This window comes from Duganella sp. FT27W, assembly GCF_009295655.1.
Classification (GTDB): domain Bacteria; phylum Pseudomonadota; class Gammaproteobacteria; order Burkholderiales; family Burkholderiaceae_D; genus Rugamonas; species Rugamonas zoogloeoides.
In genome coordinates this window covers 1,093,126-1,149,278 of sequence record NZ_WHIV01000003.1, presented here as the reverse complement: position 1 = coordinate 1,149,278, position 56,153 = coordinate 1,093,126, and the positions used below count along the sequence as shown (strand labels likewise).

The window sequence follows — 56,153 nt, the reverse complement described above, 5'->3', positions numbered from 1 at the left end:
GCGCTCTGGCACCGCGCTACCTGGGCCGGGCAGGTGCGCCAGAAATTGGCGTGAATGTGCCGATTTTCGGCTTGAGCAGGTCGGCACGCAGCACTGCCGTCCTGCCTGCTTATTCTGCGGTTATTCGAGTTCGGGAGCTATCCAGGTAATCCGGCCATGGCCCGATTCATTCAGGCGCAATATCAGGGTTTCGGCTTCGGTATCGGGGAGGCTGAATTCGAAGCGGACATCGTCGCCATGGGCGACATTCTCCAAGGTGGCGCCGGCCGCTTCCAGTTCGCGCCGTATCATGCCTTCGAGCGCATACGGCGCGGTGCAGGTCAACAAGCGCTGCTTGATAATCGCGATTTTCTCGGCTTTTAATAAAGCTTGGGCCACGCTGTCGGTATAAGCGCGCACCAGGCCGCCGGCGCCGAGTTTTACGCCGCCAAAATAGCGCACCACGGTTGCCAATACACCTTCCAGGTCCTGGTGCCTTAATACGTCAAGCATGGGACGCCCGGCCGTGCCACTCGGTTCACCATCATCGACTGCTGCCGATTGGCCGCCGGCCAATAATGCCCAGCACACGTGCGCCGCTTGCGGATGCTGTGCCCATAACTGCGCGACGACTTTTTGCGCGGCAGCGCGATCGGCCATCGGCTGGACGCAAGCGATAAAGCGGCTTTTCTTGATCAGCAATTCATGCTGGACGGGGACGATAATTGTTTGGGGCATATTTGGCACAGCAAAGGTAAACCGGGCCATCGTGCCAGAAATCCCGGTGAAAGACAAAAATCGCGGCGATGCCGCCGCGATATAATCCTGCATTGAGTAACCGGAAACGACCATGAGCGACATAGCAGACCAGGAACACGACGACCAATTGATGCGCGAGCTGGGCCTGGCAGACCTCGGCTTCTCACTGATGCGCCTCGAAGGCCGGGTATTCCTGCGCCTGACCGGCATGGTGGAATACGGCGGCCGCCGTTATCCTTACGACCTGGTGCCGGCACAAGGCGTGCTGGCCAAGCCATCGAAATGGCGCAAGCTCGACGCTGACGCCCGCGCGGCCGTCCTGCGTGAACGGGCCAGCCCGGCCGTGGTGGACGAACTGCACGGCCACGTCGAAGCGTTCGTGCAGGAAATCGCCGACGCCAGCGACGATTGCGACCTCGATCCGCAGCCGTTCCTGCAAGGCCTGGCCGATATGCAGATCTCGGAACCGGCCGGCATGGTGTTCGACCGCATCCGCCAGCGCCTGCAACACGCGGTCGAGCGCGACATGGAAGAACAGCACGCCGAACGCACGCGCCAGAGCATCAACCTGGCCGAGTATCCGGCGTCGTTCGAGGTGGCGCGCCGCATCAAGCGCAAGTTCATCGCACTGCTGGGCCCCACCAATTCCGGTAAAACCCACCAGGCCATCGAAGCGCTGGCCAAGGCGCCCAGCGGCGTGTATCTGGCGCCCTTGCGCTTGCTGGCGCTGGAAAACTACGAGCGCCTGCAAGCGATGCAGCAGCATGGCCGGCCGCTGGCTGTCAGCCTGGTCACGGGCGAAGAACGGCGCCTGGAACCAGGCGCCACCCACGTGGCCAGCACGGTCGAGATGCTCGACACCCGTACGCCAGTGGATGTGGCCGTGATCGACGAGATCCAGATGCTGGCCGACCGCGACCGTGGCGCCGCCTGGACCGCTGCCGTCTGCGGCGCCCCCGCCCACACCGTGTACCTGGTGGGCGCGCCCGAAGCGCGGCGCGCCATCGAAGTGCTGGCCGCACGCCTGGACTGCGAACTGGAAGTGCATGTGCTCAAGCGCAAGGGGCCGCTGTCGATGGAAGAGAGCCCGGTACGCAAGCTCACGGGATTGCAGCGCGGCGACGCCATCATCTGCTTTTCGCGCCGCGAAGTGCTGATGTGGCGCGACAATGTGACCGAAGCGGGCCTGTCGGTGGCCACAGTCTATGGCAACCTGTCGCCGGAAGTGCGGCGCGCCCAGGCCCAGCGCTTCCGCGACGGCGCTGCCGACGTGGTGGTGGGTACCGACGCGATTGCCATGGGCCTGAACATGCCGATCGCGCGCATTGTCATGACCACCAGCGTCAAGTACAACGGCTACGAAGAAGAAGAAATTCCGGCCGCACTGGCGCGCCAGATCGCCGGCCGGGCAGGGCGCTTCGGCGTCCACGAAGAAGGCCTCGTGGCCGGCTTCGATGCCGAGACCCACAACGTCATGCGCTCGCTGCTGCGCGAAAAGCCGGTGCCACTGAAAACCACCGGCTTTGCGGTGGCCCCCACGCTGGAGCACCTGCATCGCATCTCGGCCGTAACCAACGAGCACGGCCTGGCCAAGCTGCTCAAGCGCTTCGTCCACAACATCGACGTGCCCGACGGCTTTTTTTATCCGCGCATCACCGAAGACCAGTTCGAGCGCGCGGCCTGGCTCGATATGCTGCAATTGTCGGTGGCAGAAAAATTCGCGCTGTCGCTGGTGCCGATCTCGGCCAAGGTACACAGCCTGCAACACGCGTGGGAAAGCTGGGCCACGGCCCTGGCCCACAAGAAAATCACCCACCTCAAGCCGGAAAACAACCCGGTGCACTACATGAATTTGCAGGAAGCGGAAGACGCCTGCCGCCTGTACTCGGCCTACGCCTGGCTGGCCTACCGCCAACCCGAACACTTCCCGGACACGGCGCTGGCCCTGCGGCTGTCACGCGAAGCGTCGGAGCGGGTGGATGCGATTTTGCAAGATCAAAATTCGGCGGCGCGCAAGCGGCAGCCGAAAAAGTTCAGGCGGCGTTAGCCTGCCAACAGATCGCGCCGCATCACCAGCACGTCCACACCATGATTCACGGCGCGAAACATCGGCTTCCAGCCCAGCCTGGCATACAGGCCGCCTGTAAACACTTCAGTCTGTAGATGGAGTTGCGTGACGCCGTATTGCCGTGCGCGGTGCACGAGGGCGTCGATCAGGTGTTCGGCAAGATGGTTGCCACGGTAGGCCGCAGCCACATAAAGCGGGCCCAACCAGCAGGTATTTTCAGGGAAATCAAAGACTGGCTCGGTCTTGAGCTGCACACAGGCAACAACCGCATCGCCGTCGAGCGCAATCAGCACCAGCGGCAAGGCGTTGGCGCGCGTGGCACACAGTGCACGCTCGAAGCGGTCGAGTTCATGTTGGAGCGTGAAGCCGTCGGCGCGGCCCCATTCGTCGTAGCACCAGCGTGCCAGAACCGGCACAGCTGCGGGGTAATCTGCCAGGGTGGCAATGGTGAACTGCTTGGTCATCGTTCGCCTTCTTCCGTGAGTACACTGATTGTGCACTCACGCGAACGATATTCGCTACGTTTTTACTACCGGTAATGCTGATCTTGCTGTTACGGCTTACAGCGGCTGGTAAGGACCGTGGCTGTACGGCTCGGCCCACAGTTCGAAGATGCGGCGAACGATGGCTTTCCACGAACGGCGTGGAGCTTTAGGGGCAGCGGCGATGGTGTTGATGTTGGCGGTAGCGGTGGTCATGATGGGCTCCTGTGAACTGCATTCAATGTGTCGATGAATGCATCTTACTGAAGTCTCAGATATAAAGATAATTTCAATTTACGATAAACGACATTCGCAAATTGAATTTCTTGGCTGAAAGAGATGTATCTTCCAGTGATATCTGTTATGCCAGGGGCGGCAGACGAAAAAAAAACGCCAACCGGGTAGCCGGCTGGCGTTTTCAGGTGTCTTGGTAGGCCGTGCGGGATTCGAACCTGCGACCAACGGATTAAAAGTCCGCTGCTCTACCAGCTGAGCTAACGACCCAAGGGCGCGAATTCTACAGGGGCCAGCAGAAAAATTCAACTATCCGGTAAAGATTTGACAGGCGAAGCAGGGCAGTCGCATTGTCCGTGCGCCCCCGATTCCGCGACCTCCGCTATGATAGCGACCTTGTTGGCAAGCTTGTCAGCGTATCAAGGACAAGCAGGACAAGGAATCACATGACTTCTGCTGTATTAAAAAAACAACACGCACCATCGCAGTTCGGCTATATCAACCTGCTCAAGGCCGTCGCCGCGCAACTGATCGTGCTGCACCACCTGGCGTTTTACGGACCGATGGCCGACTACGTGCGTCCGGTGTTTCCCGACCTGATAGGCTGGCTCGGTGACAGCGCCCGCATCGCGGTGCAGGTATTCCTGGTGATCGGCGGCTTCCTGGCGGCCAAGTCGTTGTCGCCCGCCGGCTTGCCATCGCACGCCAGTCCGCTCGGTGCCATCTGGCACCGCTATACCAAGCTGGCGCCGCCGTTCATTGCCGCCACACTGGTTGCTGCTGCCGCATCTGCCCTGGCAAGTCGCTGGATGGTGCACGACTCGATCTCGGACCCGGCCACGCTGGCGCAACTGGCTGCCCACGCGGTACTGCTGCACGGCGTGCTCGACTATCCTTCGTTGTCCGCCGGCGCCTGGTATGTCGCCATCGACTTCCAGTTGTATGCGGCGCTGGTACTGCTGCTGTGGCTGGCCGGTGTGCTGGTCGGCAAGCATGTCGTGCGGTGGCTGATGCCTTTATTGGTAGCCGTCGGTATCACCATGTCGCTACTGCATTTCAACCTCGATGCGGAATGGGATTCGTGGGCGCCATATTTCTTCGGCAGCTACGGCCTGGGCCTGATGGCCTGGTGGGGCAGCGACCCCGCTCGCAAGCCAGGCGCCACCACCCTGATCATGCTGGCAGCGCTGCTGCCTGCGCTGGCCGGGCTGGTACTGGAGTTTCGCAGCCGCATTGCCCTGGCGCTGGTGGTGGCAAGCGTGCTGTTCGTCTGTGGCAGGATCAGGACGGCATCGAACGGCAATGCCTGGACAGCCATCAACAAGCTGGGCAAGATTTCGTACTCGGTATTCCTGATCCACTTCCCGGTGTGCCTGCTGGTCAACGCCGCCTTTACCCGTTTTGTCGATCCCGAACCGGAACTGCAAATGCTGGGCATGCTGCTGGCCTGGAGCACCAGCCTGCTGGCCGGCGCCGCTTTTCACCGCTGGGTCGAGCTGCCATTGAGCCGCGCGGTGCAGTTCGTCAGCCACAAGATCGATACGCGTGACTGGCTCAAGCCCGACAGCGGACGGGCTGGAGTGGTCACGCTGCGATAAATACATCGTTCCAGGATAGTCAGCAAAACGCCGGCCTCGCGCCGGCGTTTTTTATGGCATTAGTTATATGATTTTAGAATATCAAAACACAAATAAATGATAGCTTGCCATTCCGACCACGGGCGTAGTATTTCCACATGCAGTCACAATAATCACACTAGCCACTGCACCGGAACTGCCTGTCATAAAAAATATCCGCAGGCAATCATCCATGTCATTTCTATAAATACAAAGATGGAGACAAAATGGCAATGCAACGTTCTACCATGCGCAAGACCCTGCTGGCCGCGCTGATCGCCGACATCCTGTTGGCAGGCGGCGCCCACGCCCAGACTTCCGATGAACCCGTCGTCGATCCGTCCGCCAAGGTGGTGGTGAGCGGCATTCGCGCCTCGCTGTCGTCATCGCTCAACACCAAGCGCCAGCAGGATGGCGTGGTGGATGCGGTGTCGGCCGAAGATGCCGGCAAATTCCCCGACACCAATATCGCCGAATCGCTGCAACGCGTGACCGGTGTGCAAATCCAGCGCAACGGCGGCGAAGGGCGCTACATCTCGGTGCGTGGCCTGGGGCCGGAATTCAACAACGTTCTGGTCAACGGCCGTACCATGACCAGCGATACCGGCGGGCGCGAGTTTTCGTTCGACCTGCTGTCGTCGGACCTGATTTCGAAGGCGCTGGTGTACAAGACCTCGCAACCGTTCCTGCCCGAGGGCGGCATCGGCTCCACTGTCGATATCCAGACCGCGCGCCCGCTCTCGGGCAAGGTCGGCCACAGCTCGGTGGTCAATGTCTCGAGTGCGTGGGATTCCAATTCCAAAAAATACACGCCCAACGCCAGCGGCATGTATTCGTTCGCCAACGAGGACCGCACGTTCGGCGTGACCGGCTCGCTGTCGTACACCGACCGCGCGTCCAAGCAGAACAAGGCCATCAACGACGCCTGGAATTACCGCGACGTCTCGATGATCAACGGCGACCTCAACTCGCGCGGCCTGACCATGGCCGATGTCACTACCCGCAAGCTCTACATGCCGCAAAGCTACGGTTTCCAGCAGGAAGACGAAAGCCGCAAGCGCGTGGTCGGCAATCTGACCGTGCAGTACAACCCGTCGCCGACCTGGAAGCTGACCGCCGACGGCCTGTATTCGCGCCTCGACCAGAACAACAAGATCATCGCCTTCAGCGACTGGAACAACCCGGTGCAGCTGGGCGTGAAGTACGACCAGAACGACCAGGTGACCAGCTTCCTGCGCCCCGGATCCACTTTTTACGCCAACAACCCGGCCATCGCCGGCGCCGGCAAGCTGCTGGGCGAGGCCAATTCCAACGACATGATCGCCAAGGGCGGCGACCGGCTCTCGATCACCAAGGCATTCGGGCTCAATTCGAAGTGGAAGGTGGGCGACGAGTGGCGTATCGAAGGCGATATCTCCACCTCGCGCACCACGTCCGATTCGAACGACATGTGGGTGGTGGCCGGCATGATACCGAAGAACGGCGACACGCTGACCTTCGGCAGCACGCCCACCATCACCTTCGGCGACAATATCGCCGACCCGAACAACGTCAGTGCCCACGCCGTCTCCAACGGCGACATCCGCAATACCGACAAGCTGCATGAAGGACGCCTGAGCGCGGCCTGGCAACACGAGATCGGCTACTTCAAGGGCCTCGACACCGGCCTGGCCCACTCGCAGCGTAAGGTTGATCGCACCAAGTGGGGCAACGACGCCTGGAATGCGTTCAGCGGCTACCACGTGAAATTGCCGTCATCGCTGTTCACGGTGCAGCAGATGGAAGACTTCATGAACACCGGCGGCAAGATTCCGAGCCAGTACCTGAGCTTTGATCCGTACGCGTACATGAACTACCTGAACCAGCCGTCGCTGCTGCCGCAGTCGAACGACCCGGCCTATTACTCGGACCTGACGCGCTTCCCCAACGGCCCGATGGCGATCGACTACACCAAGCCGTCGATGTGGGCCGTGAAGGAAAAAGTGAGCAGCTTCTACGTCGATTCCAAGTGGGAGGGTAGCGGCTGGTCGGCCAACGCCGGCGTGCGCGTGGTGCGCGTGAAATCGACGTCCACCGGCATCAGCCGCGAACTGCTGTCGGCGGTGAAAAGCCCGAACGACACCACCTTCATCTCGGTGTGGGGCCCGAACCAGATCACCACGGTGGAAAACAGTTATAACAGCGTGCTGCCATCGGCCAACATCAAGTTCGACCTGCGCTCGGACATGCTGCTGCGCCTGGGCGCGTCCAAAACCGAGACCCGTCCCACGCTCAACCAGCTGGGGGTGGAAAACTGGTACGGCGGGCGCTTCGGCGACGTGCAGACCGGCGGCGGCAATCCCTACCTGAAGCCGATGCAGTCGAAGAACTTCGACGTCTCGTACGAGTGGTACCTGTCCAGGACCAACTACGTGAGCGCGGCCGTGTTCATGAAAAAAGTCTCGGACTTCCTCGAGACGACCATCGTCGATATGCGCATCCCGCAGTTCAACGAAATCGTCCACGACTCGCGCGTGCGCAACGGCCAGAAGGGCAAGATCAAGGGCGTGGAGATCGCCGGGCAGTACGCGTTCGACACCTCGGTCGGCTGGCTGCAGGGCTTTGGCGTATCCGCCAACTACACCTATGTCGATGCCAGCGCCCAGCGCGAAACCGATAACGTTGCCACGCCGTCGTGCGGCTATCCGGGCTTGTCGCCGCAGTCGTATAACGGCTCGGTGTTCTACGAGCGCGGCGACTTCCAGGCGCGCGTGAGCTACAACTGGCGCAACCACTTCTCGGTCGATTGCGGCGGCGGCAGCACCCAGGCCCGCAACCGTTCGGCCTACGGCCAGACCGACGCCAGCCTGCGCTACAACCTCACGCCCAACCTGGCGATCTACGCGGACGCAATCAACATCGCCAACTCGCGCACGCACGAGTACGCGGTCAACGAGAGTCAGTTCCTGACCCTGGAGGATGTGGGACGGCGGGTGAGTGTGGGGTTGCGGGCGGCGTTTTAAGCGTTGCCGGCGGGAGCGTCACGGCGGTGGTGACGTTCCTGTTTCCGGCAACGGGTTGGCGTCGATGCGAAACCTGCGCGTCCACTTGAACGGGCGCCAGACGGCGCTCGGGTCGGAGAAGAAGGGGAGGGCAAACGATGCTTGCGGCAGCAAGGTCAAGGTATAGACTAGGCCGCCGAAGAAGCGGAAGCGCACCGTGTCCGCTGCGGTCAGATCGAGATCCGAGAAGACGCCGGTGGAATACATCGCCACGATCAATGCCGAATCCAGCGTGTTAAGGTTCCGATCCAGCAGGACGATGCGCAAGCCTTCTTCGTACGGCACGTCATCGGTCATAAACAATAAAAGAAGATCACCCCACGCCAGCGCTGCTTCCAGCACGGCGCCATCGAGGACCTTGCCGGTTGGCTTGCCGGAAATCATCAGCTCGCTGGAAGGGACTTGTTCCGACGTTGTTGGCGTGATGGTGCGTAGCGCGTAGTGGTCAGATGGGGTGAGGTTCATGTGGTGCCTACCAGGCGTAGCTTGTGCCGAAGGCAGCCAATGCGCCGCCGACAAAAGCGCCCACTGTAACGCATACCGGAGCGGCCGGGCCGCAGGCCAGGCCTGCCAGCATCCCTCCTGCAACACCCCCTGCGATGCCGGCCCCGTTGACCGCCAATTCTTTCTTCGCTGCGGCGACCTTATTCCTTGCCGTTGCTATTTCATAGACAGACAGCGCGACCGCAATAAACACCACGCGACGGCTGACATGGGAAAGAGTTGCCATCGCGTGCGTGACGCGGGCGTTCGATGTGCCCGCCGAAATCACGATGCTGGCGTAAATTGCGTTTTGTTGAGTGCCGGTCAAGCGTGAGAAGACAGCACTGCTTCCGTGAGCCTTGGCGGTCTTGCTCGCCACCAGATGATTGAGGGGAATGCCATCTTTTTTCATGTACTCTGCGATGGCGCGTCCGACCGGCGTGCCGCGCGACCGTATGACTTCCATGATGGCATTGCGCGCCACCTGCGCTTCACGCGCCGCATCGGCCCAGCTGAGGCGATCGGCCAATGCCTCGGCATGCAAGCGGTCGGACATGCGCTTGATTTCCTTGGCATAGGCAGCGCGTGCGTGTGAGTCGATGGTCAGATGGGTGCCGACATTGGCGATTTGCGCCTCGAGGGACTCGATTGCGCTATCGAATAATGCCTCGTCATTGCTGGCTTGCGTGGTCGCCATATGAACGCTCCTGATGTAGAAAGGTCGGAGGCTTAGCGTATGGGGGATGATGATGCGGAGAATTGTTTTGTGACAACGGGGTTGGCGATTGTCCCCGATGCGATTACCATGTCCAACCCTGAAGTCAATCGCATCAACAAGAGAGGATGGTCGCATGACCTACGAAGAATACCTGGATGAGGTCACCACGCTGATCTTCGAAAAATTTGGCGTGGCCGAGGCTGCGGCTGTAAAACTGGTGGTGGCGGCGCAGGACAAGGAGTTTTTTGTCAGGCACGACGAGGACGAAAAATTGCGCACGGTCGAGCAGGCGCACCAGGATGCCAAGGCGATCTACGAAGCGTCGCAACTCGGTGTCAAGAAAGCTCCCAAGCGCTAAAAACCACCCCGCCCGGGTCAGTGGCGCAGGACGATGGTCACCAGCGTCACCGAATCGGCCAGCGCCTTGACCGCATGCGGCGCCCCGCCTTCGAGGTACAACATCTCGCCGCCGGTGAGTGTGGCGGTGGTGGCGCCCATGATGAAGGCGATCTGTCCGCTGAGGCACTGGAACGTGATCTCTCCCTTCACATGATGCTCCGGCATGTCTTTCCCTGTGGGCAGTACCAGCCTGATTAATTCGATCTGTTCCGTCTTGGTCAGTGCGATCGAGGAGAACTGCGTAATGTCTTCGTCGGCGCGCGTGAGCGCAATGACTTGACCGGACGTTGCATGTGCCAAGGCCATGATGTCTCCAATGCCAGGTGAGGGATGAGAATTCTAGCTCACCTGCCATAGTCCGTCATTGGCCGGCATGGCAACGTAAAATCCACGTGGTAGTGCTCGTCGTGCCGTATCCACGGCGTCGCCTTCATGAACGTCACCGACCTGCGCAGGTATTCGCCGCGCTTGGTCCGGTACAGCTGCGCCACCAGTTCCCTCTGAAAGATCACGCGGTTGATCGGCGCGCCGTGCTTTTTCGCCGCGATCGCCAACTGGTACACAGCTATTCGGCGACGGCTTCAAAATCGATCTGTACTGTCAATCCTTGCATTGGCTCAGGTTCGCATCGATCCATGCCGCCACGTCTGTCACCGGCAGGGCGCGAACGCTGTTGAACGTGGCAGCCTTGTCCCAGGCGACACCCCTGCCTTGCGCGAAGGCCGCACGATATTTACGCATCATGTTGTGCGGGTCGCGAGCCAGTTCGGCCATCAGATATTGCTCGCTCCACGCCGAACGGCTGAAGGGGCGGCGCAGCGATGCCTGCAGCTTGTCGGCAACTTCACCGTAAGTCACGGTGTCGCCGGCCAGGTACACGATCTCGTTGCGGATGCGCGGCGTAGCAAACAAGATCTCAGCCGTCAGCGTACCGATATCGTCGGGCGTGGTCAGCGTCACTGCCGTGTCGAGACTGCCGAGGGCGTGGACGGTGTCGTTGTGCAGGTCCACCACGCCGAATTCGGGTTCAAACAGATAGCTCATGAACATACCTGTCGAGATGATCACCCACTCGGTGTGGTGCTGACTGCGCAGCAGCTCGCGCACATCGAGCTGCGCATCGAAGATATCCTGTGGGCCGCCGCGTCCGATCACGTCGAAATCGACGCCGAATTGCCATGGGAAATACCTCGGGATCTGCGCTTGCAAGGCGGCGCGCGCCAGTTTCATGGGGGTGTCGATGCCCGCCGCATAGCCAGCGCAACCGACCACCGTGTCGTATTGTGCGAACACGGCGGCAAGTTCTTCAATCGAGCTGTTCACGAGATCGCCGATAACGATCTCGATCCCGAGATCGCGGATTTCGGCGATATCACGTTGCTTGGCTGGCGCAGACGATGCCACAGCACTCGCACGCAGCAGCACGCTGATCTTGATACCGGCCATGTCCTGGGACCGGTGCGCAAGACCGCGCAGCACCGGTAGGCCCAGTTCTCCCGCACCGAGCACGAGAATGTTTTGCGACATGGCGTCAGGATTTGACGCGTTCATGGTGAGCGATACTGGAAGTTGGCGATCTTGATCGGACATGATGATTTCTCCTGTAGATGTGATGCCTGCACTTTAACGAGTGCTCCCGCGCGGAAAAAGTAGCGGCAGCGGTTTTCATCATTCAGGAAATGCGAACAGTGTTGGTTTATAGTGCCGTTCTATCAATCGCTACCAGGACCCCACATGGATCGCGTACAAGCAATGCAGGTATTTCTGCGCGTGGCCGACAGCAGGAGTTTTGTCCGTGCCGCAGAGACCCTGGGCTTACCGGCATCATCGGTCACGGGCATCATCAAAAGGCTCGAAAAGCATTTGCAGATACGCCTGCTGCACCGTTCCACCAGGAACCTCAGCCTGACGCCGGAAGGCGAGCGTTACCTGGAACGCTGCCGCGAGATCCTCGACCTGATCGACGATACGGAATCGAGCCTGCAAGGCGAGGGCGGGCGCCCGCAGGGGCGGCTGCGCGTGGATATGCCGGGTGGTATCGCGCACGCGATGATCGTGTCGCAGCTGGCGCAATTCCAGCAGCGCTATCCCGATATCTACCTGATGATCGGCACCAACGACCGCCAGGTGGACCTGATACAGGAAGGTGTCGACTGCGTTATCCGTACCGGCCACCTGCATGATTCGACACTGGTCGCGCGCCGCTTGGGCGAGCTGCGCTGGATCACCTGTGCGGCGCGCAGCTACCTCGATGAGAAGGGTGTTCCGGAGCGGCTGGAGGATTTGCAGCGACACCGGGCAGTTCATTACTTTTCCAGCACCACGCGGCGTGGCAGCGAGCTCCATTTCGTCGAGAACGGCGAGCGCATCGCCGTTGCCGTGCCGGGGACGGTGGCAGTCAACCAAACCGGGCTGTATATCAAGCTGGGTCTTGACGGACTAGGCCTGATACAGCTGGCCGAGACGCTGGTATCGGACCATTTGCGCACGGGCGCATTGGTCGAGGTACTGGCCGACATGCGGCCGGCACCGGTGCCGGTATCGCTGGTCTATCCCCATCACCGCTTTCTCTCGCCGGCCATGCGGGCCTTTGCCGATTGGACTGCCGAGGTATTCAGTGATGCCTGCTGATGCAGCCCAAAACAAAAACGCCCACAAACCGAAGCTTGTGGGCGTTTTTGATGAATCTTGGTAGGCCGTGCGGGATTCGAACCTGCGACCAACGGATTAAAAGTCCGCTGCTCTACCAGCTGAGCTAACGACCCAAGGGTGCTTCGGTGGTAGGCCGTGCGGGATTCGAACCTGCGACCAACGGATTAAAAGTCCGCTGCTCTACCAGCTGAGCTAACGACCCCCGAAGAAGCGAGATTATAGGATGTTTCAACACATCCTGTCAAATGCCTGCCGGACAATTTATTTGTCCGACCGCCTCAAAGCAGGCGCTTACTTGCCGCCCAGGCGCTGCTTGGCCGTCACGGCTGCCTGCGAGTCCGGGAACTGCTTGATCAGGTCCTGCAAGGTCTTCTTGGCCGCCTTGTCTTTCAGCTCGGTCTGGCAGCTGGCGATGTTGAGCATGGCGTCCGGCGCTTTCGGGCTGTCTGCGTAGTTCTTCAGCACCACTTGCTGGGCCGCGATGGCGCTCTTGCAGTCGCGCTGGGCGTAGAACGAATTGCCGAGCCAGTACTGCGCGTTGGGCGTGTACACGGAAGCAGGGTACTGGCGCACGAAGGCGGCCAGGGCGTCGCCGGCGGCCTTATAGTCGCCGGCCTTGAACTGGGTCATGGCGGCGTCGTAGTTGCGCTCTTCGCTCGGATCGACCTGGGCGGTTTTGCCGTCCACGTTCACTTCGCGCGGCTCAAGTTTGCGCATGCGCGTGTCGAGGTCGGTGTACAGGTCGCGCTGGCGCTTCTGGGCCATCGATACTTCGTTGGCCAGCACTTCGATCTGGCCGCGCAGCTTGGCGATCTCCTGCATCGTGTTGTCGTTCTGATTGATCATGTCCAGCGTGCTGGACTTGTCGGACTTGGTTTCGAGGCGGGCGTTGGTTTCGACGCGCAGGGCTTCGACCTTGGCGCGCAGGTCCAGCAGGGCCTTGCGGGCTTCGTCGTCATCGAACAGGCCGGCATGGGCTTGCAGCGGCAGCCAGGTCATCGCAGCGAGCACGGCGGCGGAGACGCCGGATTTGGAGAGTTTCATCATGTCGGGCGCTTTCAACAAATCAAAATGGAAACGGGGCGATGCCTGGACTTGGGGACCAAGTCCGGGTACCGCCCCGTATTATGCCTGTGACCCGGCAAAAGAGAAATTACTTGTAAACGATGTCGGCGCGGCGGTTTTCAGCGCGTGCGGCTTCGTCGGTGCCGGCAGCTTTTGGCTTCTCTTTGCCCAGCGAGACGGCTTCGATTTGCGAATCCGACACGCCCAGGGTGGTCATGGCTTTACGCACGGCCTCGGCGCGTTTCAGGCCCAGGGCCAGGTTGTACTCGGAGCCGCCGCGGTCATCGGTGTTACCCTGGATCAGGATCTGGCGCGATTTGTTTTTCGCCAGGTAAGCCGAGTGGTTTTCCACCACTGGACGGCCATCGGCGCGCACGCTGTAGCTGTCATAGTCGAAATACACGCTGCGGTTGGCCAGCACGCCTTTTGGATCGTCCAGCGGGTCGAGCGACTTGGTTTCAACTGGCGCCACGGTGCGGGTGTCCGCTGGTGCCGTCGCCGGGCCGGTGGCTGGACGCTCCACCACTGGTGGCGGGGTGTTTTCCTTGATCGGGGTCGACGAGCAAGCCGACAGGATCGCTGCGGTGGTCAGGACGAGGGCTAAGCTGCTGATTTGACGCATGAGTTTCTCCTAGTAACGTTAGATTTTGATTGTTTTACTGCATGAACGGACCCCAGGTGGGCTCCTTGATGTTGCCCGCCTGAGTGGTCAGACGTTGCTTCACACGGCCATCCACCGAGACCACGGCCAGCGACTTGCGGCTGCCTGCCGTCGTGGCGTACATGATGTACTTGCCATTCGGCGCGAAGCTCGGCGATTCGTCGCTGGTCGTATCCGACAGGCGCGTTTCCTGGCCACTGCCCAGGTCGAGCACGTACAGCTGGAAGTTGCCGTCGCGGCGCGAGATATAGGCCAGGGTCTTGCCGTCCGACGAGACGCGCGGGCTGGTGTTGTAGGTGCCGGAGAAGGTCACGCGCTTGGCGTCGCCGCCGCTGGCGCTCATGCGATAAATTTGCGGGCCGCCGCTGCGGTCGCTGGTGAAGTAGATGCTCTGGCCGTCGGCCGACCATTGTGGCTCGGTATCGATGCCGCCGTTGCTGGTGACGCGGCGCAGGTTGCTGCCGTCGGCGTTCACCGTGTAGATCTCGTAGTTGCCGTCACGCGACAGCGCCACGGCCAGCTTGTTGCCGTCCGGTGCCCAGGCTGGCGCCGAGTTATTGCCTTTTTCATTGGCCACCACGGTGCGGGCGCGGGTGATCAGGTTCTGGATGTAGACGACCGGCTTTTTCTGCTCGAACGACACGTATGCGACCTTGGTGCCGTCCGGCGACCACGATGGCGAGATGATCGGCTCGTTGGAACGCAGCGCCAGTTGCTCGCCTTCGCCATCGGCGTCGGCAATCATCAGCATATTGCTGCGGCCTTCCTGCTTTACATACGAAATGCGGGTGGAAAACGCGCCGCGCACGCCGGTCAGCTTGAAGAACACGTCGTCGGCGATCAGGTGCGCGGACAGGCGCGTGAACTGGGCGGTCACCGCCTTGTCCAGGTTGGAGATTTGCGATTGCTTGACGGTGTCGTACAGTTTGTAGCGCACGTCGTAGCGGCCATCGGCCATGGCATTGACGGTGCCAACCACCAGCGCATCGGCGCCCTTGGCTTTCCAGCCGCTGTAGTCGACGTTGTTGACGTCGCTGATCACACCGGCGTCAATGATTTTAAAGGCGCCGCTGCGCTCGAGGTCGGCCTTGATGATGGCCGACACCATGTGCGGTGCCACGCCTTCGTTGGCGAAGCCGGCTACGGCGACGGGGATCTGGTTGCTGCCGGCGCCCGAAATCTCGATGCGCATCTGCGCCTGGGCGCTGCCCATGGTGGCCGCGATGGTCAGGCCGGCGTAGAGAATGATGTGTTTAAATTTGGTTTGCATTAGTGCATATCCTTCATGTTGAAGTTCAGTTCCAGTTCGCGCTCTACCGTACCATCTTTTTTCTTCGGGAGCGGTGACGATTTGGCAATTGCGTTCTCGATCGCACTGTCGTACGCAGGTGAGGCGCTGCCCTTGATCTTGCGAACGCCAATAATTTCACCGGTTGGCAACTGGGTGATCTTGTAGGTTGCCGTCAGCGTATCGTCGGTGCCGCCATAGACCAGGTTGTTCTTGACCTTGGTACGGATCGCTGCCGCGTAGCCGCCATCAACCTTGCCGCCAGTCGATTGAGCAGCCGTGCCGGTGGAACCCTTCGATGCAGATCCGGTAATCCGGCTCATTTCCGCAGCAAACGCTTTTTCCTTGGCGGCCTTGTCAGCCTTGTCGGCCTTTTCCTTGGCCAGTTTCTCGGCTGCGGCCTTTTTCTTGGCTTGCTCGGCGGCGAGTTTCTTCTCTTTCTCTTCCTGTTCTTTTTCTTCCTCTTCCCGGGCTTTTTGCTCGGCGAGTTTTTTCTGCTCAAGCTTCTTCTTGGCGTCGAGCTTGGCCTGCTTCTCGTCCGCCTCTTTCTTCAGCTGAGCTTCCTTGAGTTCCTTGGCCTCGGCGATCTTATTCTCTTCCTCGAGCTTTTTCTTCTTTTCTTTCAGGCGTTCGAGGGCGATGTCGGGTGCTTTGGGCGCAGGTGGCACTTCCACCGGCGGTGGTGGTGGAGCTTTGACCACGGGCGGCGGCATGGGTTCAGGCTCCGGCGCCGGTTCTGGATCAGGTTCCGGTTGGGGTTCCGGCGGGGCGGCGGGGGCGGCGTCCTGCACCGTCATGTCCCAGATTTCTGCCTGGACTTCGGTCGGTTCGGTGTTCTGCCAGCTCACGCCCACCCACAGGAACAGCAACAGCACCGCGTGCACCGATACGGCAAGTATCGTTGCGCGCCAGCCATTGTGTTGTCGCGGCACCTTGTACGGGCCGCCTGCGGTAGGGGGATTCATCTATTCAACGTTCTTATTGAGTGGCCAAACCCACGCGGGTAATGCCCATTTTCTTTGCTTCCGAGATCAGCTGGATCACGTCATCGTACTTGCTTTCCTTGTCGCCCGAGATCAGCACAGGGTAGTCGGGATGCGCCTCGTGCAAGGTGCGCAGTTTTTTCACCAGCGCATCGCGGCTTGGCGCCGTCTCTGGCGCGTCCGCATCCTTGCCCTTGACGCCGATCGACAGCGCGCCGTTCGGCTTGATGACGATCTGCACGTAGTCGCTGGGCGGCTTGGTCGATTTTTCCGCGTGCGGCAAGTCCACCACCGAAGCGTCGTTGGCCGATGGCATGACCATGAAAATGATCAGCAGGCACAACATCACGTCGATGTACGGCACGACGTTGATTTCGGACTTGAGCTTGCGGCCACGGCCACCGCGCATGCTGCTGTTAAAAGAAGAACCCATGATCGCTCTGCCTTATCAAATGCCCGCGCTTAGCGCGACTGGCGTTGCAGGATGTTGGAGAACTCTTCGACAAAGCTCTCGAAGCGGATCGCCAGGCGATCGATATCGTGCGAGAAACGGTTGTAAGCCACCACCGCAGGAATCGCCGCGAACAGGCCGATGGCGGTGGCGATCAGTGCTTCGGCAATGCCGGGCGCAACCGCTGCCAGCGTGGCTTGCTGCACATTGGCCAGGCCACGGAACGCGTTCATGATGCCCCACACGGTACCGAGCAGGCCGATGTACGGCGACACCGAGCCGACCGAGGCCAGGAAGGCCAGGTGCGATTCGAGCACGTCCATCTCGCGCTGGAAGGCCGCGCGCATGGCGCGGCGGGCGCCGTCCAGGATGGCGCCGTGGTCCATGCTTTCACGGCTGGCGGCGTAGGCAGCCTTGCTCTTGATGAATTCGCCCATGCCGGCCTCGAAGATGCGGGCCAGCGGGCCGCTGCCGGCGCGGTCCTTGCCGGCGTTCTGGTGCAATGCGTGCAGGTTGCCGCCGGCCCAGAAGGTCTTTTCGAATTCCACGGTCTGGCGGCGCGCGGAACGGACCGCGAACAATTTGCTGAAGATGTACGTCCAGCTGACCAGCGAGATAATGAGCAACAACGCCATGATCAACTGCACGATCAGGTGGGCATTGGTGATGAGGGAGATGAAAGAGAGGTCTTGGGTGACGTTCATTGTTTATCAGTCTGATCAGTCGGAGATTACGTAGTGACGCATTTTTTCGGCCACGGCGGATGGTATGGCGCGCAAGCGCATGGCGGTATCGACGCAGGCGATGGTGACCTGGGCCGAATTCAACAATTGCTCGCCACACCATGCTTGCTGCTGGAATGCAACCGATGCACGGCCTAGCTTTTGGATGCCAAGTGTTAATTTTATTACGTCGTCAAGCTTTGCAGGCGCATGATACTCCGAGGTCACACTTTTGACGACGAACAACACGTCATGTTCCTGCTGCAATGCGTGCTGGTTCACATTGAGGTGGCGCAGCCATTCGGTACGGGCCCGCTCGAAGAATTTCAGGTAGTTGGCGTAATAGACGATCCCGCCGGCGTCGGTGTCTTCGTAATAGACCCGGACATTCCAGTCGAACTGTGCTGGCATGTTGTATTGAGTGCAAATAAGATTGAGCAACATTCTACGCGAATTTATTGCGCTGGTTGAAGGAAGGACGGGCCAATTGCGTCCTTCCCCTGCAAAATTCAGCGTAAATTAAGTTTCACCACCCATTTATCACGGCCGTGATCAGAGCGTACGCTTGATATTGAGCGGACCGTAACCCTGGCAGGTCGGCATCATCTCGATCCGGTTGATATTGATATGCGCGGGCAGGGTGGCAATCCAGTACGCGGTGTTGGCGATATCGTCGGCGGTCAGCGGCGTGGTGCCTTCGTACACCTTGGCGGCGGCCTCGTCGTTGCCCTTCATACGCACGTTGGAAAACTCGGTGCCGCCGCACAGGCCGGGCGCCAGGTTGGTGGCGCGCACGCCGGTGCCCACCAGGTCGGCACGCAGGTTGAGCGTGAACTGCTCGACGAAAGCCTTGGTTGCGCCATAGACGTTGCCGCCCGGATAAGGCGTATCGCCGGCAACCGAGCCGATATTGATGATGGTGCCGCTGCCGCGTTTGACCATGTCCGGCAGGATAGCGCGCGTCATGGCAACCAGGCCGCTGACGTTGGTGGCGATCATGGTGTCCCAGTCGTCCAGCGACGATTCGTGGGCCGGCGTGACGCCCAGAGCGAGGCCGGCGTTATTGACCAGCACATCGATCTGGCGCCAGGCTTCCGGCAAACCGGCCAGCACGGCAGTAATCGACGCGCGGTCGGTCACATCGAGCACGACCGGCAGGGCAGCGTCGCCCAGTTCAGCGGCCAGGGCCTGCAGGCGGTCGGCGCGGCGGCCGGCGATCAGGACTTTATGGCCGTTTTGAACGAAGATGCGGGCCATGGCAGCGCCGAAGCCGGCGGAGGCGCCAGTGATGAAGACGATCATGAGGTTTCCTAGAGTGAGTGACAGGGTGGCAAAATTGTAGCTGAAATGCCCAATGTTGCCCGGCGATGCCGCGAAATGCCGATGTTGCAAATTAGATCAGCCCGGCTTTCTCGCAAATTTGCTCAAATCTGGCGCATAAATTACAATCCCGGTTCCATTACGTCTCACGTAACTGGCGAAAAGCTGCGGTCAGCCCCAAAATGGTGCGCTGGTCTGTCGGCGAAAGATGGACATCCATCGGGAAACGTGAGATTTCAACAGCCGTTCGCCTGGGCAGCCCATCGATGGAATGCACGAAAGAGGCTGCCTGTCCGCTTTGGCTTCCCTCATTCGATCCAACCTGCCAGCAACAACGTTACTCATTATTGGAGTTTTTTCATGTTCGCAAAAGATCACACCCTCGCCAGCGTTGACCCGGAACTGTTCGGCGCCATCCAGAACGAAAACACCCGCCAGCACGACCACATCGAACTGATCGCGTCCGAGAACTACACCTCGCCAGCCGTCATGGAAGCCCAAGGCTCCCAGCTGACCAATAAATACGCCGAAGGCTACCCAGGCAAACGCTACTACGGCGGTTGCGAATACGTGGACGTCGTCGAGCAACTGGCGATCGACCGCGTAAAACAACTGTTCGGCGCGGAAGCGGCCAACGTCCAGCCGAACTCCGGCTCGCAAGCGAACCAGGGCGTGTTCTTTGCCGTCCTGAAACCAGGCGACACCATCATGGGCATGTCGCTGGCCGAAGGCGGCCACCTGACCCACGGCATGCCATTGAACATGTCCGGCAAATGGTTCAACGTGGTGTCGTACGGCCTGACCGCTGAAGAGGACATCGACTACGACGCGATGGAAGCGCTGGCCAAGGAACACAAGCCCAAGCTGATCATCGCCGGCGCGTCAGCCTTCTCGAAAAAGATCGACTTCGAACGTTTTGCAGCCGTTGCCAAGGCAGTGGGCGCTTACTTCATGGTCGATATGGCCCACTACGCCGGCCTGATCGCTGCCGGCCTGTACCCAAACCCGGTGCCACACGCCGACTTCGTCACCTCGACCACGCACAAATCGCTGCGCGGCCCGCGCGGCGGCATCATCCTGATGAAGGCAGAGCACGAGAAAATCATCAACTCGGCCATCTTCCCCGGCATCCAGGGCGGCCCGCTGATGCACGTCATCGCCGGCAAGGCAGTGGCATTCAAGGAAGCACTGACGCCTGAATTCAAGGCTTACCAGCAACAAGTGGTGATCAACGCCGACGTGCTGGCCAAGACCCTGATCAAGCGCGGTCTGCGTATCGTTTCGGGCGGCACCGAGTCGCACGTGATGCTGGTGGACCTGCGTCCGAAGAATCTGACCGGCAAGGAAGCCGAAGCGATCCTGGGCACCGCCCACATCACCACCAACAAGAACGGCATCCCGAACGATCCGCAGAAACCGTTCGTGACCTCGGGCATCCGCCTCGGTTCGCCAGCGATGACCACCCGTGGTTTCAAGGAAGCCGAAGCGGAAGAAGTGGGCAACCTGATCGCCGACGTGCTGGACAACCCGCACGACGCCGCCACCATCGAGCGTGTAAAAGCTGCTGTTAAAGTGTTGGCCGACAAGTACCCGGTCTACGCCAAGTAATCCCCTGGCGCGCCGGCGGTCACCACCGGCGCGCCGTTTCAATATTCAGTGGCTCATATGAAATGTCCGTTCTGCCAGCATGACGATACCCAGGTTCTCGATACGCGTGTATCCGAGGAAGGGGATGCCATCCGCCGTCGCCGTCGCTGCACGAAATGTGATAAACGATTTACCACGTACGAACGCATCGAACTGGTGATGCCGGCCGTGGTCAAGAAGAACGGCAGCCGTACCGAATACTCGGCGGAAAAATTGCGTGGCAGCCTGTCGCTGGCCTTGCGCAAACGCCCCGTGGCGGCGCCCGCCGTCGATGCGGCGGTCTCGTCCATCAAAGAAAAACTGCTCACCAGCGGCCTGCGCGAAGTCGATACCGGTTACATCGGCGAACTGGTCATGCAGGAATTGCAGCGCCTCGATACCGTGGCCTACATCCGTTTTGCTTCCGTCTACAAAAACTTCGAAGATCTGGCCGAGTTCCAGAATGCGATTGCGGAAGTGGGTGAGGAAAGCAAGCCGCGCAAGACCGAGTGAGCGCCTGACCAGGCATCCCCTGCTGCGTTGCAGCTTTTGCGCCGTACATTCGTACTATCTTCGTCGCTGCGTCTTGCGCTGAGGGTTGCGTCAGGCACGCCTAGTCGCCGCCACCACCGCAACCTCCGCCACCGCAGCCGCTGCTATCGCCGCCGCTGTCTCCACCGCCATCGCTGTCGCTGCTGTCGCCGCTCCCGGTGCCTGAGCCGCTGTCGCCACCGCCCAGGTGGGCACCGCAGTAGGTATCGCCTCCACCACCACCGCCTTGCTGACCCTTGCGCGCGACACCGTCGCAATCGGGTACGTACACGAAGCCGTTCGGGATGGCCAGCTTGCTGTCGAGCGCAAACAGCAACGGCAGCCGCGACGGATGGCGCGGATCGATATTTTCCTCGGCGCAGGCCAGGCGCCAGGTGCGCCGGATGCCGTCGTTGCCACGGTGGCGCTGGTCGAGCGCGATGGCCGGGGTGTGGTGCAGGGTGCCGCCGAACGCCTTGCGGCAAAACTGTTCGTAAGCCCGGGTGTAGAGGATGAATTCGTGCCACAGGTCGTCCACCACCTGCGACGGCATCGACACAAACTGCCCGCCACTTTTCAGGTGTACCAGGAAGAACTGGCGCAGTCCCTGTGCCACCAGCTGGCAATCCTTGGGCGTCAGTTGCGGATGATGAACTTGCAGTGCTTCGAACAATCCTTTCGGCAGCAGAAACTCGCGGATGGTGGCCTCGCGCCGGGTGCGGCGCTGGCGCTGCCAGACAAAACCACCACCGCAAGCCAGGCAAGTACCGGCAACGGCAAGCAGAATACTCATAATTGGCCCCGATCACATGGTGGACCATGATTGCTTAAAAGTTAACCGAATGCAAGCGCCTGATCTTACTTCACCGCGTCACTGTCGTGTTCGCCAATTGTTGTCAACCGCCCGAACACAAGCGCACGCTTGATCCATCTCAGATCTCAGCCATAAAGCACTGCTAACGTCGAACTCTGTCCTCGTCATGTAGCGGAGGTTGGCCGTGCGCTCAGGTACAAAGTTGTGGTCGGTTAGGGGCTTCACCCTGCTCGAGGTGCTGATTGCCGTGTTCGTACTGGCGGTGGGCATCGTCGGTGGCGTGTCGATGCAACTGGCGGCCATGCGCGCGCGGCACCAGAGCGCCTTGCTGGCGCAGGCATCATTGCTGGCGACCAGTATGGCCGAACGCCTGCGCGCCAACCCGTCGCAGATGCAATTGCCCGACGGTGCCAATCCCTACCTGACGCTTGACTACGATGTGCTCGACCAGCCACCACCCGCGCCGCCGGCCGTGCTGTGCTACGCCGATGCCTGCAACGCGGCGCAACTGGCCTGGTTCGATCTCTACGAAATCAAGACCGCCCTGCGCACGCACCTGCCCAGCGGCCGCGTGGTGATCTGCCGCGACACCGGCCTGTGGAGCGGTGGCACCTTGCTGTGGCCTTGCAGTGGCGGGGCCGGTGCACCGCTGGTGATCAAGGTAGGCTGGCGCGGCAAACGCGCCGACGGTACGCCGCAAGTCGATCGCACCGGCCAGCACGTGCCGGGCGTGGCGCTGCCGGTCGGAGCATTGTGATGAAGCGCCCGCGCCAACATGGCGGCTATCGGTGCACGTCGATAAGGCGCACGCGACAGCAAGGCAGGTATCGCAGCACATTGATGAAGCTTACGCACCGACAAGGCCGTTATCCGAGCACGTTAATGAAGTGCACGCGCAAACAGGGCGGGTATCGGCGTACGTTAACGAGGCGTGGGCGTGAACAGGGCCTGTCTCATAGCAGGTTCATAAAGCTCACGCGCCAGGACGGCTGGAGCCTGGTTGAGTTGCTGGTTGCCGCCGGCCTGGGGCTGTTGTTGACCTTGTTGGCTGGCAGCCTGCTGCTGGCGTCGGCCGGCAACTATCGCCATCACGCCGAAAGCGCCTGGCTCGACGATGGCGGCCGTTATGCGCTCGAGATCATGGCGCAGTCGGTGCGGCAGGGCGCTTACGTCAACTGGGACAGCATGGCCGCGCCGGTATCCATCGCCGACGATGCACCGACGTTGATCAGCGGTTGGGATGCGCACAGCTTGGGCAAAGCCAGTTATGGCATCGGTACGCCGCTGCCAGCCGTGGCCAACGGCAGCGATGTGCTGGCTGTGCGCTTTGCCGGTCACGGTCAGGGCACCAGCGGCGATGGCTCGAGCATCAACTGCGGCGGCTTCGGCGTGGCGGCGCCCGATGATGGTGACGAGCTCGGCTGGAGCATCTTCTATGTCGCACTGGGCGAGGGCGGCGACGGCGAATTGCGCTGCAAATATCTGGGCAATGGCAACTGGGGCGCGGACGCCATCGTGCGCGGCGTCGAATCGTTCCAGGTGCTATACGGCCTGGACACCGACCAGCCCGCCGACGGTGTCCCCAACCGCTATCTGAACGCTACTGCCATCCGCGCCCTCGACAACGCGCTGGCGCCAGCAGGTGCCACGCCAGAAGAACAACAGCGCGACCTGCAGCGGCGCAGCCACTGGAAACGCGTTTGCACCGTCAAGCTGGCCTTGCTGCTGCATGGCGACGGCAACACCCGCAGTGACACCCGCGCCATGCAATTCGACCTGTTCGGGCCGGCATATGCAGACGGCTACAGCCAGGACCTGGGCACGCGCATCATGGAAGTGCAGATCTCGGCGACGGAACGATGGCGGGCGCGGCGCCTGGTAGGCGTGACGGTCATGCTACGCAACAAGAGCGGGTGACACCATGTTCACGGCCATGCGTACGCAACGCGGAGTAACGGTGGTGGTGTGCCTGGTCATGATGTTGCTGGTCATGCTGCTTGGCGCGTCGGCTGCGCGCCTGGGGTTGCAGGGGGAGCAGGCCGCGCGTGGCGAGCGCGACCGCGAAATTGCCTTCCAGGCGGCGGAGGATGCCCTGGCGGACGCGGAACGCGCTATTCGGAACGGCAGTGCCGTGGTGGCTGATGACGCATGCGCCGCCGATCCCGCCTGGCAGCGCGCCGACCTCGGCGGCGACGAGAGCGGCGCCTGCACCGTCGAATACGGTGAGGGAACCGGCGCGACGATGAAGACCGGCATAGGCTTTCTACCGTTCAAAAAGCCGCGCTACTTGATCGAAAGCCTGGAATGCCACGAACCCGGCACCGACGCAACCGATCCGCAGACTTGCTACCGCGTGACGGCGATCGGCTTCGGCCCGAAGCCGGGCGTGGAAGTGGTGTTGCAGAGTGTGTACATACCTGAGTGAGGGAAAAAATGAGTACGCAGATGGTTGGGTTGACGATGACGCCGGGGCGGTGGCCAAGATTCATCGAGTACTCCATTTGCCTCCGATGGCTAAGGTACATCGGGCGCGCCATTTGCCCGATGTGCCTGACGTACGCCGAGGGTCTTGCGTGCGTTGAGTGCGGCAGGTGCATCAGCCGCATGAGAGGCCTCGCTCGCCACGGGCGCCAGACCGACCTCAAGTGTTGCAAGCGGCTGATTTACTGCCTGATTGCGTGTGTAAACTGGGGCGTGAGCAACGTTGCCCTGTCGGCGCCGCCGGTTCTGGCGATCGCCAGCGAGCCGCTGGCTTCGTCATGCCGCCAAGACAGTGCGGGACAACTTGAGGGCCCCGCGCTGGTGCGCGTTCCGACCAGGCCTGACCAGGCCGGCACCTTGTACCAGTCAGCGATGCAGACGGCCGACTGGTCCGGCAGCTTCATCCGCTATGCGATGGCGCCCGGTACCGGCGGCTTGTCGCAAGCGAAGCAGGCCGTATGGGATGCTGGCGCACTGCTCACCGGCAGCGCCATCCGCGCCGCATCGCCGCCGCCGGAGCGGCGAAATCTTCACACTGCCATCGTCCAGGCCGATGGCACGCTGGTCATGGTGCCGTTCGCGTGGGAAGCCCTGTCGCCCGAGCAGCGCGCCCAGCTCGACCCCGCCAGCGACGGCAGCGGCCCGCAGCGCCTGGCCTGGCTGCGCGGTGAGCGCAGCCGGGAGGGCGCGCTGTTCCGCACGCGTAATAGCATTCTGGGCAACTCGGTCCACAGCACGCCGGTGTACGTGGGCCAGCCGTCACAGGCGCTGGCGCCGGCGCGACCGGACATGCTTTATCTTGGCGCCAACGATGGCATGCTGCACGCCTTCAATGCTGCCGATGGCACCGAGCTGTTTGCCTATGTGCCTGCTGCGCTGTTCGGCGCGTTGCACCGACTGGCCGATAAGGATTATGTACACCGCGCTTACGTCGATGGTCCGGCCCAGGCTGCGGATGTGATGATCGCAGGGAGCACGCACACGGTACTGGTGTCCGGTATGGGCGGCGGCGCGCAAGGCGTGTTCGCGCTCGATATCACCGATCCCGCCCGGTTTGCAGAACAGGGCGGCGTGCTGTGGGAATTCACCGATCGCCACGATGCCAACATCGGCAACGTCACCAGCGCACCGCAACTGGCCAAGCTGCGCGTGGGCACCCACGGCGGCGCACCGGTCTATCGCTATTTTGCAGTCGTCGCCAGCGGCTTGAACAACTACGCTGCAGACGGCAACGCCAGCCCTTCCGGCGACGGCGCCTTGTTCCTGCTGGCGCTGGACAAGCCGCGCAATGCGCCCTGGCGGCTCAACGACAATTACTACCGCTTGCGCACCCCGATCGCGGACGCCACCTTGCCAAATGCCTTGCATGCGCCGGCGCTGGTGAACGACCGCCAGGGCGCCGCCCGCTACGCGTACGCCGGCGACCTGCAAGGCAATCTGTGGCGCTTCGACTTGACGGCCGGTCCATTGTTGAGCCTCGCGGGGCAGGCCGGTCAGGCTGCTCGGACGGGGCAAACGGGGCAGGCGGCTCAGACGGTTCTGACGGGGCATACGGGGCAGGTGGCTCAGACGGTTTGGATGAGGCAGACGGGGCAGGTGGCTCAAACAGTTCGGACGGGGCAGATGGGGCAGGTGATTCAGACGGTGCGGACGGGGCAGATGGGGCAGATGGGGCAGATGGCGCAGATCGTTCAGACGGTTCAGACAGTACAGGCGCAACCGCTAGCGGACAACGCGTCGCTATCACCGCTGTTTGTTGCGCGCGATGCCAGCGGCCGGCGCCAGCCCATCGCGCAGCAGCCGCAAGTGGCCTACGCCAACGATGGCGGTTACTTCTTACTTTTCGGCACCGGCAAGCTGATCGAACAGGCCGACCGCGATCCAGCCCGCTTCGCGCCGCAAACCTATTACGCCATCCGCGACAGCCTGCGCACGCCGCCCGAACTTGTCACCGGCCGGCGCCAGCTTACGCGGCGCGAGCTCAAAGGTGACCCGGCGAGCGAACGCCTGGCCATCGAAGGCGAAGCGATGGCCCCAGACAGCATGGGCTGGTATATGGACTTGCTGGCATCGTCCACCACCGGCGAACGGAACCTCGACAGTGGCGTACTGGTGAACGGTGCGCTGGCATTTAATACCGTGCTTCCCACTAACGAGGGAGGGCAGCCCGGCCAGCCCGGGCAATCGGGCCAGCCGGGCACACCTGCCACCCCTGCCACCCCGGGGACGCCGACCACGCCAGCCACGCCGACCACACCGGGCAATCCCGGCGCATCGTGCTCGCCCGCGCACAGCCGAACTTACGTGCTCAACGTGCTGACCGGCCTGGCGCTCGGCCAAAGCGTTACCGCCAGATTGCCGCCCACACCGGAAGCGCCGCCGCCTGTCGTGGCCGAACGCACCACACGATACGTGCCCCGGCCGCTGTTGCTGCCCGTTCCGCCCATCAAGCCCATCGCGCCGCGTGAACCCACGGGCCGGGTGAACCTAACGCAGGATTTCGCCATCGGCGCACCTGCCCCACACGGCGAGCAGGTGGTGGGCACGGTCAACACCCGCAAACGCGCCGGCCGCCTTAGCTGGCGCGAGGTAGCAAACTGGCGCCAGTTGCACCAGGCATACCAGGAGCCTCAAGCGAACCAGGCGAACCCGGCGAACCAGGCGAACCCGGCGAACCCGGCGAACCAGGCGAACCAGGCGCCCCAAGCGAACCAACCGAACCAACCGAACCAGGCGAACCAGGCGAACCAGGCGAACCAGGCGAACCAACCGAACCAAGCGAACCAACCGAACCAAGCGAACCAGGCGAAACAGGCGAAACAGGCGAAACAGGCGAAACAGACGGATTACGCGAAGCAGGCGCACCAAGTGTACCGAGTGAATCAGGCCCACCAAGCGGACCGGGCGGTGCCATGAACACACCGCGCGGATTTTCCATGATCGAACTGCTGGTCGTATGCGTCATCGCCATGTTGCTGGCGGCAGTTGCCGCGCCGGTGTGGAACGATCACCTGGTGCGCACCCGCCGCCACGAGGCGCAAGCCACCATGCAGCGCTTGATGTTGCAGCAGGAACGCTACTTCACCCAGCACGGCAGCTATCTCGCCTTTGGCGCCGCAGTTCAGGGCGATGACCCCGAACAGCGCCAGTTCCAGTGGTGGAGCGGCGCCACCGCACCGGCCAGCGGCTACGAAATCGAAGGGAAAGCCTGCGATGGTCATACGCTGGACGCGTGCGTGCAACTGGTCGCCACACCGGGCACGCAGCGTGTGGATGCCCGCTTTCGCGACGCCGACTGTGGCCAACTGCTCCTGACCAGCAGCGGCCTGCGTCAGGCAGACGGCCCACAGGCCAGTTGCTGGCGTTGATGAACGGTGCACCCCATGCGACCTTCGACCCCCTATGGCGTAACCCTGGTGGAGTTATTGCTGGTACTGGCCCTGGCCGGCATCCTGCTCGCCGTCGCTGCGCCCGCTTATCAGCAGACGATGCAGCGCCAGCAGTTGCGCGCTGCCGTCACCGACCTGGTGGCTGCGATCGATCTCACCCGTTCGCAGGCGATCGCGCGCGGGAGCATGGTCATGCTGGCGCCGCTCGATCCCGGCGGCATCGACTGGCGCGGTGGCTGGATCGTTTTTGTCGATGCCAACGACAACCGCCGGCCCGATGCCGGCGAGACCGAGATTTTCCAGCGCGGCCCGCTACCTGCTGGCCTGCGGGTGGGCATTTCGTTCTCTTCCAAAGCGCCGCCAGCCTACGTTGCTTATAATGGCGCAGGACGCAGCTGCAGCGCGAGTAACAGCCTGGCCGCCCGCTGGGGCACGCTGTCGCTGGCGCTGGGCGACAATGCCCGCAACATCAAGATCAATATGCTGGGCCGGCTGCGCGTGTGCGATCCGGCCGTGGAGGCTGCCTGCACGGGCGCATTAGATTAAGGACATAGTGAGAATCCACAACGATACCGAGGGCATGACCCTGGCCCTGGCCTGGGCCGAGCGCGGCCTGTACACCACGTCGCCCAATCCGCACATTGGTTGCGTGATCGTGCGCGACGGCGCAGTGATCGGCGCCGGCGTTACCCAGCAGGTAGGCGGCGATCACGCGGAAATCCAGGCATTGAAAGACGCCCAGGCCCGTGGCCATGACGTGCGCGGCGCCACGGCGTACGTTACGCTCGAGCCGTGCAGCCACCACGGCCGCACGCCGCCGTGCGCCGACGCGCTGGTGCGCGCCGGCCTGGCCCGCGTGGTGGCGGCCATGGAAGACCCCAATCCGCTGGTGGCAGGACAGGGCATGGCCAAGCTGGCCGCAGCCGGTATTGCGGTGAGCAGCGGTTTGCTGGCCGAGCAGGCCTATGAATTGAATATCGGCTTTTTCTCGCGCATGACGCGTGGCCTGCCGTGGGTGCGCATGAAAACCGCTGCCAGCCTCGATGGCATGACCGCGCTGCACAATGGCGCCAGCCAGTGGATCACCGGCGAGCGTGCCCGCGCCGACGGCCACGCCTGGCGTGCGCGTGCCTGCGCCATCCTGACCGGCATCGGTACTGTCAAGGCCGACGATCCGCAGTTGAACGTGCGCGGCATCGACACGCCGCGCCAGCCGATTCGCATCGTCATCGACAGCCGCCTTGAAATCGACCCGGCCGCCAAGATATTGCAAGGAGGCGGCACCTGGATCGTGGCCGCCGTGCGCGACCCGGAAAAGGGCGCGGCCTTGCGCGCGCTGGGCAACGAAGTGATCCTGCTGCCCAATGCGTCCGGCAAAGTCGATCTGCCCGAGCTGATGCGCGAGCTGGGCCGGCGCCAGATCAATGAATTGCATGTCGAAGCAGGCAGCAAGCTCAATGGCTCCCTGATCCGCGAAGGCTGTGTCGACGAGTTGCTGGTGTACCTGGCGCCGATGTTGCTGGGCGATGCGCAAGGCATGTTCGCGCTGCCGGCGCTCACGCATTTGTCGCAAAAACAGTCGTTGAAATTCCACGAAGTAAAGCAGATCGGCGCCGATGTGCGGCTGCTGGCCCGTTTTAATCGTTCCTCCACCCCTACTTGAGAACTCTTATGTTTACTGGAATCGTTGCCGCAGTCGGTAAAATCGCCTCGGTCACCCCGCTCGAAGGCGGCTCGTTCGCAGGCGTGCGCCTGGACATTCATGCCGGCGGCCTGCCGCTGGCCGACGTTGCGCTCGGCGACTCGATCGCCATCAACGGCGCCTGCATGACGGTGGTGGAAAAGGATGAATCGAGCTTCCGCGTCGATGTCTCGCGCGAAAGCCTCAACTGCACCGTCGGCCTCGACACGCTCACCGAAGTCAACCTGGAAAAGGCGCTGACTCTGAACGAGCGCCTGGGCGGCCACCTGGTGTCCGGCCACGTCGATGGCCTGGGCGTGGTGCGCAAGTTCGAGCCGGTGGGCGAATCGTGGGAACTGGTGGTCGAAGCCGAGCACGAGCTGGCCAAGTTCCTGGCCTTCAAAGGCTCGATCGTGGTCAACGGCGTGTCGCTGACCGTCAACCGCGTGACCGACATCGGCACCGGCGCCGACCTGGTGTGCCAGTTCTCGATCAACCTGATCCCGCACACGATCGCCATGACCACCTTGAAGCACCTGGTGGTGGGCGTGCAGGTCAACCTCGAGATCGACCTGATCGCGCGTTACGTGGAACGCATGGTATCGGTGGGTGCTGCCACCCGCTAACTACGGGTTGTTCCGATAAGCCCATTTCATCACCAGTACCGAGCACGCCAGCAGCAGCGTGATGCCGTTGTTGATGGCGATGGGCCATGCCTCGATGGTTACGCCGTAGATCAACCACAGCAGCACGCCGAAGCAGAACACGCAGTACATGCCGGTGGAAACGCCGGCAGCGGATTTGCGGCGCCAGATCAAGAGTACTTGCGGGATGAAGGCGACGGTCGTGCAAAAAGCGGCAATCAGGCCCAGCAGGGTAGAGTCAAAATGCATGGTTTTTCCTTTTGGATTAATAAGTCAACTTGATTTATTAATTAAAGGAAAACTATACTACAAAATCTCCGGCAACCTGTTCCGCTATCCCCATGTTATCGAACCTGCGTGCGCTTGGCCCCAACGAACGGCTCATGCTGCATCATCTGCGGCGTCTTGGCAGCCTGGCCAAGGCCGACCTGGCGCGCGCGACTGAACTCAGCAGCCAGAGCGCCTCGGTCATCATCAACCGGCTGCTCGACGAAAAACTGGTGCGCAAGCTCGAGGCGGTGCGCGGCAGGGTGGGGCAGCCGTCGCAGCCGATCGCGCTCAACCCCGACGGCGCCTACGCGATCGGCATCCATATCGGCCGGCGCAGCTTGGAAGTGATGCTGCTTGACCTGACTGGCCAAGCGCGCTTTCGCGCCGAGGTGGTCTATCCGCACCCCGAAGTAGATGCAGTGTTTGCTGCCATCGCCAGTCAAATCGATGTCATTGTTGCCCAACTTGGCGCGAGCGGGGCGGCGCGGTTGTGCGGCATTGGAGTCGCTGCGCCGCTGGCGCTGGGCACCTGGCACCAGTTGCTGGGGCAGATGCCAGAACAGGCCAGGCAGTGGGCCAATGTTGATATCCGCGCCCGTTTGCAGGCGATGACGACGCTGCCGGTAGTTTTCGCCAAAGATACCGCCGCTGCCTGTGTGGCCGAACTGCTGGCCGGGCGCGGTCGCGATTTGCCTGATTATCTGTATGTGTATCTCGACGCCCTGGCTGGCGGAAGCCTGGTGTTGGGCGGTCGGCCCCACGGCGGTGCGCATGGCAACGCCGGTGCCCTCGGCTCCATGCCGCTGCGGTCAGCCGCCGGTGAACGAGGTGTATCAAGCGGATCAAGCGGATCTAGCGGAACAAGCGGAATTAGCGGAATTAGCGGAACTAGCGGAACTAGCGGAACTAGCGGAACAAGTGGGCTTGACCGGCCAAGCGGATCAAGCGGATCAAACGGGGCGGGCATACAGAGGGGGGCGGAAGAACGAGGCGGGTTGCCAGCGCAGTTGCTCAGCGTAGCGTCGCTGGCGATGCTCGAACAGCGCTATACAGAGGCTGGCCTCGAAGTGGACGCCGCGCGCGACGAGCGCGCCCTCGCAGCGCCTTGGTCCGACTTCACGCATGCTTGGGCGAACGAAGCAGCTGACGCGCTGGCTTACGCCGTCTGCAACGCCGCCTGTGTGGTCGATCTGGACGCGGTGATTGTTGATGGCAAGCTCTGGCGCGGTTTGCTGGCGCTGCTGCTTGCGCGGGTGGAAACGGCGCTGGCGCGCTACGACTGGTCGGGCGTCGACCGGCCGCCGGTGTTGGCAGGCGAGGTTGGCGTGGACGCCAATGTCATTGGCGCAGCTTACCTGGCGCTGCACGCGGCGTTTGCTCCGGTCCCGTGAAAATGAAAAACTTTTTGCGCGACCAGCGACCAGCGACCAGCGACCAGCGACCAGCGACCAGCGACCAGCGACCAGCGACCAGCGACCAGCGACCAGCGACCAGCCCCGCGACGTGACCGCGCCCTGCATCTCACCTGCAACCGGGATCGAGCACTAAGGTTTGCCAACACCCTGGCCAGACAAGCTTTTCAAATAAGCAATCAACGCCGCCCGCTCGGCCGCATTGTTCACCTTGAAATCCATGTTCTGGCCCGGAATAAACTGCTCTGGATCGGTCAGCCACCGGTCGAGCGACCGGGCGTCCCATGTCACCTGCGAACGCTTGAGCGCGCGCGAGTAATCGTAGCCTTTGATGCTGCCGGCGCGGCGGCCGAATACGCCGCGATGGCGCGGGCCGGTCTCGTCGGTGTCGAGTGCGTGACAGTCGGTGCAGCGCTGCTGCCACAGCCGCTGGCCCTGCTTTATCGTTGCCGCGCCCTGGGCGTGCGCCTGCGCCGCCGAAAAAATCAGGCACAGGACAAAACAGGTGGGCAGGCGAAAAGGCATCGAAGTCTCCAGGTGTTCGGGTCAATCTTACGCGCACAACTGCTGCCGTAGGGCAATATTGCCTCGCGTGCGCGATAAACTGCCTCGCGATGTCACAGAATGTTTTCAAAAAGAAAAGCATCGAACTGGCAGCCCGAGGATAAAAGCGGGCTTTTGCGGTGGGAGTGGGATAAATCCATTAAAATAGCGGGTTATTCTCGCATTAGCTCCCAAGGATTAAAAATGTCAATTTCCAGCACCGAAGAAATCGTCGCCGAATTGCGCGCTGGCCGCATGGTGATCCTGGTCGATGAAGAAGACCGGGAAAACGAAGGTGACCTGGTGCTCGCGGCGGACTTCGTCACGCCGGAAGCCATCAATTTCATGGTCAAGCACGCGCGCGGCCTGGTTTGCCTCACCCTCACCGAAGAACGTTGCGACCTGCTCGAACTGTCGATGATGTCGTCGCGTAACGGCACTGCCTTTGGCACCAACTTCACGGTGTCGATCGAAGCGGCTGAAGGCGTGACCACCGGCATCTCGGCCGCCGACCGCGCCAAGACCATTGCCGTGGCCGTGGCCAAGGATGCCAAGGCTATCGATATCGTGCAGCCGGGCCATATCTTCCCGCTCAAGGCGCAAAAGGGCGGCGTGCTGATGCGTGCTGGTCACACCGAAGCCGGTTGCGACCTGACCGCCATGGCCGGCCTCACGCCTGCCTCGGTGATCTGCGAGATCATGAAGGACGACGGCACCATGGCGCGTCTGCCGGACCTGCTGGAATTTGCCAAGGAACACAACCTGAAGATCGGCACCATCGCCGACCTGATCCAGTACCGCAGCCGCAACGAGTCGCTGGTGGAAAAAGTGGGCGAGCGCCAGTTGAACACGGCGCAAGGCCAGTTCCGCATGATTGCATACCGCGACAAGCCGAGCGGTTCGGCCCACCTGGCGCTGGTGCACGGCGAGATCGAAAAAGACAAGGACACGCTGGTGCGCGTGCACCAGCCGGTCTCCATCCTCGACGTGCTGGAATCGGAAGCGACCACCCACTCGTGGAACCTGTCGTCGTCGCTGGCAGCGGTCAAGGCTGCCGATAGTGGCGTGATCGTGCTGCTGAACTGCGAAGAAACTGCCGAGCAGTTCTTCTCGCAATTTGCCGCCCTCGACAAACCGGAAACCAAGCCGAAAGGCCGCGCGGCCAGCATGGACCTGCGCAGCTACGGTATTGGCGCGCAAATCCTGCGCGAAGTCGGCGTGTGCAAAATGCAACTGCTGGCCAGCCCGCGCAAGATGCCGTCGATGACGGGCTTCGACCTGGAAGTGACCGGCTACCTGGCCAAACCCAACTAACCTGATTAAAGAGGCTCATCATGACCGTAGGAAGCTACGATACCAACCTGAACGGCGACGGCCTGCGTGTCGGCATCGTTCAAGCCCGTTTTAACGAAGACATCGGCCACGGCCTGCTGTCGTCCTGCCTGGCAGAACTGAAACGCCTGGGCGTGGAAGACGAAGACGTCTTGCACGTGACCGTGCCGGGCGCGCTGGAAGTGCCGCTGGTACTGCAAAAAATGGCCGAGTCGCAGCAGTTCGACGCGCTGATCGCCCTGGGCGCCGTGATCCGTGGCGAGACTTACCACTTCGAGCTGGTCTCGAACGAGTCGGGCGCCGGCATCACCCGCATCGGCCTCGACTATGGCATCCCGATCGCCAACGCCATTCTCACCACCGAAACCGATGAGCAGGCGGAAGTACGCATGGTCGAAAAAGGCACCGACGCCGCCCGCGTGGCAGTGGAAATGGCCAATCTGACCATCGCCCTCGAAGAACTCAATCAGGACCAGGGCGACGACGAATAAGTCGCTCTTCATTAACAGGTAACCCCATGACAGATAAAAGCCTACACGCCAACCCCAGCAAGAACCGCACCCCGCGCCACCGCGCGCGCGAGTTCGCGCTGCAGGGCCTGTACCAGTGGCTGCTGAACAACGAACCGGCTACGACGGTCGTCAACAACATCCGCGCCGCCCACGGTTTCGACAAGGCCGATGCCGAGCATTTCACCAAGCTGCTGTACGGTGCGATCCAGGACTCCGTGGCACTGCGCGAAACGTTTGCGCCGCTGGTCGATCGCGGCATCAACGAGCTGTCGCCAATCGAGCACGCTGTGCTGCTGATCGGTGCATACGAGCTGAAAAACAACCTTGAAATCCCTTACCGCGTGGTGATCAACGAAGCCGTTGAACTGACCAAGTCGTTCGGCGGTATCGACGGTCACAAGTACGTCAACGGCGTGCTCGACAAATTGGCGCCGAAGCTGCGCGCCGATGAAGTGGCAGGCGACAAGAAGCGCTGATCGCATTCCGGTGCGCAAGCGTTGGAGAAGGCCGGGTCTGTCACCAGACCCGGCCTTTTTTTCGTCCGACGCTGACTAATGTTAGCTGGCAGACACTGCTATCAAATCTCCGCTTGGAATGCAAACGATTCTCATTTAATATTCGATGAATGAGAATTGTTCTCATCGGAATCAAGGGGTGAGGTATGGCAAGCATGGAAATCGTCTCGATGCTCAATTGCGCGCTGGCGTCTGCTTTCACGGCGGCACTGGCAGCGCTGTGCCTGTACCTGGCCGCGCCGCGCCAACGCCTGTGGCCGGCTGCGCTGGGCCGGGCCAAGTTCCTGCGCTGGTTGTCGGTACCGCTGGCCACCGGCGCGCTGGCCGCTGCCAACGAAGACTACGGCTTCGGACCGGGCCTGTGCATCGTGCTGGGTAGCATGGCGGTGGTGTGGCTGGCTTTGCCGCATGTCGATCTCTGGCTGCAACGCGGCAAGCCGCAAAAGGCTTGAATTGTTTCCCCCCGTTGCTCATCGTTAAAGTTGCCGAATCGCATGTCGGGTGGTGCCAAGCTGCGGGTATAATCCGCTCACTCTGGAACCCACACGAACGGACCCGCGAGACATGAACCAGCCCAACCAGTTTTCCCTGCTGAAGCAACGTCGCTTCGCTCCCTTCTTCTGGACCCAATTCCTCGGCGCTTTCAACGATAACCTGTTCAAGACCGCGCTGATCGTTGTCATCACTTTCGATGCTCTCAGCTGGACCACGCTGGCGCCGTCGCTGGTGACCAACCTGATCCCCGGCCTGTTCATCCTTCCCTATGTACTGTTTTCCGCCACCGCCGGCCAACTGGCCGACAAGTTCGACAAGGCGGGCCTGACCCGCTGCGTAAAATGGCTGGAAGTGGCCATCATGCTGGTCGCCGGCATCGGCTGGATGACCCATCACCTGTGGTTGCTGGTCGCTGCAGTGGTGGGCATGGGCATCCATTCCACGCTGTTCGGCCCCGTCAAATACGCTTACCTGCCGCAGCACCTGAAAAAGGAAGAACTGATCGGCGGTAACGGCGTGACCGAAATGGGCACGTTTGTCGGCATCCTGGCCGGCGAAATTCTCGGTGCGGTGCTGGTGGTGATGCAGCCGCACGGCCTGTACTTCGAGGCCGGCGCCACCATCTTCGTGGCAGTCGTCGGTTTGCTGGCCAGCTACCGGATTCCAGCCTCGCCGGCGCCGGCGCCCGAACTGAAGGTGAGCTGGAATTTCATCGGCGAATCGGTGCGCAACTTGCGGTTCTCGAGCAAGAACCGGGTGGTGTTCCAGTCGATGCTGGGCAACTCGTGGTTCTGGTTTTATGGCGCCGTGCTGCTGGCGCAACTACCCGTGTATTCGAAAGATTACCTGCACGGCGACCACGGCGCGTTCGTGATGCTGCTGACCGTGTTCTCTCTGGGCGTGGGATCGGGCTCGCTGCTGTGCGAGCGACTGTCGGGCGCCAAGGTGGAGATAGGCCTGGTGCCGTTTGGCTCGATCGGTCTGACCATTTTCGGCGCCGACCTGTACTTTGCCAGCAATGCGTTTGCCATTAGTGGTGCCGCGCTGGCCGGCACGTCGGCCGACATGATGACCTTGCTGGGGCAGCCCGGCATCTGGCGCATCCTGTTCGATTTTCTGATGATCGGCATGTTCGGCGGCTTCTTCATCGTGCCGCTGTTCGCGCTGATCCAGTTGCGGGCCGACCCGGCCCACATCTCGCGCACCATCGCCGGCATGAACATCCTCAACGCCTTGTTCATGGTGGCGGCGGCCGGCATGGCGATCGTGCTGCTGGGCCAGGGCTTGACGATACCGCAGCTGTTCCTGGTCACGGCCCTGCTCAATGCGCTGGTGGCAATTTACATCTTCTCGCTGGTGCCGGAATTCCTGATGCGCTTCCTGGCCTGGCTCCTGATCCACACCGTGCACCGCGTGCACACGGTCGATGCCGACCGCATTCCGGCCGAAGGCGCGGCGGTGCTGGTGTGTAACCATGTCAGCTATGTCGATGCGCTGGTGATCGGCGCCATCGCGCCGCGTCCGATCCGCTTCGTGATGGACCACCGGATTTTCAAGACGCCGTTCCTGGGCTGGATCTTCCGCACCGCGCGCGCCATCCCGATCGCGCCGGCCAAGGAAGATCCGTGGCTGATGGAAAAAGCCTACATCGACATCGCCCAGGCACTGCACGAAGGCGAAATTGTCTGTATCTTCCCGGAAGGCCAGTTGACGCGCGACGGCGAGATCAACCCGTTCAAGGGCGGCATCGCCAAGATCATCGAGCGCTCGCAAGTGCCGGTGATCCCGATGGCGCTGCGCGGCCTGTGGACCCACCTGCTGAGCCGCAACAAGGAAAACATCTTCGGTCGCGCCTTCCACGCCGACCTGCGCTCGAAACTGGCACTGGCCGTCGGCCAACCGGTGGCGCCGCAGGACGTCACGCCCGATGGGTTGCGGGCGGATGTAGCGGCGCTGCGTGGGGACTGGAAGTAGGGAACTTGATGCAGGGGCCTACCGCGCCGCCTGCACCTGCTCGCGATTATGCCGCGCGCCCGCCAGGCGGATGATCTGTGCCAGTTCCACCGGCTTGACCAGGTGGTGATCGAAGCCGGCCTCGGTGGTGCGGCGGCGGGCGTCGCTCTGGCCCCAGCCGGTGAGGGCGATCAGCAGGATCTTGTCCGCGCCCGGTTGCTGGCGGATTGCCCGTGCCGCCTCGTAGCCGTCCATGCCGGGCATGCCCAGGTCCATGATGATCATGTCCGGAATGCGCTCGGCAACTGCTGATACGGCCGCCGCGCCGCCGTATTCGGCGCGCACGTCGAAGCCGTCGATTTCCAGCAGCGCGGCCAGCGAGTCGGCGGCGTCCTGGTTGTCGTCCACCACCAGCACCTGCATGCGCCTGCCGTCGAGCGCGGCGTGGGCGGGCAGCGGGGCGCTTTCCTGGTGGTGATTTTCGCTCACGTGCACGATCGGCAGGCGGATCACGAACTCGCTGCCCTGGCCGACGCCATCGCTCGACGCTTCCACCGAACCGCCGTGCATTTCGGCGAACTGGCGCGCCAGGCTCAGACCGATCCCGAGGCCGCTGGTGAACTGCCCGGCCACCGTGGTGCCCTGCTCGAACATGGTGAAGATGCGCGAGAGCGCTTCCGGCTCCAGGCCGATGCCGCTGTCGCGCAGCGACACCTCCAGCAGGTTGTCCGTCACCTGCGCGCGCACCACCACGTGGCCGCCCTGCGGCGTGAACTTGATGGCATTGGAGAGGATGTTGGCAAAAATTTGCACGATGCGCGCGTAGTCGGCATTGAGCAGGATTTCGCTGACCGGCAGCTGCCACGCCACGTGAATACGTTTGGCGGTGGCGGCCTGCGTGCACAGTTCGTTCACGTGGGTCATCACCGCCTGCAGCGCGACCAGCTGGTTTTGCAGCTTGATCTTGCCGCGCGTGATGCGGGCGACGTCGAGCAGGTCGTCCACCAGCCGCGTGAGCAGCTTGACCTGGCGCTCGACCATGTCGCGGATGCGCGCCACCGGCGCCGCGTCCGGGTACATATGCGTGAGCAGCGACACCGAGGTGCGGATCGGCGCCAGCGGGTTGCGCAGCTCGTGCCCCAAACTGGCCAGAAATTCATCCTTGCGGCGCGCGGCCTCGCGCACCTGGTACTGCTTGTGGCGTGCGCGCAGCGTTGCCTGCAGGGCCGTGATCAGGGTGAGCGTGCGCACCGGGCGTTCGAGCAGCGTCAGGTTGCCCAGGCCGGCCACCGCGCGCCGCACGGTGGCCGAATCGGCGCCGTGGTGGGTGAGCAGCAGGATCGGCAGGTCCGACCAGTCGGGCTGGCGCGCCACCACGTCGTGCAGCAGCTTGTAGCCGGCAGGCGTCAAGGCTTCTTCTACCGTGAGCACGGCGCCCACGCCCAGTTCGATCTGCTGTTCCAGCTCGGCGACGGTAGCGCACACGTGGCTGTCGAGGTTGGCCAGCGCCAGCACGCGCGCCGCCAGCGGTCCATCCTGGCCGGTGGGAGCGTAGATCAGGATGCGGGTTTCCATCGGTTTCAGATCTGGAAGTCGGCAGCGGATTGGCCGGCATTCTGGGAAATCTCGGCGCTGTCGTACGTGGGTACCCCGGTGAGGATGCCGTGGAAGCCGCGCAGCACCGGTCCGACCTTGATGCCGCCCGTGCTCACTTCAAAGCGGCGGATGGTGCGCTCGTGGGCGCTGCCGCGCTTCTTGAACACGGAGATCGCCTGCCGCACCTCGCCCTCGGCTTCAAAGTAACGCAGCATGATGATGTTATCGGCGATGTAACTGGCATCGACTGCAGAACTGGCGGTGCCGATCATGCCGCGCTGTACGCCCACGATGATGCTCACCACGCCGCGCTGACCCAGGTACGTGAGGATCTCGTGCAGGTAGGTGGCCAGGAAGCGCTCGTCGGGCATGGCGTTCAGGTAGCCATTGAGACTGTCGATGACCAGCACCTTGACGCCGCGCTCCACCGCCTGCACCACCGCGTGGGTGAGCTGGCCCGGCGCCAGTTCGGCCGGATCCACCTGCTGGATGGTAAGCAGGCCGCTGTCCTCGGCGCCGGCCAGGTCCAGGCCCAGGTTGGCGCAGCGGTTGAGCAGGTTGTTGCGCGCTTCCTCGAACAGGAACATGGCGCTTTTTTCGCCACGCTGCGCAGCCGCATGCACGAACTGCGCCGCCAACGACGACTTGCCGGTGCCGGACGGGCCGCTGATCAGGGTGCTCATGCCTTCTTCCAGGCCGCCGCCGATCAACTGGTCGAGCGCGGGCATGCCGGACGACAGCTGGCGGCGGGCGCTGCTCACGCGGGTGTCGGCGGCGACGAGGCGCGGATAGACGCGCAAGCCGCCGCGTATGATCTGGTAATCGTGGGCGCCGCCGTGGAACGCGATGCCGCGATACTTGACCACGCGGATGCGGCGCCGCTCGGCGCCATAGGCCTGGTCGGCCAGTTCCAGCGTCATGACCGCGTGCGCCACGCTACGCACCTGCAAGTCGGTACTGAGCGCGGTGCGATCATCGAGCAGCACGGTGGTGCATGAGCGGCTGGTGAGGTACTGCTTGAGCGCGAGCACCTGGCGCCGGTAGCGCAGCGGATTTTCCGCCAGCAGCTGCAACTCGGACAGCGAATCGAGCACCACGCGGCGCGGCCGCGATTTGTCGATGGCGGCGACGATGCGCTGGGTGGTGGTGCCCATCTCGATTTCGGCCGGGTGGAAAATGGTGTATTGCTGGTCGGGGTCGAGCGCGTTTTCGCCAGGGATGATTTCCTCGATCTGGATGCCGGCCATGTCCCAGCCGTGCGACTGCGCCACGCTGCGCAGCTCGACGGCGGTTTCGGCCAGCGTGATGTACAACACGTGCTCGCCCCGGCGCGCGCCCTCGATCAGGAATTGCAGCGCCAGCGTGGTCTTGCCGGTGCCCGGCTCGCCCTCCACCAGGTAAAGACGGTCGGCGGTGAGGCCGCCGCCCAGCACTTCGTCGAGGCCGGGCACGCCGCTGGAGAGAAAATCGGTGGTATCGCTGTTTTGAGGTTCCATGGGGCAGGTCCGGAGGGCAGGGAAGCTGGCGTCACAGGGCCAGCGTGAATCATTCGATCTTACCCCAATCGGCCGAAACAGGTATTCTCCCAGACGGCTCAGGACAAGGCCTGGCGCTGATCGCGCTGCTTGACCGCGTACATGGCGCGGTCGGCCCGGGCCAGCAGCGTTGCGACATCCTGCGGATCGTCCGGATGGTGGATGGCCATGCCCACGCTGGCGCTCAATGCCACCGTCACGGTCTTGAGCATGAACGGCTGGCGCAGCAAGGGCCCCAGCTTGTCGGCGGCCTCGTAGGCATCGGCGTCGCTGCCCAGCATTTCCACGATGACGATGAATTCATCGCCGGCCAGGCGGCCCACGGTGTCGGTCTTGCGGATGGCGCCGCGCACGCGGTCGGCAAACTGGCGCAGCAGCTCGTCGCCTTCCTCGTGGCCGTAGCGATCGTTGATCTGCTTGAAGCGGTCGAGGTCGAGGAAGAACACGGCGCAGCGCTTGCCCGAACGTTGCGCGCGCAGCAGCGCCGCCGGGAGTGCCTGCATCAGTGCGCGGCGGTTGGGCAGGCCGGTAAGGGTGTCGTGCAGCGCCATGTTTTCGAGCGATGCGATCATGTGCTTGCGCTCGCTGATATCGTGCAGGAAGGCGATGAACACGTGGCCGCCGCTGCGCGGCACGTACGCCACCGATGCTTCCACCGGCAGCTCCTGGCCGTCGCGGTGGTGCATGGTCAGTTCCAGCCGGCGGCTCAGCGACGCCCCGGCGCCCGGGCCGCGCTCGGCCAGCAGCTGCATGTCGCGCTCGCAGGTACGGCGCAGCAGGGGCGGCAGCACCATCGCGCCCAGCGGCTGGCCGATCATCTCGGCGCGGCGCCAGCCGATCAGCTTTTCGGCTTGGCGGTTCCAGTCCAGCACCACGCCGCGATGGTCGAGCGCGATGAAGGCGTCGTGGGTGTTGTCGAGGATGGCGCGCAGCTCGGCGGCGCGTTCCTGCAGCAGCAGCTGGGTAGTGTGTTCCTGCGCCAGTGCGCGCTCCAGTTGCAGCGCCTTGCTGGCGATTTCGCGGGTGCGCTCGGCCACCGTGGTTTCGAGCTGTTCGTTGAGCGTGCGCAGCGCGGCCAGGTGCTGCTGCTCCTTGTGCACCATGCGCGCCAGCGCGCCGGAGAGCACCTGCAATTCGTGGAAGCTGCCCACCGTGGCAATGGTGGCGATGGTGGCGCTGTCGGGCAGACCGGCGGCATCGTCGGGCGCGTCCGAATGCCGCTCGAGCTGCGCGCTCAGTTGATTGAACGGCCGCGTGTAGCGGCGCGCGATGACGGCGGCGGCAGCGGCCAGCACCACGCCGAGGACGGCGCCCAGCAGCAGGATCTGGCGTTCGAGCGCGCGGGCTTCGGCCAGCGCCACGGCCAGCGGCTGGCGCACGATCACCGACCACGGCAGGGTGGCGGCGTCGCCGGTCTGGCCGGTGAGGGAGTAGCCGCTCAGGTATTCGCGCTCGTCGCTCCAGGTCTCGCGCACGGCGCCAGATTTGCCGCTATGCGACAGCGCCAGGCTGGCCGTTTGCAGCCGCTGCTGCTCCATGCCGGCAGGGCCCAGCAAGACCTGGCCGTCGCCGCGCACGACAAAAATCTCGGCGGCGTCGGTTTGTTCTGCTGGCGCCAGCACGCCGTGCATCAGGCGCCGCGCCCAGCCCCAGCTCATGCGCACGCCCAGCACGCCGCGCACGCCGCCATCGGCGCCCGGCACCGGGCCGGCCACATCGATGAAGCGCCACGGCGCGCCGCTGGCTGGCAACTTGTCGTCGGTCTCGGCGGCGGCGGAGAGCGGCCCGGCATCGCCGGCGTACAGGCCGTCGCGGCCGGCCTGGAACCAGGCGCGGTTGCTCACGTCCACGCCTTCGAGCAGGTTCTGGGTGGCAGCGAGCACGCGGCCGTCCGGCGCCGCCAGGCCGATCCAGGCATAGTCGGGGGAGGCGCGCTGCAGGCTGTCGAGCACCGCGCGCACTTCGTCGGGCGAACGGGCAGCGCGCAGCTGCGGCAGCTCGCTCAGCAAGCGGACGTCGCCGCCAGCTTTTTGCACGCCGCGATTGAGGGCGTCGCGCATTTGCCAGGACAGTTGTTGCAGGCGCTGGCCCGCTTCGCGTTCGACATAGTTGAGGGCGAAATGATCGACCAGAATTAGCAGGGCCAGCACCGTCAGCAGCACCGTTGCGCTGACGCCCACCGTGACCAGGGTGGTCAGGCGGGGCGGGGTGGCACGAGAATTGGGCTGCGTACGCATCGGGCGAAATGGCCGCCACCGGCCGCTAGTAGGATGAAAGAGTAACCGGTAATTCTAGCATCGGCGCCCGGCATAATCTTGCCTGATTAACCAAATTGTTTCCTGGTAGCCACGGAATAATTCCTTAAATATAACTTAAATACGGTAATGAATTGCTTTGCGGAATTAAATTCCAACTTGACATAGTTAGAATGATCGTTCATTCTAGCGTCTGTATATTTATAATTCCTCTCGTAATCTCCTCAGAAAGCCTCACCACATGGAAGCTCTTTTCTGCAAACCGTCCCTGCGGACGGCCGGGGTCGCAGCCCTGATCACTGCAACCGCCTTCGTGGCTGGTTGCTCCAAATCCACGTCCGAAGCACCTCAAAAACCGCAGGTGGCGGAAGTGGGCGTCTATAAGGTGGTGCAAGAGCCACTGCAAATCACGACCGAACTGCCGGGTCGCACCAGCGCCTTCCAGGTGGCTGAAGTGCGCCCGCAGGTCAACGGTGTGATTCTTAAACGCCTGTTTGTCGAAGGTTCCGACGTCAAAGCCGGTACCGCGCTGTACCAGATCGATCCGGCGATTTATCAAGCCAATGTCAATTCGGCCAAGGCTGCGCTCACGCGCGCCAAGGCCAACCTGCTCACCAGTGGTCCCAAGGTCGCGCGTTACAAGGAACTGCTGGCGATCGAAGGCGTGAGCCGCCAGGATTACGAAGATGCGCTCGCCGCCGACGCCCAGGCCCAGGCCGATATCGAATCGGCCACCGCCGCGCTGCAGGAAGCCAATATCAACCTGCGCTATACCAATGTGTATGCACCGATCAGCGGCCGTATCAGCCGTTCGACCGTGACGCCGGGCGCACTGGTCACCGCCAACCAGACCGAAGCGCTGACCACCGTGCAGCAGCTCGATCCGATCTACGTGGACGTCACCCAGTCCAGCGAAGACCTGCTGCGCTTGAAGCGCGAGATGGCTGACGGCAGCCTGAAACAATCGGGCCAGGCCAAGGTATCGCTGGTACTCGCCGACGGCACCAAGTACGCCGAAGCGGGCAAGCTGCAGTTCTCGGACGTGTCCGTGGACCAGGGCACCGGTAACGTGACGCTGCGCGCCATCTTCCCGAACCCTAAACAGAATCTCCTGCCAGGCATGTTCGTGCGCGCCGTGATCGAATCGGGCGTCGACGAAAAAGCCATCACCGTGCCGCAGCAGGGCGTAACCCGCAACCAGAAGGGCCAGGCCACCGCGCTGGTCCTGAACAAGGAAGGCAAGGTCGAACAACGCGTGCTGACCACCGCCGGCACCTACGGCACCAAGTGGCTGGTCAAATCCGGCCTGGCCGACGGCGACCAGGTGATCGTCGAAGGCGTACAGAAGGTCAAGCCGGGCGCGCCAGCCGTTGTCGCCAAGGCTCCTGCCGCCGCGCCAGCCGCCGGTGGTGCACCGGTCGCGCCAGCCGCCAAGCAGTAATCGAGGAGATCACACATGTCCCGTTTCTTTATTGATCGCCCGATTTTCGCCTGGGTGATCGCGATCGTGATCATGCTGGGTGGCGTATTGGCCATTCTCGGCCTGCCGATCGCCCAGTACCCCGCCATCGCACCGCCGTCGATCTCGATCAGCGGCTCGTACCCGGGCGCTTCCGCCAAAACGGTGGAAGACGCTGTTACCCAGGTCATCGAACAGAAGATGAAGGGTATCGACGGCTTGCGCTACATGGCCTCGTCCTCCGATTCGTCGGGCGGCATCAGCATCACGCTGACGTTCGAATCCGGCACCAACCCGGATATCGCGCAGGTGCAGGTGCAGAACAAGCTGCAACTGGCCACGCCGCTGCTGCCTACCGCCGTCACCCAACAGGGCCTGGTGGTCAACAAGGCTACCAAGAACTTCCTGCTGGTGATCGGCTTCGTGTCGGAAGACGGTTCGATGAACCAGGCCGACATTGGCGACTATGTCACCGCCAGCGTGCTCGATCCGATCTCGCGCGTGGAAGGCGTGGGCGACGTGACCAACTTCGGTTCGCAATACGCGATGCGCATCTGGCTCGATCCGGCCAAGCTGCAAAGCTATCAACTGACCCCGGCCGATGTCACCACCGCGATTACCGCGCAGAACACCGAGGTATCCGCCGGTGAACTGGGCGGCGCGCCAGCCGTCGCCGGCCAGCAGCTGAACGCCACCGTGTCGGCCCAGAGCCGCCTGCAAACGGCCGAACAATTCGGCGCCATCCTGCTCAAGACCACCACCAACGGCGCTACCGTGTACCTGCGCGACGTCGCCAAGATGGAGCTGGGCCGCGAAAACTATTCGATCCTGGCCCGTTATAACGGCAATGCTGCTACCGGTATCGCCATCAAGCTGGCCACCGGCGCCAACGCGCTCGACACCGCCGAGGCGGTGAAGACCAAGATCGCGCAGATGGAAAAGCAGTTCCCGCAAGGCCTGAAAGCCATGGTGGCATTCGACACCACGCCGTTCGTCAAGATCTCGATCGAAGAAGTGGTGAAAACCCTGATCGAAGCCGTGATCCTGGTGTTCCTGGTGATGTACCTGTTCCTGCAAAATTTCCGCGCCACCTTGATTCCAACCATGGCCGTACCGGTCGTGCTGCTTGGTACCTTCGGCATCCTGTCGGTGCTCGGTTACTCGATCAATACGCTGACCATGTTCGCCATCGTGCTGGCCATCGGCCTGCTGGTCGATGATGCGATCGTGGTGGTGGAAAACGTCGAGCGGATCATGACCGAGGAGGGGCTGTCCCCGATCGAGGCCACCCGCAAATCGATGGGCCAGATCAGCGGTGCGCTGGTCGGTATCGCCATGGTGCTGTCGGCCGTGTTCGTGCCGATGGCGTTCTTCGGCGGCTCCACCGGTGTGATTTACCGCCAGTTCTCGATTACGATCGTCTCGGCGATGGTGCTCTCGGTGATCGTCGCGATGATCTTCACCCCGGCGCTGTGCGCCACCATGCTCAAGCAGGTGCCGAAAGGCCATGCGATGGCCACTACCGGTTTCTTCGGCTGGTTCAACCGCAATTTCGATCGCGGCAACCGCAAGTACCAGGGCATCGTCGGCTCGATCATCAACAAGAGCGGCATTTCGCTGGTGGTATATGCGCTGATCGTCGCGGTCATGGCGTTCGTGTTCCTGCGCCTGCCAACGTCGTTCCTGCCGGAAGAAGACCAGGGCGTGCTGTTTACCCAGATCCAGCTGCCGACCGGCGCTACCCAGGAGCGCACGCTCAAGACCATCGAAAAGGTCGAGCAGCACTTCATGAACAACGAGAAGGAATCGGTCGCATCGGTATTCGCGGTGGCCGGCTTCAGCTTCGCAGGTAACGGTCAGAACACCGGTATCGCCTTCGTGCGGATGAAAGACTGGTCCGAGCGCAAAGGCAAGGATCATGCGGTCAGCGCGATCGCGGGCCGCGCCATGGGTGCGTTCTCGCAGATCAAGGATGCGATGGTGTTCGCGTTCGCCCCGCCAGCGGTGCTGGAACTGGGTAACGCATCCGGCTTCGACCTGATGTTGCAGGATACCGGTGGCGTAGGCCATGAGGCACTGATGGCAGCACGTAACCAGATGCTGGGCATGGCCGCGCAAAGCAAGGTCATTGTCGGCGTGCGTCCGAACGGCCAGGAAGATACGCCGCAATACAAGATCACCGTGGACCAGCAAAAAGCCGTTGCGCTGGGCTTGGCGATTGCGGACGTGAACCGCGTGCTGAGCACCGCCTGGGGTTCTGCGTATGTGAACGACTTCATCGACCGTGGTCGCGTGAAAAAGGTGTACATCCAGGGCCAGGCCGAAGCACGCATGGTGCCGGAAGACCTGAACAAGTGGTTCGTGCGTAACACGGCTGGCGAGATGGTGCCATTCTCGGCCTTCTCGCACGGCGAGTGGATTTACGCCTCGCCGCGCCTGGAACGCTACAACGGCCTGCCGTCGGTCGAGATCCTGGGCCAGCCGGCGCCGGGCCAGAGTTCGGGCGCCGCGATGGCGGAAGTCGAACGCATGGCGGCGAAACTGCCGCCGGGTATCGGCTACGAGTGGACCGGTCTGTCGACGGAAGAGCGCGACTCCGGTTCGCAAACCACGCAGCTGTATGCGATCTCGATCCTGATCGTGTTCCTGTGCCTGGCCGCGCTGTATGAAAGCTGGTCGGTGCCGTTCTCGGTGCTGCTGATCGTGCCGCTGGGTATCCTCGGTACCGTGCTGGCGACGTTCCTGTTCAAGCTGTCGAACGACGTGTACTTCCAGGTGGGTCTGCTGACCGTGGTGGGCCTGGGTGCGAAGAACGCGATTCTGATCGTGGAATTCGCCAAGGACCTGCAGGAGCAGGGCGTAGAATTGAAGGAAGCAACCCTGCAGGCCGTGCATACGCGTCTGCGTCCGATCCTGATGACGTCGATCGCCTTCGGCCTGGGCGTGCTGCCGCTGGCAATCAGCAGCGGCGCCGGTTCGGGCAGCCAGAACGCGATTGGCGTGGGCGTGCTGGGCGGCATGCTGACGGCGACCTTCCTCGGCATCTTCTTCGTACCATTGTTCTTCGTGCTGGTGCGCGGCCGCTTTGGCAAGACCAAGGCCAAGCCGGCGCCTGACGCTACGCCAGTCGTGGAGGCACATTAATCATGACGATCATGAACAACATGCATAAATCCTTATTCACCCTGGCGGCGCTGGCGCTGCTGGGCGGTTGCAGCCTGGCGCCCGTGTACGAGCGTCCGGCGGCACCGGTGGGCCAGGCCTGGCCTGCCGGCGAAGCCTACAAAGGCTTGCCGGCGGCTGCTGCCGATGCCCGTCCGGTGTCCGAGATCCAGTGGCGCGAGTACTTCGCCGATGCGCGCCTGCGCCAGGTGATTGAACTGGCGCTGGCCAACAACCGCGACCTGCGCGTGTCGGTGCTCAACATCGAGCGTGCCCGCGCCCAGTACAACATCAGCAGCGCGCCGTTGCTGCCGACCGTGTCCGCAGGCGTGGGCCAGAACGCCACCCGCACGCCGCGCACCATGACCGGCACCGGCGAAGCGGCCATCACCCGCCAATACAGCGGCGGACTGTCGCTGGCCGCGTATGAGCTGGACTTCTTCGGCCGCGTACGCAACGGCGCCGAAGCGGGTCTGCAAACCTACCTCGGCACCGAGGAAGCGCGCCGCACGCAGCAAATCAGCCTAGTGGCCGAAGTGGCCAACGCCTGGCTCACGCTCACGGCCGACCAGCAGCGCCTGAAACTGGCGCAGGAAACCCTGCGCAGCCAGCAGACCACGTATGACCTGAGCCGCAAGCGCTTCGACGCCGGCGCCACGTCGGGCGTTGACGTGTACGACGCCCAGACCAGCGTGGAAACGGCGCGCAACGATGTCGCCACCTATACCGCGCAAGTGGCACAGGACCAGAATGCATTGAACCTGCTGGTGGGCGGCACCGTGCCGACCACGCTGCTGCCGGAAGGCGAGCTGGTATCGGTGACCGAACTGACCGCGCTGCCGGGCAGCCTGCCGTCCGACCTGCTGCAGCGTCGTCCCGACGTGCAGCAGGCCGAACGCGCGCTGCGCTCGGCCAACGCCAACATCGGCGTGGCGCGCGCCGCCTTCTTCCCCAGCATTTCGCTGACGGCGTCGGGCGGCAGCGCCAGCCGTGACTTGTCCGGCCTGTTCAAGGCCGGCTCGGGTACGTGGAGCTTCGCGCCGCAGATCAACCTGCCGATCTTCGACGGAGGCGTCAACCGCGCCAATCTCGATATCGCCAAGGCTGACCGCGACATCTCGGTGGCGCAGTACGAAAAAGCGATCCAGGTGGCGTTTCGCGAAGTGGCCGATGCCCTGGCCATTCGCGGCACCATCGACGAGCGCCTGAACTCCCAGCAGGCGCTGGTGCAGGCGGCCGAGAAGAGCTACAACATCAACGAAGCGCGCTATCGCAACGGCGCCGACACGTACCTCAACTCGCTGGTATCGCAGCGTGCGTTGTACCAGGCGCAGCAAGGCCTGATCACCACGCGCCTGAACCAGACCAGCAACGCCGTCACCCTGTACAAGGTGCTGGGCGGCGGCTGGCAGCCGGAGGCGGCACAGGTAACACCCGCGCCACAGGCAACGCAAGCAGTGCAGCCAGCACCGCGCGGCTGATCCTGCGACCATGCGGCGGCCGCGCAGTTGTGCGGCCGCCGCCTACCCAAGGAATTATCATGACCACTTCTCCCGCAAAACGGCGAGTCGATCCCGAGAAGGCAGCGGGGCGGCGTAACCAGGTGCTGGAAGCGGCGGCCGTTTGCTTTGCACGCAGCGGCTTCCACGGCGCCAGCATGTCGGAGATCTCCAAGCAGGCCGGCATGAGCGCCGGCCACATCTACAACTACTTCGACGGCAAGAACGCCATCATCCTCGCGTTCGTGGAGGCGCACTCCGAGTACGTGAGCGACATGCTGAGCAACCTCAATTCGCTCGAAGATCCGCTGCAGGCGATGATCGACGACGCCGAGCGCCATGTCACCGAAGCGCTCGATCCGCAACCGTGGCACGTCTCGATAGAGATGTATGCGGAAGCCTCGCGCAACCCGGTGATCGCCGAGCGCCTGCGCGCCCACGAGGACTCCGCGCGCGGCCAGTTGCGCGAACTGGTGAGGCGTGGCCGCGAACGCCGCAACCTGTCGGTGGAGGACGTGCTGCTCGACAGCCGGATCGACACCATGATCGCGTACTTCCATGGCCTGACCGTGCGCGCCCTGCACCGTCCGGACATGAACCGTGCCGGCCTGACGGAAGCGTTCCAGGTGGCGATGCGCGCCCTTCTTATGACCTGATGCAGGGGGAGAGCGTCTGTTGTAACATGTCCGGTATCCCCAACACGATATCGGAGCATCATGACTGCTTATGTAATCCCCGCCCATGACATCGTCGGCTTGCCAGTAGCCGGCACCGACGCCTTATTCCCGGTGCGCCGCGTGTACTGCGTGGGCCGCAACTACGCGGGCCACGCGCGCGAAATGGGTTCCGACCCGGACCGCGAACCGCCGTTCTTCTTCAGCAAACCGGCTGATGCCCAAGCCGTGGTACCGGTCGCACCAGGCCAGGTGGCCGAGCTGCCGTATCCTCCGGTAACCGCCAACCTGCACTACGAGTGCGAGCTGGTGGTGGCGATTGGCAAAGGCGGCAGCAACATCGCCGTGGAGGACGCAGCAAGCCACATCTTCGGCTACGCGGTCGGCTTCGACATGACCCGCCGCGACCTGCAATTCAAGATGCGCGATGCCGGCCGTCCATGGGAAATCGGCAAGGCGTTCGACTACTCGGCACCGATCGGCGTGATCACCCCGGCCGCCGCCGCCGGCGACATCAACAAGGCCGCGATCGAACTGAAGGTCGATGGCGTGACCAAGCAAACGTCGAGCATCGACGACTTGATCTGGTCGATCGACGAAACCATCGCCAACCTGTCCACGCTGTTTACGCTGGCGCCGGGAGACCTGATCTTCAGCGGCACGCCGGAAGGCGTAGGCGCAGTAGTGCAAGGGCAGGTGCTGGTGGGTACGGTAGCCGGCATCGACGGCATCACGGTCAAAATCGTATAAACGATATATTCAGATAGCGAACGGTCCGTCATCTCGCATTGGCGGACCGCCACGCCAGCGGAAATTCACAGGCCCTCAAATCTGCGCGCGCCAGACGCGCAGCACCTTCTCAAAGCGAAGCGTTAATTGCTTCCAGCCCCGCCAGTGCCCCGCAGGCTAGCCCCACATCCAGTGCCGAGCCAGCGCCCGCCTCACGCGGATTGATCCGCACCAGCCGGCCACCGTAATCGCGCACCACCCGCTGGCTGAAATGCCGCACCGAAGGAATTGCCACCCCGGCGCCCAACTCCACCACCACCGGCCGCCGTACCTTGGCCAGCAACGCCTCCAGCCGCGCCTCCTGCACCGCCGTGCGCCGCTCGACCCAACCGCCATCGCCAAACATCAAGATATTCGGCCGCGCCAGACCGCCGCAATGCGGGCACACCGGCGCTTCATTGAGCAGCCGGCAAGCCGCATCATCGATCTGCGGCACAAACCCGTCCGCCGGCCAGATCGCCTCGCAACAAGGAGTCAGGCATTGCAGGTGATGAATCGAGCCATGGCATTCGAGGATGCGTTGCGGATCGAAGCCAGCGCGCTGGAACTGGCCATCGACATTGCTGGTGAAAACCGCCACCCCATGCGCCATGCGCGCGCCCCAGTCCTTGAGCAGCGCAAAGCCCGCGTGCGGCACCGTCGCGCGATAGAGCTGCAAGCGATGCCCATAAAAGCCCCACGCCAGCGCCGCATCCTCCTCGAACGTGCGCGGCGACGCCACGCTGGCAAACGCCAGCCGCGCCTTCGCCAGGGCAGGGTAGGCCTTCCAGAAGCCGTCATTGCCGCGAAAATCGGGCAAGCCGGAATCGACGCCCATGCCGGCGCCGGCGGCGACAAGCAGCAGGTCGGCTTGGTCTATGAGTGTGGCAGCGCGGGCGATGTCGGTGGTGTTGGTCATGGCGGCTGTGGGGTTTTGACAGGGGAGAGAAAGTAAATCTTACCCGGCACAACACAAACATGACAAATGCTTAAAGTGGCTGCTATAATCTTGGCCTAGTCGGGGCGTAGCGCAGCCTGGTAGCGTACGTGCATGGGGTGCACGGGGTCGGAGGTTCGAATCCTCTCGCCCCGACCAATAGAATCAAGGACTTACAGCATAAACTGTATAAAAGCCCAGCTCGATATTAGACAGTTGTCTAATATCGAGCTGGGCTTAGTCTTTTCAGCGCCGACTTTTTCTTTGATTTACGCCCCCTGCAGGTCCATGTCGATGCTCGAAATGTCGGGGACCGATTCCTTGATGTGAATATTCGTGCTGTCGCGGCGCGCCAGCCTCGGCAGTCCTGTCCCCTCCAAGGTCCATCCGCACTGTCGGGATCAGTGATGCTGACTTTATCAAGCAATATTCCCTGTGCTCAAGTATTTATCCTCGCGCTGCGTAGTGCTTCCGGTTCGAGTTCAGGATATTCTAAATGAATAGACTTCATGATCTTGAAATACATGTCGGCCATAATTGCTCCGGCAGCACGTCTGTAATCGTTAAACTCGTCTTCAGTGCAATTATCCCGGACCAAGTAAATGGATCCGTTTAGTTGGCCGTATTGATCGACCAGCATGTCATTTAGTTGAGTGGCAATTTCTTTCTTCATTTATTTAATACCATCCTTGATGTCCTGTTCCAAATAAGCTCATGTTCGTGCTTTTTTCTTGATTACAGCCATCATTCGCTGCAAAGTCGGCTTTGTCTCAATTTCTCGGGTTCCAACTCAGAGTGTTCGTTATGGATGGGCCTCATTACATTGAGGTAAATTTCCAACATAATCTTTCCGATCTCTGTACGGTTATTCAGAAAATCTTCTTCTAAGCCCCCATTTTTTATGACCCTCAGCGCTTCATTGAGATTGCCATTTGCCTGATCCATCAAACTCAAGACCACTTTCGCGATTTCTTTGTCCATTATCTTCCTGAAGTGTGGCCACCATGCCACCTGGCGGGCGTTGCAAATAATATAGCAAGCTAAGGCAAAAGATAAGCCATGCCGGCGGCCTTTGCTACCCCTGCTTGATGTTCAAGGTCAGGATGTTTTACTCGTATGCCCCCAACCGCCGCTGCTCATCCGGCGAAAACAGGGTATCGGTCACTCGCTGTACCTGCACCGGATCCTGCACTCCCACGCCCAGCGCCGCCTTTTGCGCTCGCCAGGCAGTGATACGCTGCTGCCACTGCGTTTCCTCGCGATCGAGTTCCCCTAGCCGCGCCGCCGCTTCCGGCGAGAACGTCGCCGCGCGCAGCCGATAGACTTCATTGTCGCCACCACCGTGCGCGCGCAAGTCGCGCACTGCGGCATCGAGCGCGCTGACCTGTTGTGGCGCGTCGCGTGCGAGGCGCTGGGCCGGCGGTAGCGCCGCGTCGAGGGCAGCGAGCTTGCGCTGCCGCTGCGCCTCGTCCAGCGTGGCGTCGGCCAGCACTGTCATGCGCGCCACGGTGTCGTCATCGCGCGCGTCTTCTGGCCCGAACAGGCCGGCGCTTTCCTGCGCCGTGAAATACGTGGCGCGCAGCGTGCGCTTCGCTTGCAGTCTTGCTCGTGCTGCTTGCAGTGCATCGGCGGACGGCGGCAGCTTTTGTTCGATGCCGGCTAGTGCCTGCTTGTAGGCGAGGTAGGCGCCGAGCAGGCGCTTCGCTTGGCGCGCCGGCGCCGGCGCCAGGCGGCGGTCGAGTTCCAGTTCGATCTGGCTGCGGATGGCGGCCAGCGGCTTTTCGCCGAGGCCTGCCAGGTAGTAGTCGAACAGGTGGCCCAGTTCCGCATCGATCACCAGGGCATCGTCGGTGGCGACGGTCACGTTGCCGTCGGGCCGCGTACCTTCCATCGAGCGCACGAACGCGAACAGATCGGGGTCTTGCTTTGGCAGCGGTGGCGCCGGCGGTTCGCCGCGCGCCAGCGACCAGTACAGCGCCAGGGCGGCGAGGGCGCCCGCTGTGATCAGTGTCGTGGTCGTGCGCATGGCGTCTTCCTTACAGGCCCAGGCCCTGCAGGCGATTGGCCTGCTGGCGGAACACGGTTACGGGCGAGGTCTCGAACAGGTTGACGATGCCGACGAACTGGTTGATTTCATCGAGGTGGTTCATGGCGTAGTCGTCGCGGATCACTTTGCCCAGGTGGCTCGAGCAGCTGCTGACCAGGCCATCGTTCTTGGCGCCGCCGAAGGCCAGGCTGATGACGGCCAGCGCCGGGTCGCCAACGTCCAGCGCATTGGTGTAGGGCTGCGCGCCGCTCCACGAAAAATAATATACGCCGCGTTCCTGGTAGGCGCCTTCGCCGCAGGCGGTCGTCGGCACGCCCTGCGGATGGCGGCTGTTGAAGGCCTGTGAGCCGGCGGTCGATAGCGAGGCCATGGCCGCACCAGCGTTTTGCGGCAAGCCCTTGTTACCGGAGATGATGCCGATCAGCGAGGCGAGGGCGTCGCCCAGTGCGCCGCCGGTATTGGGGATGGTGCCGGCCAGGATGTCGGCCACTTTCGAGCCCTTGTTGACGCCTGCCACGCTGGTCACCGAAGCCACCAGGTCGGGCCGCACGGATGCGACATAGCGCGCAGTCGGGCCGCCGTGGCTATGGCCGATCAGATTGACCTTGGCCGCGCCGGTGACGGCGAGGATTTGCCGCACCTGCGACAGCAATTGTTCGCCACGCACCTCGGTGCTGTTGGCGGCTGATACGGTGACGGTGTACACCTTGGCGCCGCCGCTGGTGAGGGCGGCGGGGATGCCATAAAAGTATTCGACGGGGCCGAGCTTGTCGAAGCCGAACAGGCCGTGTACCAGCACGATCGGATATTTGGTCTGGGTGTAGCCGGCAGCGCCGGCGGTGACAGGCAGGCCGATGCAGCAGGCCAGGACGAGGGTGGACAGCAGTTGCCAGAAGCGGGTCTTCATTTTGTCTCCGTTATTTTTGTGGAAAATGTCGATGCTGTAGCGTACCGGCGGTGCCTTCTGTCGTGATCTTTGTCGCAACTAATAAAGCAAGCGCTCGGTCTGTTAAATGTAGCACTGGCGTGCTTGAATGGCTTGTCAATTCGATATTGCGGTGCAATACGACTGGCTGTTTAGTTGCTGGGATGCTGCGTTCATGGGGCTGCAACTAAGCTGCCGCCTAAAGTTTTGCTTTTCCCATCGCCCCGATAAAAGTAAAAAGCGGGCAGCTCGTCACTGAGCCACCCGCTTTCTCTGTACTGGATATTTCAGACCATCACATGTAAATCAACGCCCCAACGCCATCACCTTGCCCCAAGCCGCCACAAAGTCTCCGACGAACTTCTGCTCACCATCAGCACTGCCATACACCTCGGCAATCGCCCGCAAGTGCGCGTTCGAGCCGAAGATCAGGTCGACGCGGCTGGCGCGCCAGGTGATGGCGCCGGTTTTGCGGTTGCGGCCTTCGAACGCTTCGGCTGCTGGCGATGTCGCCGTCCATACCGTGCCCATGTCGAGCAGGTTGACGAAGAAGTCGTTGGTCAGCGTGCCACGGCGGCTGGTGAATTCGCCGGCGTCGGACTGCGGGCTGTTCGCGCCGAGTACGCGCAGGCCGCCGACCAGCGCGGTCATTTCGGGTGCGGTCAGGGTCAGCAACTGGGCGCGGTCCACCAGCAGGGCTTCGGCCGGGACGGCGTAGCGCGTCTTCTGGTAGTTGCGGAAGCCGTCGGCGATCGGTTCCAGCACATCGAACGACGCGGCGTCGGTCTGTTCCTGGGTGGCGTCGGTGCGGCCGGGCGTGAAGGGGACCGTGACGGCGTGGCCGGCTTGCCTGGCCGCTTCTTCGACGGCGGCAGCGCCGGCCAGTACGATGAGGTCGGCCAGCGATACGCGCTTGCCGCCGGCAGCTTTGCCGTTGAAGTCGGCCTGCACTTTTTCCAGCGTGGCGAGCACCTTGCCCAGTTGCTCCGGCTGATTGGCAGCCCAGTCTTTTTGCGGCGCCAGGCGCACGCGCGCACCATCGGCGCCGCCGCGCAGGTCGGAACCGCGATAGGTCGAAGCCGATGCCCATGCCGTCGATACCAGTTCGGAAACCGTCAGGCCTGAACCCAGGATGGCTGCCTTGAGCGCTGCGGTATCGGCAGCGTCGATCAGCGGGTGATCCACTGCCGGTACCGGGTCTTGCCAGATGAAGTCTTCGTCAGGAACGTCGGCGCCGAGGTAGCGGGTTTTCGGGCCCATGTCGCGGTGGGTGAGCTTGAACCAGGCGCGCGCAAAGACATCGGCAAATTCGCCCGGGTTGGCCAGGAAGCGGCGCGAGATCGGCTCGTAGATCGGATCGACGCGCAGCGCCAGGTCGGTGGTCAGCATGGTCGGCAGCAGTTTTTTCGACGGGTCGTGCGCGTGCGGAATGACTGCCTGCGCATCCTTGGCAAACCATTGATGAGCGCCGGCCGGGCTCTTGCCCAGTTCCCATTCGAAGCCGAACAGGTGCTCGAAGAAGTCGTTGCTCCACTGGGCCGGCGTTTTGGTCCAAGTCACTTCCAGGCCGCTGGTGATGGTGTCGCCGCCTTTGCCGCTGCCAAACTTGTTATGCCAGCCGAAGCCCTGGGCGGCAATGTCGGCCGCTTCGGGTTCGGGGCCGACGTTGTCGGCCGGGCCGGCGCCGTGGGTCTTGCCGAAGCTGTGGCCACCGGCGATCAGGGCGACGGTTTCCTCGTCGTCCATGCCCATGCGCGCGAACGTGTCGCGGATATCGTACGCGGCCAGCAGCGGATCGGGATTGCCGTCGGGGCCTTCCGGGTTCACGTAGATCAGGCCCATTTGCACGGCGGCCAGCGGATTTTCGAGGTTGCGGCTGTGGACATCGCCATCGGCGTCGTCGTCCGAGACCAGTACGCCGCCTGCTTTTTCCACGCCATCGCTGCCGTGGGCGTAACGCAGGTCGCCGCCAAGCCAGGTGGTTTCGCGGCCCCAATACACGTCTTGGTCCGGTTCCCAGGTATCGACGCGGCCGCCCGCGAAACCAATGGTCTTGAAGCCCATGGTTTCCAGCGCGACGTTACCGGTCAAAATAATCAGGTCGGCCCACGAAATTTTGCGGCCATATTTTTGCTTGATCGGCCAGACCAGGCGGCGCGCCTTGTCGAGGCTGACGT

The 56,153-nt window shown here is 62.5% G+C and carries 55 protein-coding genes, 4 tRNA genes and 1 riboswitch (2 of these 60 only partly in view); of the genes, 28 read left to right on the top strand and 31 right to left on the bottom strand.

The features are described 5' to 3' along the window. Window positions 1–54: the 3' end of a DUF418 domain-containing protein gene (locus F8197_RS16980; protein WP_152882808.1), read on the top strand. 1,119 nt of this gene lie to the left of the window's left edge; only the last 54 of its 1,173 coding nucleotides appear in the window; its start codon lies off the left edge, out of view; the stop codon is at window positions 52–54. A 66-nt stretch (window positions 55–120) separates the two neighbouring features. Here F8197_RS16980 and F8197_RS16975 read toward each other — a convergent pair whose 3' ends face one another. Beyond that, a complete protein-coding gene (locus tag F8197_RS16975; RefSeq protein WP_056139479.1) occupies window positions 121–717 on the bottom strand; it encodes a YigZ family protein in 597 nt (198 codons plus the stop codon). 112 nt (window positions 718–829) lie between these two features. Between F8197_RS16975 and F8197_RS16970 the strand changes: the two genes are divergently transcribed. After that, window positions 830–2,785, top strand: a complete 1,956-nt coding sequence (locus F8197_RS16970; RefSeq protein ID WP_152882807.1) for a helicase-related protein — start codon at window positions 830–832, stop codon at window positions 2,783–2,785. On the opposite strand, the gene F8197_RS16965 is transcribed toward F8197_RS16970, so the two are convergent. The 3 genes from F8197_RS16965 to F8197_RS16960 all read right to left on the bottom strand — a co-directional run bounded on the left by F8197_RS16965 (window position 2,782) and on the right by F8197_RS16960 (window position 3,792). Beyond that, the gene (locus tag F8197_RS16965) at window positions 2,782–3,270 is read right to left on the bottom strand and encodes a GNAT family N-acetyltransferase (RefSeq protein WP_152882806.1); all 489 of its coding nucleotides are present in this window, start codon (window positions 3,268–3,270) and stop codon (window positions 2,782–2,784) included. The genes F8197_RS16970 and F8197_RS16965 overlap by 4 nt on opposite strands. 96 nt (window positions 3,271–3,366) lie before the next feature. Next, entirely contained in the window at window positions 3,367–3,504 is a 138-nt protein-coding gene (locus tag F8197_RS28610; protein WP_019924896.1) for a hypothetical protein, read from the bottom strand. 212 nt (window positions 3,505–3,716) lie between these two features. Continuing rightward, window positions 3,717–3,792: transfer RNA gene (locus F8197_RS16960), tRNA-Lys, on the bottom strand. A gap of 176 nt (window positions 3,793–3,968) precedes the next feature. Here F8197_RS16960 and F8197_RS16955 point away from each other — a divergent pair. After that, window positions 3,969–5,120 (top strand): acyltransferase, encoded by a 1,152-nt coding sequence (locus F8197_RS16955; protein WP_152882805.1) that lies wholly within the window; start codon window positions 3,969–3,971, stop codon window positions 5,118–5,120. A gap of 251 nt (window positions 5,121–5,371) precedes the next feature. Continuing rightward, on the top strand, window positions 5,372–8,140 hold the full coding sequence (locus F8197_RS16950; RefSeq protein WP_227012285.1) for a TonB-dependent receptor: 2,769 nt from the start codon (window positions 5,372–5,374) through the stop codon (window positions 8,138–8,140). 18 nt (window positions 8,141–8,158) lie between these two features. Here F8197_RS16950 and F8197_RS16945 read toward each other — a convergent pair whose 3' ends face one another. Together F8197_RS16945 and F8197_RS16940 are read right to left on the bottom strand one after the other, a co-directional pair. Further along, a complete protein-coding gene (locus F8197_RS16945) occupies window positions 8,159–8,644 on the bottom strand; it encodes a hypothetical protein (protein WP_152882803.1) in 486 nt (161 codons plus the stop codon). 7 nt (window positions 8,645–8,651) lie between these two features. Further along, window positions 8,652–9,359, bottom strand: a complete 708-nt coding sequence (locus F8197_RS16940) for a hypothetical protein (protein WP_152882802.1) — start codon at window positions 9,357–9,359, stop codon at window positions 8,652–8,654. 154 nt (window positions 9,360–9,513) lie between these two features. Here F8197_RS16940 and F8197_RS16935 point away from each other — a divergent pair, with 154 nt between their 5' ends. After that, window positions 9,514–9,738 carry a hypothetical protein gene (locus tag F8197_RS16935; RefSeq protein WP_056139494.1) on the top strand — a complete coding sequence of 75 codons (225 nt, stop codon included), beginning with the start codon at window positions 9,514–9,516 and terminating at the stop codon, window positions 9,736–9,738. Window positions 9,739–9,755: 17 nt separating this feature from the next. Here F8197_RS16935 and F8197_RS16930 read toward each other — a convergent pair whose 3' ends face one another. The 3 genes from F8197_RS16930 to F8197_RS16920 are packed head-to-tail and all read right to left on the bottom strand — an operon-like array spanning window position 9,756 to window position 11,330. After that, window positions 9,756–10,085 (bottom strand): cupin domain-containing protein, encoded by a 330-nt coding sequence (locus tag F8197_RS16930; protein ID WP_152882801.1) that lies wholly within the window; start codon window positions 10,083–10,085, stop codon window positions 9,756–9,758. Between the two features lie 38 nt (window positions 10,086–10,123). Further along, window positions 10,124–10,342, bottom strand: a complete 219-nt coding sequence (locus F8197_RS16925; protein ID WP_227012284.1) for a hypothetical protein — start codon at window positions 10,340–10,342, stop codon at window positions 10,124–10,126. A 37-nt stretch (window positions 10,343–10,379) separates the two neighbouring features. Continuing rightward, window positions 10,380–11,330 carry an aromatic alcohol reductase gene (locus F8197_RS16920; protein WP_152882950.1) on the bottom strand — a complete coding sequence of 317 codons (951 nt, stop codon included), beginning with the start codon at window positions 11,328–11,330 and terminating at the stop codon, window positions 10,380–10,382. Window positions 11,331–11,513: 183 nt separating this feature from the next. Here F8197_RS16920 and F8197_RS16915 point away from each other — a divergent pair, with 183 nt between their 5' ends. After that, a complete protein-coding gene (locus tag F8197_RS16915) occupies window positions 11,514–12,410 on the top strand; it encodes a LysR family transcriptional regulator (protein ID WP_152882800.1) in 897 nt (298 codons plus the stop codon). A 58-nt stretch (window positions 12,411–12,468) separates the two neighbouring features. Here F8197_RS16915 and F8197_RS16910 read toward each other — a convergent pair. From F8197_RS16910 to F8197_RS16865, 10 genes are all read right to left on the bottom strand, one after another. After that, window positions 12,469–12,544, bottom strand: a tRNA-Lys gene (locus F8197_RS16910). A 13-nt stretch (window positions 12,545–12,557) separates the two neighbouring features. Next, window positions 12,558–12,633: transfer RNA gene (locus F8197_RS16905), tRNA-Lys, on the bottom strand. Between the two features lie 89 nt (window positions 12,634–12,722). Further along, on the bottom strand, window positions 12,723–13,478 hold the full coding sequence (gene ybgF / locus F8197_RS16900; RefSeq protein WP_152882799.1) for a tol-pal system protein YbgF: 756 nt from the start codon (window positions 13,476–13,478) through the stop codon (window positions 12,723–12,725). A 106-nt stretch (window positions 13,479–13,584) separates the two neighbouring features. Next, on the bottom strand, window positions 13,585–14,118 hold the full coding sequence (pal, locus tag F8197_RS16895) for a peptidoglycan-associated lipoprotein Pal (protein WP_019920558.1): 534 nt from the start codon (window positions 14,116–14,118) through the stop codon (window positions 13,585–13,587). A 34-nt stretch (window positions 14,119–14,152) separates the two neighbouring features. Then, complete coding sequence (gene tolB / locus F8197_RS16890) at window positions 14,153–15,427, bottom strand: Tol-Pal system beta propeller repeat protein TolB (protein ID WP_056139504.1); 1,275 nt, start codon at window positions 15,425–15,427, stop codon at window positions 14,153–14,155. Next, window positions 15,427–16,410 carry a cell envelope integrity protein TolA gene (tolA, locus tag F8197_RS16885; RefSeq protein ID WP_152882798.1) on the bottom strand — a complete coding sequence of 328 codons (984 nt, stop codon included), beginning with the start codon at window positions 16,408–16,410 and terminating at the stop codon, window positions 15,427–15,429. The genes tolB and tolA overlap by 1 nt, the downstream gene beginning before the upstream one ends. Window positions 16,411–16,423: 13 nt before the next feature. Next, a complete protein-coding gene (locus F8197_RS16880) occupies window positions 16,424–16,861 on the bottom strand; it encodes an ExbD/TolR family protein (RefSeq protein WP_152882797.1) in 438 nt (145 codons plus the stop codon). 29 nt (window positions 16,862–16,890) lie between these two features. Further along, window positions 16,891–17,583 (bottom strand): protein TolQ, encoded by a 693-nt coding sequence (gene tolQ / locus F8197_RS16875; RefSeq protein ID WP_056139510.1) that lies wholly within the window; start codon window positions 17,581–17,583, stop codon window positions 16,891–16,893. A gap of 15 nt (window positions 17,584–17,598) precedes the next feature. Further along, complete coding sequence (gene ybgC / locus F8197_RS16870; RefSeq protein WP_152882796.1) at window positions 17,599–18,012, bottom strand: tol-pal system-associated acyl-CoA thioesterase; 414 nt, start codon at window positions 18,010–18,012, stop codon at window positions 17,599–17,601. Window positions 18,013–18,153: 141 nt separating this feature from the next. Further along, window positions 18,154–18,903: an SDR family oxidoreductase gene (locus F8197_RS16865; RefSeq protein WP_152882795.1), complete on the bottom strand. Its 750-nt coding sequence runs from the start codon at window positions 18,901–18,903 to the stop codon at window positions 18,154–18,156. Window positions 18,904–19,061: 158 nt separating this feature from the next. Then, window positions 19,062–19,185, top strand: a riboswitch (ZMP/ZTP riboswitch). Window positions 19,186–19,281: 96 nt separating this feature from the next. Between F8197_RS16865 and glyA the strand changes: the two genes are divergently transcribed. Then, window positions 19,282–20,529 (top strand): serine hydroxymethyltransferase, encoded by a 1,248-nt coding sequence (gene glyA / locus F8197_RS16860; RefSeq protein ID WP_019920551.1) that lies wholly within the window; start codon window positions 19,282–19,284, stop codon window positions 20,527–20,529. Window positions 20,530–20,586: 57 nt separating this feature from the next. Then, entirely contained in the window at window positions 20,587–21,060 is a 474-nt protein-coding gene (nrdR, locus tag F8197_RS16855; RefSeq protein ID WP_152882794.1) for a transcriptional regulator NrdR, read from the top strand. A gap of 100 nt (window positions 21,061–21,160) precedes the next feature. Here the strand turns inward: nrdR and F8197_RS16850 are convergent, their stop codons facing one another. Continuing rightward, window positions 21,161–21,871, bottom strand: coding sequence for a hypothetical protein (locus tag F8197_RS16850; protein WP_152882793.1), 711 nt, complete (start codon window positions 21,869–21,871; stop codon window positions 21,161–21,163). A 205-nt stretch (window positions 21,872–22,076) separates the two neighbouring features. Between F8197_RS16850 and pilV the strand changes: the two genes are divergently transcribed. From pilV to F8197_RS16800, 8 genes are all read left to right on the top strand, one after another. Further along, window positions 22,077–22,649 (top strand): type IV pilus modification protein PilV, encoded by a 573-nt coding sequence (pilV, locus tag F8197_RS16845; RefSeq protein ID WP_373996897.1) that lies wholly within the window; start codon window positions 22,077–22,079, stop codon window positions 22,647–22,649. Between the two features lie 248 nt (window positions 22,650–22,897). Continuing rightward, entirely contained in the window at window positions 22,898–23,809 is a 912-nt protein-coding gene (locus tag F8197_RS16840) for a PilW family protein (protein WP_227012283.1), read from the top strand. A gap of 4 nt (window positions 23,810–23,813) precedes the next feature. After that, window positions 23,814–24,317 carry a pilus assembly protein gene (locus F8197_RS16835; RefSeq protein WP_193333451.1) on the top strand — a complete coding sequence of 168 codons (504 nt, stop codon included), beginning with the start codon at window positions 23,814–23,816 and terminating at the stop codon, window positions 24,315–24,317. 179 nt (window positions 24,318–24,496) lie between these two features. Beyond that, entirely contained in the window at window positions 24,497–27,289 is a 2,793-nt protein-coding gene (locus tag F8197_RS28915) for a pilus assembly protein (protein WP_227012282.1), read from the top strand. Then, window positions 27,286–27,741 carry a type IV pilin protein gene (locus F8197_RS16815; RefSeq protein ID WP_152882790.1) on the top strand — a complete coding sequence of 152 codons (456 nt, stop codon included), beginning with the start codon at window positions 27,286–27,288 and terminating at the stop codon, window positions 27,739–27,741. The genes F8197_RS28915 and F8197_RS16815 overlap by 4 nt, the downstream gene beginning before the upstream one ends. Before the next feature lie 15 nt (window positions 27,742–27,756). Beyond that, window positions 27,757–28,308, top strand: a complete 552-nt coding sequence (locus F8197_RS16810; RefSeq protein WP_193333450.1) for a GspH/FimT family protein — start codon at window positions 27,757–27,759, stop codon at window positions 28,306–28,308. A 7-nt stretch (window positions 28,309–28,315) separates the two neighbouring features. Then, complete coding sequence (ribD, locus tag F8197_RS16805; protein WP_373996896.1) at window positions 28,316–29,425, top strand: bifunctional diaminohydroxyphosphoribosylaminopyrimidine deaminase/5-amino-6-(5-phosphoribosylamino)uracil reductase RibD; 1,110 nt, start codon at window positions 28,316–28,318, stop codon at window positions 29,423–29,425. Window positions 29,426–29,433: 8 nt separating this feature from the next. Next, window positions 29,434–30,069 carry a riboflavin synthase gene (locus F8197_RS16800; RefSeq protein ID WP_152882789.1) on the top strand — a complete coding sequence of 212 codons (636 nt, stop codon included), beginning with the start codon at window positions 29,434–29,436 and terminating at the stop codon, window positions 30,067–30,069. On the opposite strand, the gene F8197_RS16795 is transcribed toward F8197_RS16800, so the two are convergent. Beyond that, window positions 30,070–30,336: a SemiSWEET transporter gene (locus F8197_RS16795; protein WP_152882788.1), complete on the bottom strand. Its 267-nt coding sequence runs from the start codon at window positions 30,334–30,336 to the stop codon at window positions 30,070–30,072. A 92-nt stretch (window positions 30,337–30,428) separates the two neighbouring features. Here F8197_RS16795 and F8197_RS16790 point away from each other — a divergent pair, with 92 nt between their 5' ends. After that, window positions 30,429–31,748 carry an ROK family transcriptional regulator gene (locus F8197_RS16790; protein ID WP_152882787.1) on the top strand — a complete coding sequence of 440 codons (1,320 nt, stop codon included), beginning with the start codon at window positions 30,429–30,431 and terminating at the stop codon, window positions 31,746–31,748. Between the two features lie 153 nt (window positions 31,749–31,901). On the opposite strand, the gene F8197_RS16785 is transcribed toward F8197_RS16790, so the two are convergent. Beyond that, entirely contained in the window at window positions 31,902–32,294 is a 393-nt protein-coding gene (locus F8197_RS16785) for a cytochrome c family protein (RefSeq protein WP_152882786.1), read from the bottom strand. Window positions 32,295–32,516: 222 nt separating this feature from the next. On the opposite strand from F8197_RS16785, the gene ribBA reads away from it, so the two are divergent. From ribBA to F8197_RS16760, 5 genes are all read left to right on the top strand, one after another. Further along, window positions 32,517–33,626 carry a bifunctional 3,4-dihydroxy-2-butanone-4-phosphate synthase/GTP cyclohydrolase II gene (gene ribBA / locus F8197_RS16780; RefSeq protein ID WP_056139534.1) on the top strand — a complete coding sequence of 370 codons (1,110 nt, stop codon included), beginning with the start codon at window positions 32,517–32,519 and terminating at the stop codon, window positions 33,624–33,626. A 20-nt stretch (window positions 33,627–33,646) separates the two neighbouring features. Then, window positions 33,647–34,135, top strand: a complete 489-nt coding sequence (gene ribH / locus F8197_RS16775; RefSeq protein WP_019920536.1) for a 6,7-dimethyl-8-ribityllumazine synthase — start codon at window positions 33,647–33,649, stop codon at window positions 34,133–34,135. Between the two features lie 26 nt (window positions 34,136–34,161). Then, window positions 34,162–34,632, top strand: a complete 471-nt coding sequence (nusB, locus tag F8197_RS16770) for a transcription antitermination factor NusB (RefSeq protein ID WP_019920535.1) — start codon at window positions 34,162–34,164, stop codon at window positions 34,630–34,632. Between the two features lie 185 nt (window positions 34,633–34,817). Next, window positions 34,818–35,123, top strand: a complete 306-nt coding sequence (locus F8197_RS16765) for a hypothetical protein (protein WP_227012281.1) — start codon at window positions 34,818–34,820, stop codon at window positions 35,121–35,123. A 112-nt stretch (window positions 35,124–35,235) separates the two neighbouring features. Then, window positions 35,236–37,140, top strand: coding sequence for an MFS transporter (locus F8197_RS16760; protein ID WP_152882785.1), 1,905 nt, complete (start codon window positions 35,236–35,238; stop codon window positions 37,138–37,140). Between the two features lie 18 nt (window positions 37,141–37,158). Here the strand turns inward: F8197_RS16760 and F8197_RS16755 are convergent, their stop codons facing one another. From F8197_RS16755 to F8197_RS16745, 3 genes are all read right to left on the bottom strand, one after another. Continuing rightward, the gene (locus tag F8197_RS16755) at window positions 37,159–38,694 is read right to left on the bottom strand and encodes a response regulator (protein ID WP_152882784.1); all 1,536 of its coding nucleotides are present in this window, start codon (window positions 38,692–38,694) and stop codon (window positions 37,159–37,161) included. 5 nt (window positions 38,695–38,699) lie between these two features. After that, window positions 38,700–40,211: an ATPase domain-containing protein gene (locus F8197_RS16750; RefSeq protein ID WP_152882783.1), complete on the bottom strand. Its 1,512-nt coding sequence runs from the start codon at window positions 40,209–40,211 to the stop codon at window positions 38,700–38,702. A 98-nt stretch (window positions 40,212–40,309) separates the two neighbouring features. Continuing rightward, entirely contained in the window at window positions 40,310–42,487 is a 2,178-nt protein-coding gene (locus F8197_RS16745; RefSeq protein ID WP_152882782.1) for a diguanylate cyclase domain-containing protein, read from the bottom strand. Between the two features lie 259 nt (window positions 42,488–42,746). Here F8197_RS16745 and F8197_RS16740 point away from each other — a divergent pair, with 259 nt between their 5' ends. From F8197_RS16740 to F8197_RS16720, 5 genes are read left to right on the top strand one after another with little or no spacing between them, the layout of a single operon-like run. Next, a complete protein-coding gene (locus F8197_RS16740) occupies window positions 42,747–43,946 on the top strand; it encodes an efflux RND transporter periplasmic adaptor subunit (protein ID WP_152882781.1) in 1,200 nt (399 codons plus the stop codon). A 15-nt stretch (window positions 43,947–43,961) separates the two neighbouring features. Further along, entirely contained in the window at window positions 43,962–47,108 is a 3,147-nt protein-coding gene (locus tag F8197_RS16735) for an efflux RND transporter permease subunit (protein ID WP_152882780.1), read from the top strand. A 20-nt stretch (window positions 47,109–47,128) separates the two neighbouring features. Continuing rightward, window positions 47,129–48,607: an AdeC/AdeK/OprM family multidrug efflux complex outer membrane factor gene (gene adeC, locus F8197_RS16730; protein WP_056139578.1), complete on the top strand. Its 1,479-nt coding sequence runs from the start codon at window positions 47,129–47,131 to the stop codon at window positions 48,605–48,607. 59 nt (window positions 48,608–48,666) lie between these two features. Continuing rightward, a complete protein-coding gene (locus F8197_RS16725; protein WP_056139548.1) occupies window positions 48,667–49,281 on the top strand; it encodes a TetR/AcrR family transcriptional regulator in 615 nt (204 codons plus the stop codon). 60 nt (window positions 49,282–49,341) lie between these two features. After that, window positions 49,342–50,049 (top strand): fumarylacetoacetate hydrolase family protein, encoded by a 708-nt coding sequence (locus tag F8197_RS16720; RefSeq protein ID WP_152882779.1) that lies wholly within the window; start codon window positions 49,342–49,344, stop codon window positions 50,047–50,049. Between the two features lie 109 nt (window positions 50,050–50,158). On the opposite strand, the gene F8197_RS16715 is transcribed toward F8197_RS16720, so the two are convergent. Then, a complete protein-coding gene (locus F8197_RS16715) occupies window positions 50,159–50,986 on the bottom strand; it encodes a Sir2 family NAD-dependent protein deacetylase (RefSeq protein WP_152882778.1) in 828 nt (275 codons plus the stop codon). A gap of 100 nt (window positions 50,987–51,086) precedes the next feature. On the opposite strand from F8197_RS16715, the gene F8197_RS16710 reads away from it, so the two are divergent. Then, window positions 51,087–51,163, top strand: a tRNA-Pro gene (locus F8197_RS16710). Between the two features lie 280 nt (window positions 51,164–51,443). On the opposite strand, the gene F8197_RS16705 is transcribed toward F8197_RS16710, so the two are convergent. From F8197_RS16705 to katG, 5 genes are all read right to left on the bottom strand, one after another. Next, window positions 51,444–51,677, bottom strand: a complete 234-nt coding sequence (locus tag F8197_RS16705; RefSeq protein WP_152882777.1) for a hypothetical protein — start codon at window positions 51,675–51,677, stop codon at window positions 51,444–51,446. Window positions 51,678–51,748: 71 nt separating this feature from the next. Further along, window positions 51,749–51,985, bottom strand: a complete 237-nt coding sequence (locus tag F8197_RS16700) for a hypothetical protein (RefSeq protein ID WP_152882776.1) — start codon at window positions 51,983–51,985, stop codon at window positions 51,749–51,751. A gap of 127 nt (window positions 51,986–52,112) precedes the next feature. Then, on the bottom strand, window positions 52,113–53,030 hold the full coding sequence (locus F8197_RS16695) for a lipase secretion chaperone (RefSeq protein ID WP_152882775.1): 918 nt from the start codon (window positions 53,028–53,030) through the stop codon (window positions 52,113–52,115). A gap of 10 nt (window positions 53,031–53,040) precedes the next feature. Beyond that, a complete protein-coding gene (locus F8197_RS16690; RefSeq protein ID WP_152882774.1) occupies window positions 53,041–53,958 on the bottom strand; it encodes a triacylglycerol lipase in 918 nt (305 codons plus the stop codon). Between the two features lie 324 nt (window positions 53,959–54,282). Beyond that, a protein-coding gene (gene katG, locus F8197_RS16685; protein WP_152882773.1) for a catalase/peroxidase HPI crosses the window boundary here: on the bottom strand, window positions 54,283–56,153 show its 3' portion. Its footprint extends 373 nt past the window's final position; only the last 1,871 of its 2,244 coding nucleotides appear in the window; the start codon falls outside the window, past its right edge; it ends in the stop codon at window positions 54,283–54,285.

Coding starts and splice junctions, on each gene's coding strand:
- F8197_RS16785 (WP_152882786.1), bottom strand. CDS start 32,294: ATGCCTTTTCGCCTGCCCACCTGTTTTGTCCTGTGCCTGATTTTTTCG.
- F8197_RS16930 (WP_152882801.1), bottom strand. CDS start 10,085: ATGGCCTTGGCACATGCAACGTCCGGTCAAGTCATTGCGCTCACGCGC.
- F8197_RS16880 (WP_152882797.1), bottom strand. CDS start 16,861: ATGGGTTCTTCTTTTAACAGCAGCATGCGCGGTGGCCGTGGCCGCAAG.
- F8197_RS16795 (WP_152882788.1), bottom strand. CDS start 30,336: ATGCATTTTGACTCTACCCTGCTGGGCCTGATTGCCGCTTTTTGCACG.
- F8197_RS16965 (WP_152882806.1), bottom strand. CDS start 3,270: ATGACCAAGCAGTTCACCATTGCCACCCTGGCAGATTACCCCGCAGCT.
- pal (WP_019920558.1), bottom strand. CDS start 14,118: ATGCGTCAAATCAGCAGCTTAGCCCTCGTCCTGACCACCGCAGCGATC.
- ribH (WP_019920536.1), top strand. CDS start 33,647: ATGACCGTAGGAAGCTACGATACCAACCTGAACGGCGACGGCCTGCGT.
- F8197_RS16695 (WP_152882775.1), bottom strand. CDS start 53,030: ATGCGCACGACCACGACACTGATCACAGCGGGCGCCCTCGCCGCCCTG.
- F8197_RS16850 (WP_152882793.1), bottom strand. CDS start 21,871: ATGAGTATTCTGCTTGCCGTTGCCGGTACTTGCCTGGCTTGCGGTGGT.
- F8197_RS16765 (WP_227012281.1), top strand. CDS start 34,818: ATGGCAAGCATGGAAATCGTCTCGATGCTCAATTGCGCGCTGGCGTCT.
- ribBA (WP_056139534.1), top strand. CDS start 32,517: ATGTCAATTTCCAGCACCGAAGAAATCGTCGCCGAATTGCGCGCTGGC.
- F8197_RS16700 (WP_152882776.1), bottom strand. CDS start 51,985: ATGGACAAAGAAATCGCGAAAGTGGTCTTGAGTTTGATGGATCAGGCA.
- F8197_RS16690 (WP_152882774.1), bottom strand. CDS start 53,958: ATGAAGACCCGCTTCTGGCAACTGCTGTCCACCCTCGTCCTGGCCTGC.
- F8197_RS16760 (WP_152882785.1), top strand. CDS start 35,236: ATGAACCAGCCCAACCAGTTTTCCCTGCTGAAGCAACGTCGCTTCGCT.
- glyA (WP_019920551.1), top strand. CDS start 19,282: ATGTTCGCAAAAGATCACACCCTCGCCAGCGTTGACCCGGAACTGTTC.
- nusB (WP_019920535.1), top strand. CDS start 34,162: ATGACAGATAAAAGCCTACACGCCAACCCCAGCAAGAACCGCACCCCG.
- tolQ (WP_056139510.1), bottom strand. CDS start 17,583: ATGAACGTCACCCAAGACCTCTCTTTCATCTCCCTCATCACCAATGCC.
- nrdR (WP_152882794.1), top strand. CDS start 20,587: ATGAAATGTCCGTTCTGCCAGCATGACGATACCCAGGTTCTCGATACG.
- F8197_RS16915 (WP_152882800.1), top strand. CDS start 11,514: ATGGATCGCGTACAAGCAATGCAGGTATTTCTGCGCGTGGCCGACAGC.
- F8197_RS16955 (WP_152882805.1), top strand. CDS start 3,969: ATGACTTCTGCTGTATTAAAAAAACAACACGCACCATCGCAGTTCGGC.
- F8197_RS16945 (WP_152882803.1), bottom strand. CDS start 8,644: ATGAACCTCACCCCATCTGACCACTACGCGCTACGCACCATCACGCCA.
- F8197_RS28610 (WP_019924896.1), bottom strand. CDS start 3,504: ATGACCACCGCTACCGCCAACATCAACACCATCGCCGCTGCCCCTAAA.
- F8197_RS16745 (WP_152882782.1), bottom strand. CDS start 42,487: ATGCGTACGCAGCCCAATTCTCGTGCCACCCCGCCCCGCCTGACCACC.
- F8197_RS16975 (WP_056139479.1), bottom strand. CDS start 717: ATGCCCCAAACAATTATCGTCCCCGTCCAGCATGAATTGCTGATCAAG.
- F8197_RS16735 (WP_152882780.1), top strand. CDS start 43,962: ATGTCCCGTTTCTTTATTGATCGCCCGATTTTCGCCTGGGTGATCGCG.
- F8197_RS16750 (WP_152882783.1), bottom strand. CDS start 40,211: ATGGAACCTCAAAACAGCGATACCACCGATTTTCTCTCCAGCGGCGTG.
- F8197_RS16800 (WP_152882789.1), top strand. CDS start 29,434: ATGTTTACTGGAATCGTTGCCGCAGTCGGTAAAATCGCCTCGGTCACC.
- F8197_RS16790 (WP_152882787.1), top strand. CDS start 30,429: ATGTTATCGAACCTGCGTGCGCTTGGCCCCAACGAACGGCTCATGCTG.
- F8197_RS16720 (WP_152882779.1), top strand. CDS start 49,342: ATGACTGCTTATGTAATCCCCGCCCATGACATCGTCGGCTTGCCAGTA.
- F8197_RS16740 (WP_152882781.1), top strand. CDS start 42,747: ATGGAAGCTCTTTTCTGCAAACCGTCCCTGCGGACGGCCGGGGTCGCA.
- F8197_RS16715 (WP_152882778.1), bottom strand. CDS start 50,986: ATGACCAACACCACCGACATCGCCCGCGCTGCCACACTCATAGACCAA.
- F8197_RS16940 (WP_152882802.1), bottom strand. CDS start 9,359: ATGGCGACCACGCAAGCCAGCAATGACGAGGCATTATTCGATAGCGCA.
- F8197_RS16815 (WP_152882790.1), top strand. CDS start 27,286: ATGAACACACCGCGCGGATTTTCCATGATCGAACTGCTGGTCGTATGC.
- F8197_RS16935 (WP_056139494.1), top strand. CDS start 9,514: ATGACCTACGAAGAATACCTGGATGAGGTCACCACGCTGATCTTCGAA.
- adeC (WP_056139578.1), top strand. CDS start 47,129: ATGCATAAATCCTTATTCACCCTGGCGGCGCTGGCGCTGCTGGGCGGT.
- F8197_RS16970 (WP_152882807.1), top strand. CDS start 830: ATGAGCGACATAGCAGACCAGGAACACGACGACCAATTGATGCGCGAG.
- F8197_RS28915 (WP_227012282.1), top strand. CDS start 24,497: ATGAGAGGCCTCGCTCGCCACGGGCGCCAGACCGACCTCAAGTGTTGC.
- tolA (WP_152882798.1), bottom strand. CDS start 16,410: ATGAATCCCCCTACCGCAGGCGGCCCGTACAAGGTGCCGCGACAACAC.
- tolB (WP_056139504.1), bottom strand. CDS start 15,427: ATGCAAACCAAATTTAAACACATCATTCTCTACGCCGGCCTGACCATC.
- F8197_RS16725 (WP_056139548.1), top strand. CDS start 48,667: ATGACCACTTCTCCCGCAAAACGGCGAGTCGATCCCGAGAAGGCAGCG.
- ybgC (WP_152882796.1), bottom strand. CDS start 18,012: ATGCCAGCACAGTTCGACTGGAATGTCCGGGTCTATTACGAAGACACC.
- F8197_RS16950 (WP_227012285.1), top strand. CDS start 5,372: ATGCAACGTTCTACCATGCGCAAGACCCTGCTGGCCGCGCTGATCGCC.
- F8197_RS16810 (WP_193333450.1), top strand. CDS start 27,757: ATGCGACCTTCGACCCCCTATGGCGTAACCCTGGTGGAGTTATTGCTG.
- F8197_RS16865 (WP_152882795.1), bottom strand. CDS start 18,903: ATGATCGTCTTCATCACTGGCGCCTCCGCCGGCTTCGGCGCTGCCATG.
- F8197_RS16755 (WP_152882784.1), bottom strand. CDS start 38,694: ATGGAAACCCGCATCCTGATCTACGCTCCCACCGGCCAGGATGGACCG.
- ybgF (WP_152882799.1), bottom strand. CDS start 13,478: ATGATGAAACTCTCCAAATCCGGCGTCTCCGCCGCCGTGCTCGCTGCG.
- F8197_RS16835 (WP_193333451.1), top strand. CDS start 23,814: ATGTTCACGGCCATGCGTACGCAACGCGGAGTAACGGTGGTGGTGTGC.
- F8197_RS16705 (WP_152882777.1), bottom strand. CDS start 51,677: ATGAAGAAAGAAATTGCCACTCAACTAAATGACATGCTGGTCGATCAA.
- F8197_RS16920 (WP_152882950.1), bottom strand. CDS start 11,330: ATGAACGCGTCAAATCCTGACGCCATGTCGCAAAACATTCTCGTGCTC.